The sequence below is a fragment of the Pedobacter ginsenosidimutans genome, assembly GCF_001442625.1.
Taxonomy (GTDB): Bacteria; Bacteroidota; Bacteroidia; order Sphingobacteriales; family Sphingobacteriaceae; genus Pedobacter; species Pedobacter ginsenosidimutans.
Genome location: NZ_LMZQ01000013.1, coordinates 173,015 through 230,685, shown reverse-complemented (window position 1 = coordinate 230,685; position 57,671 = coordinate 173,015). Strand labels below are relative to the sequence as shown.

General features: G+C 37.7%; 47 protein-coding genes (2 of these 47 running past the window's edge). 24 read left to right on the top strand and 23 right to left on the bottom strand.

The annotated features are described in order from the left end of the window. The 4 genes from ASU31_RS17005 to ASU31_RS27735 form a co-directional block, all read left to right on the top strand. Positions 1-737 carry the 3' portion of a YbbR-like domain-containing protein gene (locus ASU31_RS17005; protein ID WP_057933470.1) on the top strand. It extends 211 nt beyond the left edge of the window, so only the last 737 of its 948 coding nucleotides appear in the window; its start codon lies beyond the left edge, outside the window; its stop codon occupies positions 735-737. Further along, positions 737-1,354, top strand: coding sequence for a dephospho-CoA kinase (coaE, locus tag ASU31_RS17000; RefSeq protein WP_057933469.1), 618 nt, complete (start codon positions 737-739; stop codon positions 1,352-1,354). Before ASU31_RS17005 ends, coaE begins: the two co-directional genes overlap by 1 nt. A 42-nt stretch (positions 1,355-1,396) precedes the next feature. After that, the gene (locus ASU31_RS16995; RefSeq protein ID WP_057933468.1) at positions 1,397-2,338 is read left to right on the top strand and encodes an exonuclease; all 942 of its coding nucleotides are present in this window, start codon (positions 1,397-1,399) and stop codon (positions 2,336-2,338) included. A gap of 79 nt (positions 2,339-2,417) precedes the next feature. Then, entirely contained in the window at positions 2,418-2,561 is a 144-nt protein-coding gene (locus ASU31_RS27735) for a C1orf53 family protein (RefSeq protein WP_158554515.1), read from the top strand. Positions 2,562-2,602: 41 nt separating this feature from the next. Here ASU31_RS27735 and ASU31_RS16990 read toward each other — a convergent pair whose 3' ends face one another. Genes ASU31_RS16990 through ASU31_RS16975 form a run of 4 tightly spaced genes read right to left on the bottom strand, consistent with a single transcriptional unit; the run spans position 2,603 to position 5,350 of the window. Beyond that, on the bottom strand, positions 2,603-3,352 hold the full coding sequence (locus ASU31_RS16990) for a Uma2 family endonuclease (protein WP_157258073.1): 750 nt from the start codon (positions 3,350-3,352) through the stop codon (positions 2,603-2,605). Further along, on the bottom strand, positions 3,339-4,055 hold the full coding sequence (locus tag ASU31_RS16985; protein WP_057933466.1) for a ZIP family metal transporter: 717 nt from the start codon (positions 4,053-4,055) through the stop codon (positions 3,339-3,341). The genes ASU31_RS16990 and ASU31_RS16985 overlap by 14 nt, the downstream gene beginning before the upstream one ends. 3 nt (positions 4,056-4,058) lie before the next feature. Beyond that, the gene (locus tag ASU31_RS16980) at positions 4,059-4,622 is read right to left on the bottom strand and encodes a phosphatase PAP2 family protein (RefSeq protein WP_057933465.1); all 564 of its coding nucleotides are present in this window, start codon (positions 4,620-4,622) and stop codon (positions 4,059-4,061) included. Next, a complete protein-coding gene (locus ASU31_RS16975) occupies positions 4,619-5,350 on the bottom strand; it encodes a class I SAM-dependent methyltransferase (RefSeq protein ID WP_057933464.1) in 732 nt (243 codons plus the stop codon). The genes ASU31_RS16980 and ASU31_RS16975 overlap by 4 nt, the downstream gene beginning before the upstream one ends. A gap of 273 nt (positions 5,351-5,623) precedes the next feature. Between ASU31_RS16975 and glmM the strand changes: the two genes are divergently transcribed. The 7 genes from glmM (at position 5,624) to ASU31_RS16930 (ending at position 18,752) form a co-directional block, all read left to right on the top strand. After that, entirely contained in the window at positions 5,624-7,009 is a 1,386-nt protein-coding gene (gene glmM, locus ASU31_RS16970) for a phosphoglucosamine mutase (RefSeq protein WP_057933463.1), read from the top strand. A gap of 132 nt (positions 7,010-7,141) precedes the next feature. Then, entirely contained in the window at positions 7,142-8,290 is a 1,149-nt protein-coding gene (locus tag ASU31_RS16965) for a cysteine desulfurase family protein (protein WP_057933462.1), read from the top strand. Positions 8,291-9,678: 1,388 nt separating this feature from the next. After that, positions 9,679-14,478, top strand: coding sequence for a RecQ family ATP-dependent DNA helicase (locus ASU31_RS16950; protein WP_057933460.1), 4,800 nt, complete (start codon positions 9,679-9,681; stop codon positions 14,476-14,478). A 241-nt stretch (positions 14,479-14,719) separates the two neighbouring features. Next, positions 14,720-14,923: a hypothetical protein gene (locus ASU31_RS16945; RefSeq protein ID WP_029280513.1), complete on the top strand. Its 204-nt coding sequence runs from the start codon at positions 14,720-14,722 to the stop codon at positions 14,921-14,923. An 80-nt stretch (positions 14,924-15,003) separates the two neighbouring features. After that, positions 15,004-15,903 carry an MBL fold metallo-hydrolase gene (locus ASU31_RS16940; protein ID WP_057933459.1) on the top strand — a complete coding sequence of 300 codons (900 nt, stop codon included), beginning with the start codon at positions 15,004-15,006 and terminating at the stop codon, positions 15,901-15,903. Positions 15,904-16,338: 435 nt separating this feature from the next. After that, the gene (locus ASU31_RS16935; RefSeq protein WP_057933458.1) at positions 16,339-17,658 is read left to right on the top strand and encodes a cytochrome ubiquinol oxidase subunit I; all 1,320 of its coding nucleotides are present in this window, start codon (positions 16,339-16,341) and stop codon (positions 17,656-17,658) included. An 89-nt stretch (positions 17,659-17,747) separates the two neighbouring features. After that, the gene (locus tag ASU31_RS16930) at positions 17,748-18,752 is read left to right on the top strand and encodes a cytochrome d ubiquinol oxidase subunit II (RefSeq protein WP_057933529.1); all 1,005 of its coding nucleotides are present in this window, start codon (positions 17,748-17,750) and stop codon (positions 18,750-18,752) included. A gap of 209 nt (positions 18,753-18,961) precedes the next feature. On the opposite strand, the gene ASU31_RS16925 is transcribed toward ASU31_RS16930, so the two are convergent. The 3 genes from ASU31_RS16925 to accD all read right to left on the bottom strand — a co-directional run bounded on the left by ASU31_RS16925 (position 18,962) and on the right by accD (position 22,633). Further along, on the bottom strand, positions 18,962-20,509 hold the full coding sequence (locus tag ASU31_RS16925) for a M20/M25/M40 family metallo-hydrolase (protein WP_057933457.1): 1,548 nt from the start codon (positions 20,507-20,509) through the stop codon (positions 18,962-18,964). A 235-nt stretch (positions 20,510-20,744) separates the two neighbouring features. Further along, a complete protein-coding gene (locus ASU31_RS16920; protein WP_057933456.1) occupies positions 20,745-21,209 on the bottom strand; it encodes a YciI family protein in 465 nt (154 codons plus the stop codon). Between the two features lie 578 nt (positions 21,210-21,787). Continuing rightward, a complete protein-coding gene (gene accD, locus ASU31_RS16915; protein WP_057933455.1) occupies positions 21,788-22,633 on the bottom strand; it encodes an acetyl-CoA carboxylase, carboxyltransferase subunit beta in 846 nt (281 codons plus the stop codon). Between the two features lie 321 nt (positions 22,634-22,954). Between accD and fbaA the strand changes: the two genes are divergently transcribed. From fbaA to ASU31_RS16895, 4 genes are all read left to right on the top strand, one after another. Beyond that, a complete protein-coding gene (fbaA, locus tag ASU31_RS16910) occupies positions 22,955-24,034 on the top strand; it encodes a class II fructose-bisphosphate aldolase (protein WP_057933454.1) in 1,080 nt (359 codons plus the stop codon). Between the two features lie 147 nt (positions 24,035-24,181). After that, a complete protein-coding gene (locus ASU31_RS16905; RefSeq protein WP_057933528.1) occupies positions 24,182-24,688 on the top strand; it encodes a low affinity iron permease family protein in 507 nt (168 codons plus the stop codon). Beyond that, on the top strand, positions 24,663-25,085 hold the full coding sequence (locus tag ASU31_RS16900; RefSeq protein ID WP_057933453.1) for a GNAT family N-acetyltransferase: 423 nt from the start codon (positions 24,663-24,665) through the stop codon (positions 25,083-25,085). Before ASU31_RS16905 ends, ASU31_RS16900 begins: the two co-directional genes overlap by 26 nt. Before the next feature lie 117 nt (positions 25,086-25,202). Continuing rightward, positions 25,203-25,976 carry an energy transducer TonB gene (locus tag ASU31_RS16895; protein WP_057933452.1) on the top strand — a complete coding sequence of 258 codons (774 nt, stop codon included), beginning with the start codon at positions 25,203-25,205 and terminating at the stop codon, positions 25,974-25,976. On the opposite strand, the gene ASU31_RS16890 is transcribed toward ASU31_RS16895, so the two are convergent. From ASU31_RS16890 to ASU31_RS16865, 6 genes are all read right to left on the bottom strand, one after another. Further along, on the bottom strand, positions 25,973-26,833 hold the full coding sequence (locus ASU31_RS16890) for a hydroxymethylglutaryl-CoA lyase (RefSeq protein WP_057933451.1): 861 nt from the start codon (positions 26,831-26,833) through the stop codon (positions 25,973-25,975). The two genes, ASU31_RS16895 and ASU31_RS16890, sit on opposite strands and share 4 nt — an antisense overlap. A gap of 99 nt (positions 26,834-26,932) precedes the next feature. After that, complete coding sequence (locus ASU31_RS16885) at positions 26,933-28,267, bottom strand: NAD(P)/FAD-dependent oxidoreductase (protein ID WP_057933450.1); 1,335 nt, start codon at positions 28,265-28,267, stop codon at positions 26,933-26,935. A 368-nt stretch (positions 28,268-28,635) separates the two neighbouring features. Beyond that, entirely contained in the window at positions 28,636-31,620 is a 2,985-nt protein-coding gene (secDF, locus tag ASU31_RS16880; protein WP_057933449.1) for a protein translocase subunit SecDF, read from the bottom strand. Between the two features lie 450 nt (positions 31,621-32,070). Continuing rightward, positions 32,071-32,580 carry a dihydrofolate reductase gene (locus ASU31_RS16875; RefSeq protein WP_057933448.1) on the bottom strand — a complete coding sequence of 170 codons (510 nt, stop codon included), beginning with the start codon at positions 32,578-32,580 and terminating at the stop codon, positions 32,071-32,073. 77 nt (positions 32,581-32,657) lie between these two features. After that, complete coding sequence (locus ASU31_RS16870) at positions 32,658-33,029, bottom strand: four helix bundle protein (protein WP_057933447.1); 372 nt, start codon at positions 33,027-33,029, stop codon at positions 32,658-32,660. A gap of 104 nt (positions 33,030-33,133) precedes the next feature. Then, positions 33,134-33,928, bottom strand: coding sequence for a thymidylate synthase (locus ASU31_RS16865; protein ID WP_057933446.1), 795 nt, complete (start codon positions 33,926-33,928; stop codon positions 33,134-33,136). A 483-nt stretch (positions 33,929-34,411) separates the two neighbouring features. Here ASU31_RS16865 and ispE point away from each other — a divergent pair, with 483 nt between their 5' ends. The 3 genes from ispE (at position 34,412) to ASU31_RS16850 (ending at position 36,969) form a co-directional block, all read left to right on the top strand. Continuing rightward, the gene (ispE, locus tag ASU31_RS16860; RefSeq protein WP_057933445.1) at positions 34,412-35,215 is read left to right on the top strand and encodes a 4-(cytidine 5'-diphospho)-2-C-methyl-D-erythritol kinase; all 804 of its coding nucleotides are present in this window, start codon (positions 34,412-34,414) and stop codon (positions 35,213-35,215) included. Between the two features lie 72 nt (positions 35,216-35,287). After that, positions 35,288-35,707 carry an OsmC family protein gene (locus ASU31_RS16855; protein ID WP_057933444.1) on the top strand — a complete coding sequence of 140 codons (420 nt, stop codon included), beginning with the start codon at positions 35,288-35,290 and terminating at the stop codon, positions 35,705-35,707. Positions 35,708-35,802: 95 nt separating this feature from the next. Beyond that, entirely contained in the window at positions 35,803-36,969 is a 1,167-nt protein-coding gene (locus ASU31_RS16850; protein ID WP_057933443.1) for a trans-sulfuration enzyme family protein, read from the top strand. Positions 36,970-37,144: 175 nt separating this feature from the next. Here ASU31_RS16850 and ASU31_RS16845 read toward each other — a convergent pair whose 3' ends face one another. Next, the gene (locus tag ASU31_RS16845; protein ID WP_167346198.1) at positions 37,145-38,401 is read right to left on the bottom strand and encodes a hypothetical protein; all 1,257 of its coding nucleotides are present in this window, start codon (positions 38,399-38,401) and stop codon (positions 37,145-37,147) included. 161 nt (positions 38,402-38,562) lie between these two features. On the opposite strand from ASU31_RS16845, the gene ASU31_RS16840 reads away from it, so the two are divergent. The 3 genes from ASU31_RS16840 (at position 38,563) to ASU31_RS16830 (ending at position 40,510) form a co-directional block, all read left to right on the top strand. Then, positions 38,563-39,267 carry a DNA alkylation repair protein gene (locus ASU31_RS16840; protein WP_057933441.1) on the top strand — a complete coding sequence of 235 codons (705 nt, stop codon included), beginning with the start codon at positions 38,563-38,565 and terminating at the stop codon, positions 39,265-39,267. A 74-nt stretch (positions 39,268-39,341) separates the two neighbouring features. After that, entirely contained in the window at positions 39,342-40,064 is a 723-nt protein-coding gene (locus ASU31_RS16835) for a pirin family protein (RefSeq protein WP_057933440.1), read from the top strand. 152 nt (positions 40,065-40,216) lie between these two features. Then, positions 40,217-40,510: a hypothetical protein gene (locus ASU31_RS16830; protein WP_057933439.1), complete on the top strand. Its 294-nt coding sequence runs from the start codon at positions 40,217-40,219 to the stop codon at positions 40,508-40,510. Positions 40,511-40,737: 227 nt separating this feature from the next. Here the strand turns inward: ASU31_RS16830 and ASU31_RS16825 are convergent, their stop codons facing one another. From ASU31_RS16825 to tgt, 6 genes are all read right to left on the bottom strand, one after another. Beyond that, positions 40,738-41,016 carry a LapA family protein gene (locus tag ASU31_RS16825; protein ID WP_057933438.1) on the bottom strand — a complete coding sequence of 93 codons (279 nt, stop codon included), beginning with the start codon at positions 41,014-41,016 and terminating at the stop codon, positions 40,738-40,740. Between the two features lie 3 nt (positions 41,017-41,019). Further along, the gene (locus tag ASU31_RS16820) at positions 41,020-43,824 is read right to left on the bottom strand and encodes a TolB family protein (protein ID WP_057933437.1); all 2,805 of its coding nucleotides are present in this window, start codon (positions 43,822-43,824) and stop codon (positions 41,020-41,022) included. A 1,095-nt stretch (positions 43,825-44,919) separates the two neighbouring features. Next, a complete protein-coding gene (locus ASU31_RS16815) occupies positions 44,920-45,159 on the bottom strand; it encodes a hypothetical protein (RefSeq protein ID WP_057933436.1) in 240 nt (79 codons plus the stop codon). 931 nt (positions 45,160-46,090) lie between these two features. Then, complete coding sequence (locus ASU31_RS16810) at positions 46,091-46,969, bottom strand: DMT family transporter (protein ID WP_057933435.1); 879 nt, start codon at positions 46,967-46,969, stop codon at positions 46,091-46,093. Positions 46,970-46,971: 2 nt separating this feature from the next. Next, a complete protein-coding gene (locus tag ASU31_RS16805) occupies positions 46,972-48,075 on the bottom strand; it encodes an LptF/LptG family permease (protein ID WP_029276231.1) in 1,104 nt (367 codons plus the stop codon). Between the two features lies 1 nt (position 48,076). Beyond that, entirely contained in the window at positions 48,077-49,207 is a 1,131-nt protein-coding gene (gene tgt, locus ASU31_RS16800; protein ID WP_057933434.1) for a tRNA guanosine(34) transglycosylase Tgt, read from the bottom strand. Between the two features lie 141 nt (positions 49,208-49,348). Here tgt and ASU31_RS16795 point away from each other — a divergent pair, with 141 nt between their 5' ends. Together ASU31_RS16795 and rsmG are read left to right on the top strand one after the other, a co-directional pair. Beyond that, positions 49,349-50,566, top strand: a complete 1,218-nt coding sequence (locus ASU31_RS16795) for a glycosyltransferase (RefSeq protein ID WP_342438296.1) — start codon at positions 49,349-49,351, stop codon at positions 50,564-50,566. Between the two features lie 26 nt (positions 50,567-50,592). Next, the gene (gene rsmG, locus ASU31_RS16790; RefSeq protein WP_057933433.1) at positions 50,593-51,228 is read left to right on the top strand and encodes a 16S rRNA (guanine(527)-N(7))-methyltransferase RsmG; all 636 of its coding nucleotides are present in this window, start codon (positions 50,593-50,595) and stop codon (positions 51,226-51,228) included. A gap of 80 nt (positions 51,229-51,308) precedes the next feature. On the opposite strand, the gene ASU31_RS16785 is transcribed toward rsmG, so the two are convergent. After that, complete coding sequence (locus ASU31_RS16785) at positions 51,309-52,283, bottom strand: M28 family peptidase (protein ID WP_057933432.1); 975 nt, start codon at positions 52,281-52,283, stop codon at positions 51,309-51,311. Positions 52,284-52,708: 425 nt separating this feature from the next. Then, the gene (gene smc, locus ASU31_RS16780; protein ID WP_057933431.1) at positions 52,709-56,248 is read right to left on the bottom strand and encodes a chromosome segregation protein SMC; all 3,540 of its coding nucleotides are present in this window, start codon (positions 56,246-56,248) and stop codon (positions 52,709-52,711) included. 123 nt (positions 56,249-56,371) lie between these two features. Here smc and ASU31_RS16775 point away from each other — a divergent pair, with 123 nt between their 5' ends. Beyond that, complete coding sequence (locus tag ASU31_RS16775) at positions 56,372-56,791, top strand: hypothetical protein (protein WP_157258069.1); 420 nt, start codon at positions 56,372-56,374, stop codon at positions 56,789-56,791. A gap of 179 nt (positions 56,792-56,970) precedes the next feature. On the opposite strand, the gene ASU31_RS16770 is transcribed toward ASU31_RS16775, so the two are convergent. Continuing rightward, positions 56,971-57,671, bottom strand: partial view of an ATP-dependent helicase gene (locus ASU31_RS16770; protein ID WP_057933526.1) — the end only. It continues 1,603 nt past the right edge of the window; 701 of the gene's 2,304 nt are visible here — the last part of the coding sequence; the start codon falls outside the window, past its right edge; its stop codon occupies positions 56,971-56,973.

Below are 57,671 nucleotides of genomic sequence, written 5' to 3'. Positions count from 1 at the left end.
CCGGCTGGCAATTGCTTTTTGCCCGTTTACGCATCAGTCCACCCTCTGTTTCTGTTAATTTAAGTCAGCTCAATACCAAAGATTTTATCGTTTTTTCCGATCAGCTTTTCAATATCAACAGGCAGTTAGAAAGTACCCAAAAAGTAATCTCTGTTAAACCCGATACGCTGTATTTCGATTTCACCAAACGCGTAGTTAAAAAAGTTCCTGTAAAGCTGATCGATAAACTGAGCTTTGAAAAGCAATACGGCATCTCTAGTGAGGTTATTCTCAACCCAAAATATGTTAAAGTAGCCGGACCTATAGAAGAGCTGGCCAAAATAAAATTCTGGCCTACTGATACGCTTAAGCAAGATAAAATACAAAGCAGTAGCACAACCAGGATTGCCTTACAGCACAGTATCCATAAAAATGTAAGTATTTATCCTTCGTCTGTAGAGGTTAGATTACCTGTTGATGAGTTTACGGAGAAGACTATCGAAGTGCCGTTAAAAATTACAAATAATAGGAATTATAACAGTCTTAAACTATATCCTAAAAAGATTAAAGTTACATTCTTAGTCGCATTAAGTAATTACGATCAGGTTGACGAAAGTTTTATTACCGCTACCATTGATGTAGACGAATGGCAAATTTTAAAGCACCGTCAGTTTACGGTGAAGATAACCGAGTTCCCGGATTATTGTAAACTGGTAAGCGTAATGCCATCCAAAATAGATTTCATTGTAGAAAAATAATGTATAAAGTAGGTATAACAGGGGGCATAGGCAGCGGTAAAACAACCGCCTGTAAGGTTTTTGAAGTATTGGGAATTCCCGTTTTTTATGCTGATACCGCGGCTAAAGAAATCATGACCCAAGATACTTTATTGATAGAAGGAGTTAAAGCTGCTTTTGGTAATGAAAGTTATTTTGAAGATGGAAAACTAAATAATAAACACATTGCCGGCATTGTATTTAATAATGAGCAAGCACTCTCGCAATTGAATGCTTTGGTACATCCTGCCGTTTTCAGGGCTTTTGATGCCTGGGAAGCAACCATTCCTGCAACAGTTCCTTATACTTTAAAAGAAGCAGCAATACTGTTCGAAAGCGGTTCTTATAAATTGTGCGATACTACAATTTTGGTTACCGCCCCTTACGAAGTTAAATTAAAGCGTTTAATGCAACGTGATGGTGTTACTGAAGAGCAAGTGAAGGCCCGCATGGATAAACAGCTCAGCGATGAAGAAAAATCAAAAATGGCCAATCATTTTATCGTTAATGATGAGCAGCAATCCATAATTGAACAGGTTTTAGCTTTACACCAAGAATTTCTGAATGCGGCCGAAGAATTTAAGAATGGCAAGGCTTAATCAACTTAAATCATAATATCCTTAAATCCTTTCATCCTGATCATGATTTTAGAAGATTTTATTACCATTACCCCAACGGGTTTATACTGTGTTTATGGCGATTTTTACCTTGATCCACAACAGCCCGTTAAAGAAGCAGTAGTTTCACATGCACATGGCGATCATGCTATTGGAGGAAGCCAAAATGTCTACTGTACTACTGCTACAGCAACATTTATGAAACACCGTTACCGTAAATTTGCCGCGGTCGATTTTTTTACTAAAAGCTATCATGAATCTTTCAAAATAAAAGACGTTACCATTACTTTCTATTCTGCGGGGCATATTTTGGGCTCTGCACAGGTTTTAATGGAGTATAAAGGCGTAAAATACCTTTATACTGGCGATTATAAGATAGAGCCCGATAATACCTGTGAGCCTTTCGAATTTGTTGAAGCTGATGTGTTGATTACGGAAAGTACCTTTGCTAATCCCGAAACCAAACATCCTTCACCAATTGATGAAATTAAAAAGCTGAACGAAACCGATGCGAATATCATGCTTGGTGCTTATGCATTAGGTAAAAGCCAGCGGATTATCCAACTGCTCAATGCACATTGCCCTACGAAGAACATTATGGTTCATCATAGCATTATGCCTTTTGTTAAAATCTACGAAGATTACGGGATGAAAGTAGGGCATTACAAAATGTACGATAGAAAGGTGATGAAAAATAATCAGGAGCATCAGGTTTATATTGTGCCGCCAATGGTTTTTCACAGTTACCATAAGGCCATTAATGTAGTACGCGCTTTTGCCTCTGGATGGAAGAACCTGCAACAACAAAACGGGATTTCACTTTACATTTCTGATCACGCCGATTGGGATGCAATTTTAGAAACCATAGAAAAAGTTAAACCAAAACAAATATGGACTTTACATGGTGATGGTAAGCAGCTTAAGGATTATTTTAAAAATAAACTTGAGGTTAAAATACTCAATTAGTTATTACAATTGGAGAGTGGTATTAAATATCGGCTGTTCGTCATCCTGAACTTGTTTCAGGATCTTTAATTGATCATATATGAAAGAAGGTGAAGATTTTTACTTTAACGAAGATGGACTAATGGTTTTTACCGAAACCTACCATTTAAAACGTGGTTATTGCTGTAAAAATAAGTGCAAACACTGCCCGTGGGGTTATGGGAAGAAGAAAGAGAAAAAATAAATCAGTTGGCAATTATCCGTTTTCAGTTTTGATTTAATGAATCATTCTTTACTGTTGAGGCGAACATAATGATATATATCACTTAAAGCTACATTAAATCCCATTGAAACAAGATTTAGCATATCAGAAATGTCTTCGTGTTTGTTGAGTGCCCAATTCTGTTCATCATTAATATAATAGGCCTCTACCAACACAGAATCTGAATCAATCATAATATATTCTTTTAATGAAGGAATATCTTTATACAGATTAAATTTTTTCCCTCTATCATAATTTTTGGTTGAAGGTGACAGGATTTCAATAATCACAGTTGGTAAAATTGAGGTGTCTTCATCAACATCGTTATGTATTAATCCATTACAATAGATCGATATATCAGGATAGGTAAATAAAGTATTCTCAGGAATATTCATTCGTTTATCACTTCCATAAGGCCTGCAGGGCGTGCCTTTAAGTTTGTTCCCAATTTCAATAAAAACGTTGCTGAAAATATCATTGTGGTTATCACCAGCACCAGACATTGCAAATACCTCACCTTGGAAGTACTCGTGCTTTAAAGTTGATGCTTTTTCCATCTCCAGGTACTCTTCAATGGTATAACGCCTTTTTTGATAGGTTACAGCTGGTTCATTTACAATCTCATCCATATATGAATTTACTGATGTTTTTTCATAAAGATCAAAACTATAAACGATTAAACGTTTAAAACGGATATTGATTGGTGAACTGTTTAAATTGGTTAATTGCAAACTGCCAACTAAGAACTGCCAAACTGAATTAATGTCCTGCAAAGAAACCAATTAATGCAACACCAATTCCCAATAAAACGGCAATCATTTTGCGGCTATTGATTTTATGATCGGCACTCGATTCGAATAAGATAGTGGTAGAAATATGTAAGAAAATACCAATTACAATACCCATAATTTTATTGAAATAAGCATCAATGCCGCCAATAGTGCCATTGCTTAAGCCAACACTTACATAAAAGCCCAATGGTGCCATGATGGCAAATACAATCAGATAAAATATAATGCTGCTTTTCTTAAAATGGTTTTGCATTAATATACTGGCCAGCGCAAAAGCAGCTGGGATGTGGTGTAGCGAAATTCCGAAAATCAGCTCATTGTGCTGTTCTTTTGCCAATGGCATTCCTTCTAAAAAAGCATGCAAACACAAACTGATCATAATCCCAAAGGGAAAAACATGCCCGTCGTGATGTTTATGGATGTGGCCATGTTCTACACCTTCTGAAAATTGCTCCAGGAAAATCTGTAATAAAAAACCAATCAGGATGAAAATACCAATCTGCCATTTGTCGGGGCCGCTGTAAGCGTCTGGAATTAAATGTAAAACCGTAATGGCAAATAAATAAGCCCCACTGAAAGACAAAATCAGTTTCAGTAGTTTAGATTTATCGCTCTTTACTAAAAATATAGCTGTTCCACCTAAAAAGGCACAGAAAAAGAGTACGCAGAGTTTCCAGATTTCCATAAGTTAAAAATCAGGTTGTAATTTTTTAAATATTCTCGAACAGATAATCCCTATGGTAATGCCCAATAAAGCACCAGTAGTTACATCAACAGGATAATGAACACCAACATATACCTGAGCAAAACTGATGATAAATGCCCATAAAATGCCAATAGGCAAAATAGGTTTCCAGCGGCTATAAAAAATGCAGATTAAAAAAATGGCTATAGCAAAATGATTGGTGGCATGTGCAGACGGAAAGCTCAAACCACTTCCACAGGGAACACGGTGAATAATATCGTTCGCCAAACTTAAGTCATTGCAGGGCCTAACCCGGGCTACCCAAGGTTTCACTACTCTCGACGCAATTAAATCGCCAATGGCGAAAGTGAAAAGAACCATGCCGATAATATAATAGCCCTGTTTTTTATATTGTTTGATACAAAAAACAACAATAAAAAGGTAAAGGGGTGACCAAAAAAAACGGTTACGCATTAAAGGCATCAACCAATCAAAAAAGCTGTTTGAAAGCCCACGGTGGATTTTCAAGAACAATTCTACGTCAAATTGCTGTATACTTTCTATCATGCTTTTTTACAGATTAAAATTAACCGGTCTGAGCTGTTTTCCTCAAAATCGTCTAAACCATAACTGCCAAAAGTTTTTTCGATAACCATCCCCGCCTTGGTAAGCATGCGCTGAAAATCTTCAAAACTAAATGCCTGCACCCGTTCTTCGAAATTGTATACCTTTTGTTTGTCTTCGAAATTTATCTTTTTGATAATTTTTCCATCGATCACATTTTTGGTGATATTAAAAGTTATGCCATCGAGCGATTTTGTTTCGCAATGATTTAAGTTGCGGATAATTTTTTCGGTATTAAAATAGTCGAGTACCAAAATCCCTTCAGCTGTTAGGCATTTTCGAAAGGTTTTAAGCGCATTTACATGGTCTTTTTCGGTATCGAAATAACCAAAACTGGTAAACAGATTTAAGGCCACATCAAAGTAATTGATGTAAAATAACCTGCGCATATCATGTACAAGAAAATGTAATTTATTGTTTTCAAATTGCTTGGCATACTTTATACTTTGTTCCGATAGATCTATTCCGGTTACATCGAAGCCTTTTTTGTTTAAATAGATTGAATGCCGGCCTTTGCCACAGGCAATATCCAACATTTTAGCATCGGCCGTCGGGTGTAGGAATTGCGTAAGTTTATCGATGAAAAACTCGGCTTCAGCATCATTTCGTTGTTGATAAAGAATATGATAATAGGGCGAATTAAACCAATATTGAAACCACTTGCGCTGCATATAAAAGCCGTTTGTATCTTAAAAAGATGCAAATATAACGTTTTACAATCGCTAGTAAAGTTAGAATATGCTTTTATGCAATAAAGTTGCAAGAATATTATGGATACCGTATCCAATTAAAACACACGTTTGTTTTTGGCCATAGTCCCAATTCTGGAAAATTGATCTTATAAATAGATATAAAAGCAATGTAAATTAAAGTGCACAAACACTCCTAAATAGCTGCTATCTTGTTTTTTTTCTTATTTTTGAGCCTCAATTAAATTATATACAGTGACTTTAATAAAATCAATTTCAGGAATACGAGGAACCATTGGCGGAAGAGCTGGAGACGGCTTAACCCCATTTGATATTGTGAAATTTACAGCTGCCTTTGGTAGCTGGGTAGTACAAAAAACAGGCAATAAAAGAATAGTTTTAGGTCGCGATGCGCGTATTTCGGGTGAGATGGTGAATAACCTGGTTATCGGAACTTTACAAGGCTTGGGTATTGAGGTAATCGATTTAGGTTTATCAACCACGCCAACTGTAGAAGTCGCTGTACCTGATGAAAAAGCAGGTGGCGGTATCATTTTAACCGCAAGCCATAACCCAAAACAATGGAATGCCTTAAAATTACTAAATGCAAGCGGTGAGTTTATCAGCGACGCTGATGGAAAAGAAGTTTTAGATTTGGCAGAAAGTGCTGATTTTGATTTTGCTGATGTAGATAAATTAGGTAAAGTAATTAAAAACGATACTTACCTTCAAAAACACATCGATAAAGTTTTAGCATTACCATTGGTTGATGTTGAGGCAATTAAAAAAGCCAATTTTAAAGTCGTAATCGACTGTGTAAATTCAACTGGCGGTATTTTTATCCCTGCTTTGTTAAAAGCTTTGGGCGTGAGCAAGGTGGTAGAATTATATTGTACACCAGACGGGCATTTCCCGCACAACCCTGAGCCACTTCCTGAAAACTTAACTGAAATATCGAAAGAAGTTCAGAAACAAAATGCAGATTTAGGTATCGTTGTTGATCCGGATGTTGACCGTTTATGTTTTGTAAACGAAGATGGTAGCATGTTCGGCGAAGAATATACTTTGGTTGCTGTTGCCGATTATGTATTGAAAAATACACCAGGAAACACAGTTTCGAACCTTTCATCAACACGCGCATTACGCGATGTGACTGAAAAAGCAGGAGCCGAATACAATGCATCAGCAGTAGGAGAGGTGAATGTAGTGAACAAAATGAAAGCTACAAATGCCATTATTGGTGGCGAAGGAAACGGTGGAATCATTTATCCTGAATCGCATTATGGAAGAGACGCCTTGGTTGGCATTGCCTTATTCTTAACACATTTAGCTAAATTTGGCAAATCAATTTCAGTATTAAGAGCCAGTTATCCGCAATATCACATTTCTAAAAACAAAATTACCCTTACTCCAGAAATGGATATCGATAATCTGTTGAAACAGGTAGAAGAAAAATATAAAAATCAACCATACAGTACAATTGATGGTTTGAAGATAGAATTTGATAAAACTTGGGTACATTTGCGCCGTTCGAACACTGAACCGATCATCAGGATTTACAGTGAAGCAGAAAATGAAACCATTGCCGAGAATTTGGCTAACAAAATTATTTCTGACATTAAAGAAATATTACACCTTTAATCCCAAAAGGATTTTAGAATTAAGCATACCTGATCAAGGTTTAATAAAACGATTAAACTTTTATCATTTAAAACAAAGACTGCCACTAGCAAGGTATCTTTGCAACACACTAACTTTTAAATATTCGTAGAAATGAAAAGGGTCTATTTAGATAATGCGGCCACAACGCCTTTAGATGCAGCAGTAATTGCAGAAATGACAAACGTGATGGAAAACTATTTCGGTAATCCATCTGCCATTCATGCGCTTGGCCGCGAGGTAAGAACGCTGGTAGAAAAAGCCCGTAAAACCGTTTCTGGTCTGTTAAATGCCTCACCATCCGAAGTGTTTTTTACTTCCGGAGGTACTGAGGCCGATAATACGGCCATCCGTTGCGGAATTTCAGCTTATGGAATTAAACATGCCATAACTTCAAAAATAGAACACCATGCCGTTGAACATACGCTAAATACGATGCTTAAAAATGGCGAAATCGATAAGTTAAGTTTCGTTAATATTGACGAAAAAGGAAATGTCGATTACAATCATTTAGAAGAACTGCTTCAAAATAACGAACGCACTTTTGTTTCGTTAATGCATGCCAATAACGAATTGGGTACACTGACCGATATGGTTAAAGTTGGCGATATCTGCGAGAAATACAATGCCATTTATCATGCCGATACGGTTCAAACCATGGGGCATTACCCACATAACGTACGCGAGCTTAAAGCACATTTTATTGTTTGCGCAGCGCACAAGCTCCACGGACCTAAAGGTGTTGGGTTTTTATATGTAAACAGCAACATTAAAATTCCACCGATGATTTATGGTGGCGCGCAAGAGCGTAATATGCGTGGTGGTACCGAAAACGTATATGGTATTGTGGGTTTAGCTAAGGCGTTAGAAATTGCTTATGCTGAAATGGATCAGCATCAGGCCTATATTCAGGGCTTAAAAGATTACCTGAAAGCACAGTTAATCGCCGAAATCCCGGGTATTGCTTTTAATGGCGAAACCGATGCCGATAAAAGTTTGTACACGGTACTGAATGTATCGTTCCCTGAGATGGATATGGGCGATATGTTGTTGTTTAATTTAGATATCAATGGTATCTGTGCTTCTGGTGGCAGTGCCTGCTCTTCCGGTTCAAATATTGGTTCGCATGTATTAAATGGCATTAATGCCGATCCTAACCGTCCTTCGGTGCGCTTTTCGTTTAGCAAATACACAACAAAAGAAGAGTTAGATTATGTAATAGAAAAAGTTAAAATGGTAGTAAAGCAAAATGCTTTAGCTTAAAATATCATTAACCAAATAGGAGAGTCCCGGTGAGAATCGGGACTTTTTTTGTGCAATAAACATAGTTTGAAGTCCATTTTTTTTTTGGAAAGCAAAGGCAGCATTTCATTTTGAGGTTAGTCCTGCTTTCCATTTCAAATCCTCGCCCGATGAAAATCGGGCTGTGGGGTTTCCATTTCAATCAGGTTTACAAACTGAGGCCAGTGCTGTTATTGAGGGTTTAATGGCATGATGCCTGATCTATTCTGCACCCTCAAATAGTATTGCAGACTGTGCCACCTAAACCTGATCGGAACGAGCATCCCGATTCTATCGGGATAAAGTGGAGAGTAGGGCTGTACTTGCCTAAATGCCACTGTACCTGATTTCCAAAATGAAAAATCGCTTTAAAATAATTACGGCTTTTGGTGAGGTAAAAAAACTCTTGCAAAACCCGAAAATAAAACTTATATTTAATTAAGATAAAGGCAATCCACGCCATTTTAATGTTGTTCCAGAACGAAACCTTATCAAATTTCCCGTGGTATAAGGTTAAGCAAATTTTAAATAGCTTTTTTACAATTGCATAGAGTAGCTGAAAAAAGCATTCTGATTAAAATTGTTAACCCTGAAAACTAACCATGTTTTCAACAATCTATATCGTCATGGAAAAGAGCCAAAACAATCAAAATCTAGAGAACGCGAAGCAGGAAGAAAAATTAAATGAAGAAAGGAAACACATTTACAAGTTTATCCTTAATCCATTTTCGTTTGAATCTTCAAATCATTTCAACAAAATCCATAAAAGAAGGTTTCATTCTTTCGGCTGCATTCACGAATTAGGAAAACTTCCCGGAGCAATGTTTTAAAATCTGCCGTCGAGATGCCGTCATTTCGAGCGGAGTGCAACGCAGTCGAGAAATCTGCCTAGATAGATCTCTCTGTTTCGCTACTGATGAAAATCGGTACAGGTAGCGCGCTTCATCCGATTACTATTGAATCGAGATGACGACTTCTCTTTATAATTCTGTCATTCTGAATGCAATGAAGAATCTTTTAATTGCTTGGTTGGTAGTTCACCAACCATAAGGTTTATTGCTATGCTCAGATGGAGGATCAAATATGGACTCTTCTTATTTAATACCTAGTCCAAATTTTATTGGATGAAACAATCTTTATAGAATTGATTGTCATTCTTTCATTATCTTAAAAATAACTGATAATCGAATAAAAAAGTCCCAGTTTTCACTGGGATTTTTTTATGTAGACAAAGAACTTGGCAATTCAGCATGAAGTCGGGAGCCATAATATTCTTAAAAACAAATAGTTGTATATAATAGATATACATCTCGTTTTATTATATTGCATATTAGATAATCAGTTATTAATGCCCTCAGTTTGCCGTTTTTATGAAATCAATAGCTTTTGTAGATACCGAAATCAATCCCGATACACTAAAAATCCTTGACATTGGCGGTGTAAAGAACGATGGAACAAGTATCCATTCAAATTCTACCGAATCCATTTCTTTATTTTTAAACAATACCGAATTCATTTGTGGACATAATATTATTTATCATGATATACCACACCTTAAAAAATCAATAACCGGATTAGATAATCTACAGGTTATTGATACGCTGTATTTATCACCGCTGCTTTTTCCAAATAAACCTTATCATGCTTTATTAAAAGATGATAAACTTCAAGTGGAAGAATTAAATAATCCCTTAAATGATGCTATAAAAACTAAGGATCTCTTTTATGATGAAGTTGCCACGTTTGATCGATTAGATAGCCAGCAGAAACAGATATTTCATACCCTGTTACAGGATAAAAAAGAGTTTAGTGCCTTTTTTAAATTTATTAATTTTCAGGCTGAACGTATTGAAATTGCCAGCATTATCCGTGGTGGATTTCAATCCAAAATCTGTGAACATGCAGATCTTGATAAAATTGTACAACAGGATCCTGTAGAGCTGGCTTACTGTTTATCCATAATCAATTGCCAAAACAGGGATTCAATTACACCACGGTGGGTATTAAAAAATTATCCAAAGGTTGAGCGTATCATGGCTGAATTAACAAACAAGCCATGTTTAACCGGTTGTGAATATTGTAACACTGCATTAGACATCCGTAAAGGATTAAAAAAATATTTCGGGTTTGATTCGTACAGACTTTATGCGGATGAGCCCCTGCAGGAAAAATCAGTACAGGCAGCCATTGATAATAAATCTATTTTAGCTGTATTTCCTACAGGAGGAGGCAAATCCATAACATTTCAGGTGCCAGCTTTAATGGCCGGTGCAAATGCAAAAGGACTTACCGTCATTATTTCTCCTCTACAGTCTTTAATGAAAGATCAGGTAGATAATCTGGAAAAAATAGGAATAACTGAAGCAGTTACAATAAACGGTCTGCTAGACCCAATAGAGCGGGGGAAATCTTTTGAGCGGGTAGAGGATGGCTCAGCATCAATGCTTTATATATCTCCAGAATCTTTACGGTCTAAATCAATAGAAAGGCTCCTTTTGGGGCGGAAAATTATCCGTTTCGTAATAGATGAGGCACATTGTTTCTCTTCATGGGGGCAAGATTTTAGGGTTGATTACCTGTATATAGGAGACTTTATCAAGCTATTGCAGGAAAAGAAGAATCTCGAAGATGGTATTCCCGTTTCCTGTTTTACAGCCACCGCAAAGCAGAATGTGATAGAAGACATCAGAAATTATTTTAAAAATAAATTGTCGCTTGATCTGGAGGTTTTTAGTTCGAAGGCTTCGAGAACAAACCTAAGCTACAATGTATTTGAAAAGAACGACGAAGAAGAAAAATATAATGCGCTAAGAGATCTGATAGAGGAAAAACTATGCCCAACCATTGTGTATGTATCCAGAAGGGGTAGGGCTGTTAAGCTGGCTAATCGCTTATTACAGGATGGTTTTTCTGTAGCTTTTTATCACGCGGGGATGGAATCAAGCGAAAAAACAAAAAGTCAGAACGAATTTATCGCCGGACAAACCGATATTATGGTTGCTACTTCTGCATTTGGGATGGGGGTAGATAAAAAAGATGTTGGGATGGTGGTGCATTATGATATATCCGACTCTTTAGAAAATTATGTTCAGGAAGCGGGCAGGGCAGGCCGTGATGAAAAGCTATCGGCAGTTTGTTATGTATTGTTTAACGAAGAAGATTTAAGCAAACATTTTATTTTGCTTAATCAAACCAAACTAAGCATTAAAGAAATCCAGCAGATTTGGAAAGCGGTAAAAGATATTACACGATTTCGTTTAAATGTTTCAAATTCTGCATTGGAAATTGCTAGAAAAGCAGGATGGGACGATAGTGTTAATGAAATGGAAACAAGGGTTACTACGGCTATTGCAGCCTTAGAAGAAGCTGGATACCTAAAGCGTGGACAAAATATGCCCCGGGTTTTTGCCAATAGCATTTTGGCCAAAACAGCTCAGGAGGCTATCGATAAAATTAACAATTCCTTTAGGTTTGATGAAAAACAGAAAGAAAAGGCGATCCGGATTATCAAGAAACTGCTATCGAGCAAAAGTAGAAAACTGGCTTCGGATGATGGAGGTGAGGCACGTGTTGATTATATATCCGATCATTTGGGGATCGTAAAAGAAGATGTGATCCATATTATAAACTTGCTACGGGAAGAGAAAATTCTTGCTGATACGATGGATTTAACCGCTTTTATTAAAAAGAATGAAAACCGCAACCGCTCACTGAGTATTGTAGAAACATTTAGAAAAATTGAGAACTTCTTATTGCCGGTTTTTAAAGAACAGAAAAGAACAATCAACCTGAAAGAACTAAATGAAGAAGCAGAATCTTTGGGATTTAGTGATTTTACGCCCAACAAAATCAAAACCATTATCAATTTTTGGACAATAAAGAACTGGATCAAGAGGCAAAATCATTCAGCCTCCAAAAATCACATTACAGTAATTACCACGCCATTGTTAGGTTCGTTGACAGGTAATCTAAATAAAAGACATGAATTGGCTCGTTTTATAGTAGAATATTTATATGATAAATCCAACAGTAGTAAAGAAAATGCCGAAAAGGATGAAGTATTGGTCGAATTTTCGGTGCACGGACTAAAGGATGCTTTTCATAATAGGACCAGTTTATTTCAACTTACTGTTACTATCGATGATGTAGAAGATACCCTCTTTTATCTCTCCAGGATAGAAGCAATTAAAATTGAAGGCGGTTTTATGGTGATCTATAACCGTTTAACAATAGATAGATTGGAAAATGATAATAAAAGAAGGTATAAGGCCGAAGATTATGAAAAACTAAGTCAGTTTTACGAAAATAAGATACAACAGATCCATATTGTTGGGGAGTATGCAAAGAAAATGATCGAAAATTATAATTTGGCCTTAGCATTTGTTAATGATTATTTCCAGTTAAATTACTCGTCATTTGTGAATAAATACTTTGATTCAAACCGTCAGAATGAAATAAAACGGAATATTACCCCTGCTAAATATCGTCAGTTGTTCGGTAGTTTGTCTCAAAGCCAATCGCAGATAATAGGAGATAAAGAAAACAGATATATTGTTGTAGCAGCTGGCCCCGGAAGCGGAAAAACAAAGGTATTGGTGCATAAGCTGGCCTCTCTTTTATTAATGGAAGATGTAAAGCATGAGCAGTTATTAATGCTTACTTTTTCTAGGGCAGCAGCTACAGAGTTTAAAAAACGACTGCTGGCACTAATTGGCAATGCGGCGGGCTTTGTCGAGATCAAAACTTTTCATTCTTTTTGCTTCGACCTACTTGGAAAGGTAGGAAGTTTGGAAAAAGCAGATGCAATTCTAAAAAATACAATAGCCAAAATAAAAAGTAATGAAGTAGAAATCAGTAAAATCACTAAAGCCGTTTTGGTAATTGATGAAGCACAGGATATGAATGCCGATGAATTTGAGCTGATTAATACCTTAATGGAGCAAAATGAAGAAATGCGGGTGATTGCCGTTGGTGATGATGATCAGAACATTTATGAGTTTAGAAATGCAGATTCGAAATATCTGGAAGAATTTATCAATAAAAAAGACGCTGTTAAGTATGAATTGATTGATAATTATCGGAGTAAACGGAATTTGGTTTCTTTCAGTAATCAATTCATCACAAAAGTAAGCCATCGTTTAAAAATAACGCCAATTATTCCAATACGTAGGGATAATGGCAACATAAAAATAATCCATCATAAAAGCGGCAATTTAATTTCCCCATTGGTTGATAATATTCTGCAAACTGGATTAACTGGAACAACATGCGTATTAACAAAAACAAATGAAGAAGCAGCCATGGTTGTTGGTAGCTTGCTGAAATATAAAGTGCCGGCGCAGTTAATACAAACGAATGATTCTTTTAATCTATATAATCTTGCCGAAATCAGGTTTTTCTTAACAAAATTGGTAACAAATGATGAAGTATATACTTACAGTGACGAGGTTTGGGCCAACGCATACCGCGAATTAAGCTATAAATTTAAAAAAAGCTCCAAATTTAAAATCTGTGATCACCTCATCCGTGATTTTGAAGCTGTTAACCCAAAAATCAAGTATAAGTCTGATTTTGACGTTTTTATCAAAGAATCAAAGATCGAGGATTTTTTTAGTGATAATAGTGAAACAATTATGGTTTCTACCATCCATAAAGCAAAGGGCAAAGAATATGATAATGTTTTTCTGCTTTTAAAAGATTTTGATATGAGTAAGGATAGTACTAAAAGGCAATTGTATGTAGGAATGACCAGGGCTAAAAATAATTTGTCAGTCCATTTAAATGGCAATTACCTGGATCAGATCGAAGTCGAAAATTTAGAAAGGATTGAGGATAACAATGTATATCCTGAATTGGAAGAAATTGTATGCAACTTAACACATACTGATATCTGGTTAGATTATACTGCCAATAAGCAAAATTTAATATCACCATTAATAAGTGGAGAGGTATTAATTGTTGATGGAGATGAATGTAAGAACTTAAATGGCCAGTCTGTTCTTAAATTCTCAAAGAAATTTATTTCTGAAATAGAATCACAATCCAAAAAAGGTTACGATCTGAAAGGGGCAAAAGTGAATTTTGTCCTTTACTGGCTAAAAGAAGGAGCGACAGAAGAAATTAAAATAATTTTACCAGAGGTCTTATTTGTAAAGCGGAAAAGTAATTAGTATATGTGTACGGTCGGGGTGTTAAAAACCTAAACTAGTCTTAGCGTCGCGCTAAGACTTTAGTTTTTGCTACTGAAGCATAAACAAGATTAATTGAAAGGTCTTAGCGAGATGCTAAGACTAGAGAAGAAGTGAGCCACCAAACATGGAAATTTGGTGTCAATAAAGCCATTCCCAAAACAACTAAGCAAAAACAATCTTATTTTTCACTTGTTTCTTTAATAGATCAATTTACAGTACTATGGAAACAAATAAGGAAAAAGGTAAAGTTGTTGAGAACGATTTGCTAGATAAAAAAGTAGAAGATGTGAGAGATCATGATTCTTTAGATGAAAATAAATCATCGAAAATAACCACTAATCTTTTTAACAAAGATGATAAACGAAAAAATAATCCACTAGGGCCAGGACACGAACCCGGACCAACACCTGGTTCAGGAATATAACTGGTCAGAATATAATTTACGAACAAAATGACTAAATTTAAACCACAGCAATTGCTGTGGTTTTTTAGCTAAATCCCAAAATGGAAAGAAGAAATTTTATCAAAAACTCGGCATTGGCCATGGCCTTGCTGTCAATTTATAAAACTGATGTTTTTGCACAGCAAGCGCTAATGCGTGCCTATAACTTTAAACCATTGCGCAATAATGTGGGGATATTTACCGAACAGGGCGGTACAATAGGCTGGTTAAATTCCAGCAATGGTTTTGTAGTGGTAGATGCCCAGTTCCCAACTTCGGCACCGCATGTGATCGAAGAATTAAAAAAACTGGGTGAAAAACCTTTCAAATACCTGATTAATACCCACCATCATGGCGACCATACCGCTGGCAATATCTCATTTAAAGGATTGGCCGAAAAAGTTGTGGCGCATCAAAATTCGTTGGTGAACCAAAAAAGAGCTGCGGAGAAAGCAAATAATTTAGATAAACAGTTACTGCCTGATACTACTTTTGGAACAAAATGGACTGCAAAAGTGGGCGATGAAAACATAAAAGCTTACTATTATGGTTCCGGTCATACCAATGGCGATGCCGTTTATCATTTTGAGCACGCAAATATTGCGCATGTAGGCGATTTGGTATTCAACCGTAAGTTTCCTTACATTGATCGGGAAAATGGCGCACACATTGGCAATTGGATCACGGCATTGGATAAAATTTTGGCTCAATTTGATAAAGATACCTTGTTTATCTGGGGACATAGCTTGGATCCTGAAAAAGTGACCGGAAACAAAGCAGATGTTAAAGCTTTTCAAAATTACCTGCAGAACCTTTTAACTTTTGTGAGCGGTGAAATCAAAGCAGGTAAAAGTAAAGAAGACATTCTAAAAGCAAGCTCAATCCCAAATGCAACAGAATGGAAGGGAGATGGCATTCAAAGGAGTTTAGGTGCTGCTTATGATGAGTTGAAAGGGGTTTAGAAGATTTTCGTCATTGCGAGAAGGCTTTTTCAGCCGACGAAGCAATCTTATAAGCAGTAATTATTATCTTGTCCAAATTTATTGGGAAAAGAATTTTTTTGCTAATAAATTTTTGAACGAATTAATTCCATGGACAATCCTTCAACTCCGATACCATTGAAAGAATCCAATAGAATGATCGTCATTCTCGCGCAGGCGGGAATCTTAATGCAATATATTAAATCATTACCACCCTGTCATTCGTATTGATTTTTATAATAAATTATCTTTCAGGATGAAAACCTTGAAATTTGGTGTTCATGTATTAAAGAACAACCAAATCTTTTTTCAATTTATAAACGTTCTATATTTAAAATAATCCTTTCAACGTCATTGAATTACCGTAGGCTTTAGTGTTTAACAACTATATTTGTTACAATTCAAAATCTACAGCTCATGGATGATTTTATTGCAGCCCGTTCCCAAATGGCCTTATCGTTAGGCTTCCACATCATTTTTTCATGTATTGGCATGGTTATGCCTTTCTTTATGGCCGTATCGCATTATAAATGGCTTAAAACAAACGATGAGGTATATAAAAATCTTACTAAAGCCTGGAGTAAAGGAGTAGCCATATTTTTTGCTACCGGTGCGGTATCGGGTACCATGTTATCTTTCGAATTAGGATTACTTTGGCCAAAGTTTATGGATCACGCCGGGCCAATATTCGGGATGCCTTTTTCGCTAGAGGGAACAGCCTTTTTTATCGAAGCGATAGCCCTTGGCTTTTTCTTGTATGGCTGGAATAAGTTAAATAAATGGTTCCATTGGTTTACCGGGATGGTTGTAGGGGTGAGTGGTTTAGCGTCCGGAATACTGGTTGTTGCCGCAAATGCCTGGATGAACAGCCCGGCGGGTTTTGATTTTATAAACGGAAAATACCTGAATATCGATCCCATACAGGCCATGTTCAATAAAGCATGGTTTAGTCAGGCTTTACACATGTGTTTAGCCGCATTTACCGCTACGGGCTTTGCTGTGGCAGGTGTACATGCTTTAATGATCCTGAGAAACCGTAATGCAGCATTTCATTTGAAAGCTTTTAAAATAGCGGCCATATTTGCATGCATTGGCGCATTATTGCAGCCTTTGAGTGGCGATATTTCGGCAAAAGATGTAGCCAAAAGGCAACCTGCTAAACTTGCTGCAATGGAGGCATTGTACAAAACTGAAAAACCTGCTCCACTATTAATCGGCGGCATTGTGAATGAAAAAGATAAAACGGTAAAAGGTGCAATCGAAATCCCTGGCGCTTTAAGTTTTCTGGCCCATGGCGATTTCAAAGCTGAAGTAAAGGGTTTAGATCAGATTCCCGAAAACGAACATCCTCCGGTAGCCATCACCCATTATGCTTTCCAGATTATGGTTGGGATTGGTACGCTGCTCCTTTTAGTATCCTTAACTTATTTCTTCATTTTATTTAAAAAGAAACCCTTAACCGAGAAACGCTGGCTGTTGAAATTATTTGTTGTGGCCATTCCGCTTGGTTACATCGCTTTAGAGGCCGGCTGGGTAGTTACGGAGGTTGGTAGACAGCCATGGATTATTTATGGCATTATGCGCACTAAGGATGCCGTTACACCGATGCCGGGTATTGCTTACTCGTTTTATATCTTCTCGGCCATTTACGTATCTCTAAGCATTATTGTAACGTTTTTGCTTTACCGCCAGATTAAAATGGTGCCAGTACTCTATAACAAACCAGAAAGAAAATAATTAATTAACCACTGATAAAAAGGATGAATACGGATGAAGGCTTGAGACTTGCAGTCGAATTGTCAAAATCTGTGGCAAAAAAATAAATGATGGAACAAGTTGTAATTACATTTTTATGCATGGCCATTCTGCTCTACTTTTTATTGGGCGGGGCTGATTTTGGTGCAGGGATTATTGAACTGTTTACTTCAACAAAAAACAGAAGTAAAACCCGTAAAACCATGTACCAGGCCATTGGTCCGGTTTGGGAAGCTAATCATATGTGGCTGATTATTGCCATTGTAATCCTTTTCGTGGGTTTCCCGCATATTTATACCACCATGTCGGTTTATCTGCATATTCCATTGGCGATTATGCTCATCGGAATTATTGCAAGGGGCACCGCCTTTGTATTCCGCCATTACGATGCTGTTAAAGATGATATGCAGTGGTTTTATAACCGCATATTCAGGTATTCGAGTTTTGTAACGGCGTTGTTCCTTGGCATTATTGCCGGAAGCTTAATTTCAGGCCATATCGATACGCAGGCTAACGATTTTTATACCGCGTATATTTCGGGCTGGCTGAACTGGTTTTCTGTTGCTGTAGGCATGTTTACGGTCTCTCTTTGTGGTTTTCTTGCTGCTATTTACCTTATAGGTGAAACAAAAGAAGCACATGATAAACGCCGTTTTATTAAAAAGGCGGAATTTATGAACGTGGCTGCCGTAGTTTTTGGTGCGATGGTATTTATTGCTGCCCAAAGAGATAAAATTCCATTGACTGATTGGGTTTTTAAGAGCAATGTTGGTTTATCGGCCATTATTTTGGCAAGTTTATCCCTTGTGCTGTTATGGTACCTGCTAATTAAAGGTAAAACAAAAGTTTTACGCATTTTAGCTGGTTTTCAGGTCACAATGATCCTCTTGGCCATTAGTTACGCGCATTTTCCAAACTTTATCCGTTTAAAAAATGGTGATGCAATCTCACTTCTCGAAACCGCAGGGCCTGAAAAAACCATTTATAGTTTAGGTTTAGCACTTTTATTGGGGAGTGTATTGATTCTACCTTTTTTGGGGTATCTGTTTTATAAGTTCCAGAAGAAAGAGGAGTAAAAAAATTAATACTACTACTGATAGATTTTAAAATCGGCCGTCATTCCCGCGCAGGCGGGAATCTTAATGAAGTGCAATAAGTTTTAGGATTCCCGTTTTCACGGGAATGACGACTGGGCGATGACGAAGAATGACAGCATATCAGAATTAGTGCAAAAAAAGAGCACCTGTTTCCAAATGCTCCTTTAAAACGTGTTCAAAATCTTTATTTACAACCCACCTTTTCTGTTCGATTTGGTTTGTACTGGCCAGGTTGCTGGCTTTCCGGTACGTTCGTTTACAGGTAAATCTGTAGCTTTTTCAGTTGAAGTTTTCTCAGGATCTTCGCAGGCCATATAAACCATGATTGCGGCTAAAATTACATTGCTTCTAATCTCGTCGAAAACTAATTTGTCGTAACTATCGCGGTTGGTGTGCCAGGTGTATGTTCCGTAGTCCCAGCTGGTAGAACTTAACGAGTAACCCAATGCTCCGGCGGCAACAAAAGAAGCAAAATCAGAACCTCCTGCACCAGGCGACCCTGGGAAATTGGTTTTGATCTGGTTTTTAATGGTATCTGGTACTGCAGCCAACCAACGGGTAATGTAATCTTTCGATTTAGCAAAGCCTTGTCCGCCAATATTCACTACCCGGCCTGTACCGTTATCCTGGTTAAACAAAGCCTGAAGATTATTTACAATTTCCGGATGATCTTCTACAAAAGCCCTTGAACCATTTAAGCCCTGTTCTTCACTTCCCCAATGGCCAACCAAAATGGTACGTTTAGGGTTAGGATAGATTTTTTTTAGAATGCGCATGGCTTCCATCATTAAAATGGTACCAGAACCATTATCGGTAGCGCCGCTTGCGCCATCCCAAGAATCGAAATGTGCAGAAAGCATCACATATTCGTTTGGTTTCTGCGTGCCTTTAATTTCGGCTATGGTATTAAAAGTAGGTACTACGCCTAATTTCTTCGCATCTGCTTCGATTCTTAGTTTAGGTTTATCACCGTTCAGCGCAAGGCGGTAAACCAGGCCGTAATCTTCAACAGATAAATCTAAAGTTGGGACTTTTTTAGTATTTGCGCCAAAAATTTTATCTACGCCAAAACCCTGCGACCAGTTATTGATCACCACCGCTACTGCACCTGCATTTTCTATCGCTATAGGAAGTGTTTTTGCTGTTAAACCAGTTTTGGCTATGCTGGCTGTCCATGCTTTAGCGGCGTCGGCTTTTTCTTTTTTAAACTTTTCGAATAAATCTTTTGTGGCAAATTCTTCCCAGTTTTTTTCTGGTCGGCCAGATAGTTGATTCATCGAAATCAATACGATTTTACCTTTTACATTTGGCAACCATTTTTGAAAAGCTACCGAATCTGTAATTTCTGGGAGAATAATCGCTTCTGCATTAATCGCTTTACCATTTGTAGAAGGACTCCAGGCCAATTGCGTACCTTCTAAGGTTCTAACCCGTGGACTTATTAAATCGATGTGTGTAATGCCCCTTTCCCAGCCAGCCCATTCGCCCCATTTTTCATTTTTTGCAGAGATACCCCAACCTGTATATTTTTTTACGGCCCAGTCATTGGCTTGTTTCATTTGTGGTGAACCAACTAAACGTGGTCCAACAACATCTAAAAGTTCGTGAGCAAGTTTCTCTAATTGAGAGTTTTCGTTCACTTCTTTAACAATATTGTCGATTATTTTTTTGTCTTGCGCAAAAATGCTGGCCGAAGTGCACAGCAATAGTGCAGAAAAGAGTAGTTTTTTATTCATAATTAGTTAGGGTTGATTATTTGATAAGCTAATTTATGAAATAAGGAGTAGGGTTGCAGGATGTTAATGGAAATGTTGCAGTAAGTAGGATCGTCATTGCGAGGCGATTTTTCATCGCCGTAGCAGTCTCACAAGTGGATCTTGAATGATTCATTAGGCTGAAAAGTCAGATAGTAACGCCCGACCTCACTATTTTAACTTCTCCGTATCTTCAGTACTTCCAAAGCAAACAACCTTAAAAACTACTTTTCTGGATCTTATCATGAAATGGCAAATACTCAGCTAGTGCTGCAGAGCCATACCAATTGTATAATTCTGGTTCCAGTAATTTAGCTTTGATGGCCGGATCGCTTTCTAATAATTGTTTTGCTTCCTCAATTGATTTTGTGTTTAAAACGAAAATACCGCGGTAATTTTTATCGTTTTTACCCATTGGGCCAGCAATTACGAGTTTTTGTGCTTCGACCATTTTACCCATGTTTGCCATATGCCCGGCAAATAAGCTATCTGTTTTGGCTTTTGTTTCTGTGGTATTCGTTCCTGATTTCAAAATAACCAGCACATACATTTTCATGCCGTAGTTGTCGGCACCAAGCTTTTTAGCTAAGGCTTCATCATAAGGGGCTTTAGCTTTGTTCTCCTGCGCCTGAGTGGTGAACATAGCGGTGATCAAGGAGATGAATAGGAATAATTTTTTCATTTAGTTTATGGTTTGGTTAGTTTAAAAATAAGAAAAATTTGTGGTGTTTTTGTCTTAGCCAGACGGGCTTTCCACTTTTTCTTGATAAAAAGTGGAGCAAAAATCAAGGCTTGCGAACCTTTGTAGCAAATCCTAAATAAATCTTTAAACGCAATCCTAAGCCGTGTGAAGGATAGTGGTTTTTGTTTGTTTCTGCAACACTCGTAGGATTTCTTACTTCATTGCTGAGCGAAGTAGAGCTGCAGTAAAGATTTATTTGCATTTTGCTTACAAATCTTCTGATGCCGAATGTGTTCTTCGGAAAGGTTGTGGAGATTTTAAAGTTCGCTCCCGCATGTATAATACTAAGCTGGGGGGGATTTAATTTAATACACACGCTAGGAAAACCTCTCAAAAGGACTACAAAATTATCTAATTAAACCTGATTGAAGTGAAAGCCCGCAGTGTAGCGAGGACTTGAAACGAAAAGCAGGACTGAATTAACCGAAGTCATTCAAGCCCTGCTTTTCTTATTGTAGTTCACTTGTTCATTGGTCGATTGCACTAATGAACCAATGGCTAATGAACTATTGAACCAACTAGTTGTTCATCATTTTAATAAAAGCGCCCAATTTAGCTTTCATGGCTCTTCTATCTACAATGAAATCGAGGAAACCGTGTTCGAGAACGAATTCTGAAGTTTGGAAACCTTTTGGTAAATCTTTTTTAATGGTTTCTTTAATTACCCGCGGACCAGCAAAACCGATCAGTGCGCCTGGTTCTGCAATATTGATATCACCTAACATGGCGTATGATGCAGTTACACCACCGGTAGTTGGATCGGTTAATAAAGAGATATATGGAACTTTAGCCTGACCTAATAAGGCAAGTTTGGCTGATGTTTTAGCCATTTGCATTAATGAAAATGCGGCTTCCATCATACGTGCACCACCTGATTTTGAGATCATCAGGAACGGAACTTTATGTTTAATGCTGTAATCGATCGATCTTGCAATTTTTTCGCCCACAACAGAACCCATCGAACCGCCGATAAAAGCAAAATCCATACAGGCAATTACGAGGTCTTGTCCTTCGATTTTACCAACACCGGCACGGATAGCGTCTTTTAGGCCTGTTTTAGCCTGGCTTTCTTTAATTCTATCGGTGTAAGGTTTGTTATCGTTAAAATTTAAAGGGTCGCCCGATGTTAAGTTAGGAAACAGCTCTTTAAACTCGTTATTATCAAATAAAACCTCGAAATATTCTTTTGAGCCTACTCTCAGGTGGTAATCGCAGTAATGACAAACGTATTTGTTTTCCTGAAGTTCTGCCTGATGTAGCGGTTTTTTACAATTTGGACATTTATTCCACAAACCATCTGGTGCTTCTTTTTTCTCTTCTGTTGTGGTGATGATACCTTTTTTTTCTCTCTTAAACCAAGCCATATAATTTTTTGAAGAATTGGATTGCAAAGAAACGAAAAATAAAATAAAGTCGAACCTTTATTAGGTGTAAAAATAGTCAATGGTTAATTGGCTGATAGTCGATTGGCAATAATGCAAGCGTTGGATAGGTAATTGAAAACTTGGCATTGACTACTGCTAGCTGCTAATTGTAAACTTAAGTGTGTCTTTTTTACACTAAGGATAATGTGTTTTTTACACTAAATAGGCCTTATTTTGCTGTTAGGCAAATAATTCTGTTGTTAGAAAAGCTTGGAATGTTATTTTTTTTTATAACTTCGGACTTAATAAAATTAACAAGAAATGAGTTTAAAAGGCTACAAAGGCGTAATTTACGGAGATGCCGTTCAAGAATTGTTTGAGCAGGCTAAAAAACATCAGTTTGCTTTACCAGCAGTTAACGTAACCGGTACAAATACGGTTAATGCGGTATTGGAAACTGCTAAGGCAGTAAATTCGCCTGTTATGATTCAACTATCTAATGGAGGTGCACAGTTTTATGCAGGCAAATCTTTAGATAATGAGAAATTGCAAGCATGTATTTTAGGTGCTGTATCGGCAGCTAAACATGTACATTTATTGGCAGAGCATTATGGTGTTGCTGTGGTTTTACATACCGACCACGCCGCTAAAAAATTATTGCCTTGGATTGATGGACTTTTAGACCACGGTGAAAAATTCTTCGCTGAAACTGGAAAACCCTTGTTTTCATCACATATGTTGGATTTATCGGAGGAGTCGATTGAAGAAAACATGGAAATTTCTGCTAAATACTTAGCGCGCATGGCTAAAATGAACATGACAATCGAAATCGAACTTGGTGTTACAGGTGGTGAAGAAGATGGTGTTGATAATAGCGATGTAGATAGCTCTAAATTATATACTCAGCCTAGCGAAGTGGCTTATGCTTACGAAGAATTAAGCAAAGTTTCTCCTCGTTTTACAGTTGCTGCTGCTTTTGGTAACGTACATGGCGTTTATAAACCAGGTAACGTAAAATTGCAACCGGTAATTTTGAAAAATTCTCAGGATTTTATCAAAGAAAAATTCAGCTTAACTGCAGAGAAACCAATCAACTTCGTATTCCACGGTGGTTCTGGTTCTACTCAGGAAGAAATCAGAGAAGCAATTTCTTATGGTGCAATTAAAATGAATATCGATACTGATATGCAATGGGCGTTTTGGGAAGGTATTTTAGAATATTACAAAAAGAATGAAGCTTATCTTCAAGGCCAGATTGGTAATCCTGATGGCGATGATAAACCAAATAAAAAATACTATGATCCACGCGTTTGGTTGCGTAAAGGTGAAGAAACTTTCGTAAAGCGTTTAACTGCTGCTTTCGAAGATCTAAACTGTATCAACGTTAACGATAAGTTATAAGGAGTTGGAAGGGTTATAAAGTTGTAATGTTTTAACATTGAAACCTTTCAACTTTCCAACCTTTCAATTGAAACAAAAGCGCCATGGGTTTAAAAACTTATGGCGCTTTTGTTTGTTTTATGGTTATATTTAAGCAAACAAATTGTAATGGCTAAATCTAAAAACGATACCAAAAGAAATAATTTTTTCGAGAAATTTGCCAATGTGGCAACCAAATTTACAGGCAGCTCTGTTGCATTTATAGCGGCAACGGCAATCGTAGTGATTTGGGCAGTAACAGGCCCACTTTTCAATTATTCTGAAACCTGGCAATTGGTAATAAACACGGGCACAACGATTATCACCTTTTTGATGGTTTTTTTGATCCAAAAGGCGCAGAATAAAGATGGTAAGGCAATTCAGTTAAAATTGAATGAATTGATTGCGGCGCAGCAGGGTGCAAGCAACCGGATGGTTGACATAGAAGATTTGAGCGAAAAAGAACTGGATCAGTTACATAAATTTTACGTTACGATTGCCACACTTGCCAAAAAAGAGGCCGATATTCATTGTTCGCATTCAATTGATGTTGCTGAGGCATTAAATGAATCGAAATTAAAATTGAATAAACACTTTAAACACCACGATAATGAGTCTGCACGTTCAAAAAGTTAACCATCCCGAAGATTTAGATAAAGTATTTGCGATCCGCAAGATTGTATTTGTAGACGAACAGAACTGTCCACCGGAATTGGAGTGGGAACATGAAGATGAATCTACACATTTTCTGGCAACAAATAACGGCCAACCTTGCGGTGCCTGCAGATGGCGTAAAACGGATAATGGTTATAAGCTGGAACGTTTCGCAGTTTTAAAAGATTTTAGAGGGCAGGGGGTAGGTCGTGCCCTAATTGCTGAGGCTTTATCTGATTTGCCAGAAGATGCACATTATATTTACCTGAACTCGCAATTAGATGCCATGAGTTTATATGCTAAATTTGGTTTTGTAGCAGAGGGAGAGCAATTTGAAGAGGCTGGCATACAGCACTTTAAAATGGTGAAGAAGGTTTAATTAAGATTTGCTGTAAGGGAAATAAAATCAATGATTTAGAGTATGTTTTTCCGGATAATTTTGTGTTCTACTCGCAAAAACATTAAGAAATAAAAATTATTTCTTAATAATGACCAGTTGAAAAATAATTATAAATTAATTACCTTTCGCTGTTTTTTAGGTTTGGAAACTAAAAAAAATAATAACACCTCTCAAATGAAAAAACTCTCTCTATCCTTATTATTACTTGTAATGGCTATCGCCTCAAAAGCCCAAAAAATAGATACTATTTACTTTAATGCTAACTGGGAAAAGACTGATAATTCAAGCTATGATTATTACAGAATAGCTGAAAGAGAAAACAACCTTTTTTTTGTTAAAGACTATTATAAAAGTAATCAGCTTCAAATGAAAGGTGTATTTAAATCATTAGATCCCGAAATTAAACAGGGCAATTTCGTTTGGTATTTTCCTAATGGGAAAGTTAGTAAGAAATCTTATTTTGAAAATAATATCATAAAAAAAACTAAAATTTGGAATACAAATGGAGAATTAATTAATTTAAATAGATCTGTTTTTGGGGCTGACGTTTATATTAAGGGTACTTTTAAAGAAATAGATAGGAAGCCTACTTTCCCATCTGGCGAAATTGAAATGAATAAGTTTATTTACGATAATCTAAAATATCCTGAAGAAATGTCCGGTCAGAAAATAACAGGTTCTGTAACATTAAAATTCACAGTTTCAATTAAAGGTGAAATAACAAATATTAAGGTTAGAAAGACATTACATCCAACTTTAGATAATGAAGCCATTAGGGTTTTGAAAATGATGCCAAGGTGGCAACCAGCTAGGCAAAATAACCATTTTGTTAAGATGCAAGCGACTCAAACTTTTAATTTTAATCCTTAGTGAAATATCTTCCCTGATAACACCATGGCCTCATTCCATTTATCCATGTTCAGATTCAAATTTTCTCCTTTTGCAGTCAAATAGCCAATTACATCCTCAGTGGCAATGTTGCCTGTGAGGTCATCAGCAGCCATTGGGCAGCCTCCAAAACCTTTTAATGCCGAATCTATACGTTTTACTCCAGAACGATAAGCTGATTCTATTTTTTCAAACCGCTCAGCGGGGGTAGCATGCAGATGGATACCGATTTCTGTATGGTTAAACCTCGAAATCAGTTTAGGCAATATGCTCTCGATCTTTTCTGGTGTGGAAACACCTACAGTATCGGCCAGCGACAAAATCTCTACACCTTTAGTCACCAGCACATCAGCCCACTTTTCTACAATTTCATAATTCCATTCGTCTCCATAAGGATTGCCAAAGCCCATCGATAGATAAACAACCGCTTTCTTATTGTTTTTAGTGCAAAGAGAGAGCATTTCTTCGACCGTTTTTAATGATTGTATTATGCTTGAATTGGTATTGCGCTGTTGGAAGGTTTCAGAGATTGAAAAGGGAAAACCAAGGTAATCTATAGCTTGGTGCTTTACAGCGCTTTCTATACCCCTTAAATTGGCTACAATGGCCAAAAGCTTTGTAGAAGTGATGCTCAAATCCAATTGTGCTAAAACCTCAGCTGTATCAGCCATTTGTGGAATGGCTTTAGGTGAAACAAAACTTCCAAAATCGAGCATATCGAAACCTACCTGAAGCAAAAGATTCAAATATTCGGCCTTAAGTTCGGTTGGAACATAATCGTGCAGTCCTTGCATGGCATCGCGTGGACATTCTACTAATTTGAAGTTGTTTTGGCTCATGTTTTTGGTTTAACCGCAAAATGCGCAAAGTTTTTCGCAAAGAAAAGAAGAAACAGGAAACAAATTTTTATCATCATAAGTTACCTTAAAGATTAAAGATTACGAAACCTTAACTTCTTCTTTTACAGCTGGTACTTCGTCTCTATAATCCACACTTCGATCTTTTGCAAAGGTTCTGATGATTAAACGGGTTCCTCTGTCATAACTGAAATAACTCCAAACCCAATTTACGAAAACAATAATCTTGTTTCTAAAGCCTACCAAAGTCATTAAGTGAACAAACATCCAGGTAAACCATGCGAAAACCCCTTGAAAACGGATTTTGCCAATATCTACAACGGCTTTGTTTCTACCTACTGTTGCCATTGACCCTTTATCGAAGTATTTAAATTTTTCTAAAGGTTTATTTTCTTTGATGTTGATCAGGTTTTTGGCCAGGTGGTGTCCTTGTTGGATGGCTGCAGGAGCAACTCCAGGATGGCCATTTGGTGTTTCTTCATCAATAATAGCGGCAACATCACCAATGGCATATACATTTTGATAACCCACCACTAAATTCTGCGTGTCAGTTTTCAATCTGCCGCCTCTTACCACTTCGGCTTTATCTAAACCTGCCAACACTTGCCCCTTAACACCTGCACTCCAAATTACCGTAGAACTTAAAATCGGTGCTTTATCCTGTAAAGTAAGCGTATGGCCGTCATAGCCCAATACCCTGGTTTCGTTCATGATTGTAACGCCCATATCGGTAAGGAAATCTTTGGCTTTTTTCTGCGCCTGTGGCGACATCACACCTAATAATTCAGGCGAATTTTCAATCAGGTAAATGTTCACCTTGCTAAAATCCATTTCAGGATAATCGTTCGGAATAACGTGTTTTTTAAGCTCTGCAATGGCTCCGGAGGTTTCAACACCTGTAGGGCCACCTCCAACTACCACAAAGTTTAATAAGGCGCTCTTTTTATCTACATCTTTTTCAATCAGTGATTTTTCGAAATTCTGTAAAATCAGACTTCTCAAATCCAGCGCCTCCGGGATGGATTTCATTGGCATGGAGTTGGCCTCGATTTCTTTATTGCCAAAGAAATTACTGGTAGAACCTGTGGCGATAACCAAATAATCGTAATTAATTCTGCCGATATCAGTCTGTAAACAATTTTCGGCTGCGTTAACTTCGGTGACTTTGGTTACCCGAAAAATGAGATTTTTTTGTCCTTTAAAAATCTTTCTTAGAGGGAAAGCGATCGAATCGGCTTCTAAACCTCCTGTAGCTACCTGATAAAGTAGGGGTTGAAAGGTATGGTAGTTATGTTTATCGAGCATAACCACCTGAAAGGGTTTGTTTTTTAAACGTTTAGCTAACTCAATTCCTCCAAATCCACCGCCAACTATAACTACTCTAGGGTATTCGCTTTTAGGAAGTTGTAAATCCATTTTCGTATCGGTTTATCTATTGCTAATGTAACAAAAAGATGGCCAAAAGGTTTAGGAAATGAGGTTTTGGCAGTTATTCTTGCTTAATAATAAAGATATAACGCTGGCATGACGAAGCAGAGTTTTCTAGGTTTTGCTGCACTATTTTAAGTTAATTAAACCTGATGGGAGTGGGCATCCCGATTCTTCATCGGGATAAAACGAACAGCAGGACTATATGAACCGACGAGCTACAGGTACTGCTTTTCAAAAATCAAAAAAATATAGCAAATAACTTTGTGTTCTTTGTGCCTTCGTGGTTAAAAAAAGGCACAAAAAAAAGCGCCCCGATACATCGGAGCGCTTATATATTTTAAGAAATTAATCTCTTACTTTTTCTTCTCGGCTGAGCTACCCAAATCGATTACGATAGGAGTAGAGATACATAATGATGAATATGTACCGATGATACGACCGATTAACAAGGCGAAGATAAATCCGCGGATGCTATCGCCACCGAAAATAAAGATTACCAATAACACGAAGAATACGGTTAATGAAGTTAAGATGGTACGACTTAATGTACTGTTCAACGCGAAGTTGATTAAGTTGTTACGCTCTTCACCATGTAAATCTTCTTTACCAGATTCTTTTAATTTCTCACGGATACGGTCGAATACAACAACTGTCTCTGTCATGGTGTAACCCATTACCGTTAAAATTGCGGCGATGAAATCCTGACCGATTTCTAATGAGAATGGCATAATACCATCTAAAATAGTGTAGAAAGATAATACCATTAACACATCATGGAACAATGCGATTACTGCACCTAAACCATACTGCCATTTTTTGAATCGTACTACAATATAGATAAACATGAATAAACATGAGATCAATACTGCATAGAAAGCACCGTTTACGATATCACTTGCAATGATAGGCGTTACTTTTTGTGAACTTACGATTTCATATTTAGAACCCGCTAAACCTTTGTTTAAAGCATCTTCTACAACTTTATCGGTTTTAATATCCTGATCTTCGATGTGGAAAGTAGTGGTGATTTTTACCTGACTATCTTCACCTGCAGTTTTAACCTCAGGAGTTTCGTTACCGAAAACCGGGTTTAATTTGGCTTTTAAATCTTCAGTGTTAACTGCTTTATCGAAGTGAACTAAATAAGTTCTACCACCTTTAAAATCTACACCTAGGTTTAAACCACCATTTTTGAAATACATACCAATACCAGCAATAATAATGATGGTAGAGATTACATAGTAAATTTTACGACGGCCAACAAAGTTGAAACTGATATTTTTAAATGCATTACGGGTAATGCTGTTATCGAAACTTACATCGATTTTGCGGTTTAATAACGATTCGAAAACTACTCTCGAAATGGCCACAGCTGCAAATAATGAAGAAAGGATACCGATACATAATGTAGTTGCGAAACCTTGAACCGGACCGCTACCGAAAACGTAAAGGATAGCACCTAAAATGAATAAGGTAACGTTTGAGTCGATAATTGATGGCATTGCATGTTTAAAACCTTCTTTAATTGCAGTAGCCGTATTTTTGCCATGGGCAAGCTCTTCACGTACACGCTCAAAAATAAGGATGTTTGCATCTACCGATAAACCAATGGTTAACACGATACCCGCAATACCAGGTAAGGTTAATACTGCACCAAGTGATACCAGGATACCAATAATGAAGAACAAGTTGATTAACAATGCAAAGTTAGCAACCCAACCTGCACGGTGATAATACAACGCCATGAAGATTAAGATTACGATAAAGGCAATTACGAATGAAATTAAACCATCGTGAATAGCTTGTGCACCTAAAGTTGGACCAACTACGTAGCTACCTGCAATACGCGCAGGAGCAGGTAATTTACCAGCTTTTAAGATGTTAGATAAATCTTTAGTATCTGCTTGGGTAAAGTTACCAGTGATTGATGAAACACCACCAGCAATTTCGTTCTGTACGGTAGGAGCAGAATAAACCTGGTTATCTAATACAATTGCAATAGATTTTTTGTTGTTTGGATCAGCAGCAGCTTCAGCAGTAATTTTTTTCCATTTAGCAGAACCTTCGCTAGTCATGTACATGGTTACTTCTGGTTTACCTTTTTGATCAAAGTCTGCACGCGAATCGCTGATTGCCTCACCACCTAAATCTGGTTTGCCATCAGCACTAACCACTTTAATTGCATATAATTCGAAAATTTTCGAACCTTCTCTAGGTTTAACACTCCACATAAATTTCATCGTAGATGGAATAGATGCAGCAACTTCAGGAAGTTTTAAATAAGCATTAACCTTTGCAGTATCTTTTTGTAACGACATACCAACAACTGCACCTGGCATTAATTGTTGTTGTCCGTTTTCGCCTTGATAAATAGGAAGGTTAAGAACAGCATACAATGGATTAGATTTAATCAATTCAGCTTTAACTGCGCTAGAATCTTTTTTACCTAAGCCAGCAAGTTTGCCACCTTTAGCCGTAGTGTCTTTAGCAGCAGCTTTTTCTAAACCAGCTAATTTACCACCAGCAGCCGGAGCAGCAGTTGTATCTTTAGTTGCAGGCGCATCCGCTTTTAATGTTGCAGCTAAAATTTTATTAATGTTTTCTAATAATGGTGCAACTTCTTGTACCTGGTATACTTGCCAGAACTGCAATTCGGCAGAACCCTGTAAAAGTTTAGCAATACGCTCTTTATCTTGTACACCTGGCATTTCGATTAAGATACGGTTGCTACCTTCTTGTTTTTGCATGTTCGGACTAACAACACCGAAACCATCAATACGTGAACGTAAAACTGTAAATGAACGATCGATCGCACTAGTAGCTTCTTTTTCCAAGAAAGATTCAACATCGCCATTGCTTGCGTTAGGTTTTAACTGAGATGCATTATCCTGGTTAGAAAAATAATCTGCAAGTTTTACTCCAGGGCTTAATTTTTCGAATTCATCAACAAAAATTTTGATGTAATCTTTACCACCGGCATTTAACTGGATCTGTGCGTTCTGAACTGCTTTGTTAAAGTTAGCATCAGTAGGGTTGCCCGCTAATGATTTTACCAACTCTGCTAACGATATCTCCATCGTTACGTTCATTCCGCCTTTTAAGTCTAAACCCAAATTAATCTCTTTCGCTTTTACCTCTTGATAGGTAAATCCAACTACTGGATAAACTTTCACGGTACTCATCGAATCTAAGTAAGCCTTTTCTTTGGCCAAATCACCCTTCGCAGCGTTTTTTGCGTCTTTTTCCACCTTGGATGCTACCAAAGTAAAAGAAAGTGCGTACGCACAAACGATAGCCAATACTATCGCTATAAACTTAATAAAACCTTTTCCTTGCATTGTTTGTTTAAAATAATTTGTCTTTCGCTGTTTTTTAACAAGTCGGCAAATCTAATTAAATTTTTAAATTATAGAACCCCTTAATTGATAATTTATTAACATTAATTTTTATCGGGCAATAATCCTTCGGGATTCATCAGGCAGAATTCATTTCGGAGGACTAAATTTAGAATGAAATTGATTTAGAAAGCAATTGCAGCAGCTTTTGGGCCTGGTCCCATCCCGCTAATGTTTTAATCTTTTTTGTTCAGTCGTGCTGAAGCACGAAGCATCTTTTCCATATGTGGGTTCTTAGACACAAAGATGCATTTTAGATCTTTCTATTGAAAAGCAATAGCTGTGTTTCTTTGGCCCCGATACTCCCGATGGCAGGGGAAGAAGCGGAATAGCTTATGGGATAAACTTTGCGCTCTTTGCGAAGTTCTCAGCGTTCTTTGCGGTTAAATTGAGTTAAATTCGCTCTAAAACCTCAAAAGTATAATCGTATTTATTCTTTTCGTCGGCTTTATGGGCTTCGCAGCTGATTACTTTCCATTCGTTCCGGTCAATTTCAGGGAAAAAAGTGTCCGCATCAAAGTTGTGATGGATGGTGGTTAAATAAAGCGTGGTAGTTTTGGGCAAAGCTTGTCTATAAATTTCAGCCCCACCTACAATAAATACCGGTTTTTCTTCTGTTTTGGTAATTGCTAAAGCTTCATCCAAACTGTTTACCACTTCAACACCATCGATTTTTAAATCCGGATCTCTGGTAATTACAATATTCCTGCGGTTTGGTAATGGTCTGCCAACAGAATCGAAGGTTTTGCGGCCCATCACAACCGTGTGTCCCAATGTGGTTTGTTTAAAGAATTTTAAATCGGCTGGCATATGCCATAAAAGCTGGTTGTTTTTGCCTATTGCAAAATTTTCGCCTACAGCTACGGCTATTGAAAGCGAAGGGCTTTCTAGTTCATTAGTCATTAGTGATTTGTTTATTAGTGTCTGCAAAGTGCATTAGGGCATAATTTCTAAGTATGATCCTAGTATGCGTCGACAAGTTAAAACTTGTTTAAATTTTTTCCAATATATTTTATATAAGCATTCAGTTTTAAATGGATTGTTTGCAATTCGATATAAAGTTCTGAATAACAGTCTTCAGATATCAAATTTCTGTTTTTTGATTTCCGAAGAAATGATTTTACTTCTAGAATCGAACCCCGGCTGTAATAACAAAAGTTTTTGTTCTCTTTATAATGGTATCGGCCATATCCTTCAGCAATATTAGCGCTAATCGAATCTGCCGCTCTGCATATTTGTTTTCCGATGGTGTCTTTGGCGAAATAATCCCATTCCATAACGATATCCCAGATTTTATCAGAAATTATCTCTGATAGGTTATAGACTTCTAAATCCTCTAATTTATAATTCATGATTTCTCTTGATTAAGTAAATTAAAGGGATGATTTTTTAAAACAGGGCATTCAATTCTGCACCCAGACAAATGAACCAATGACTAATGACTAGTGAACAAATGTTACACCGCCACTATCCCTTTAATATGCGGATGTGGTTCATAATTCTCCAGCGTAAAGTCCTCAAATTTGAAATCAAAGATGCTTTTTACATCAGGATTGATTTTCATGGTTGGAAGCGCTTTAGGCTCGCGGCTTAATTGTAGGTTAGCCTGTTCGATATGGTTATTGTATAAATGTGCGTCACCGAGCATATGGATAAAATCTCCGGCTTCTAAGTCGCACACCTGCGCCACCATCATGGTTAATAAAGCATAAGATGCAATATTAAAAGGTACGCCCAAGAAAATATCGGCACTGCGCTGATATAGCTGGCAGCTTAACTTCCCATCGGCCACATAGAATTGAAAAAAAGCATGACAAGGAGGTAAAGCCATATTTTCGATTTCGGCCACATTCCAGGCAGAAACAATAATTCTCCGTGAATCGGGATTGTTTTTTATCGTATTGATGATATTGGTAATCTGATCGATATGCTGCCCATCGGGTGTTGGCCAGCTTCTCCACTGCGAACCATAAACCGGTCCCAGATTGCCGTTTTCATCAGCCCATTCATCCCAGATGCGAACACCATTATCTTTCAGGTATTTAATATTGGTATCGCCGGTTAAAAACCAGATTAACTCATGTATAATAGATTTTAAGTGCAGTTTCTTTGTCGTCACCATCGGAAAACCTTCCTGAAGGTTAAAACGCATCTGATATCCAAAAACGCTTATGGTTCCGGTACCGGTACGGTCGTGCTTTTGAGCGCCATGATCAAGCACATGCTGCATTAAATCTAAATATTGTTTCATACTGTTCTGATAATTTACAAATATCTAAAATTTATCAGGTGTTGTAAATCATTTTTATACACACTGGGCATTTACTAACATTGTGCTGATAATTGTTTTTTGGAAATGAATGTGCTGTGCCAATGGCAGCCACCTGTCCTGCTTTTCGTTTCAAGTCCTCGCTGCGCTATGGGCTTTCCACTACAATCAGGTTTGTAATTTACGGTTTCTTCATCAACCCCGATAGAAGTAGCAACTGGCCCCTTAGCCCCGGGTGCAGTGTTACCCTGCAGCGAGGAGGAACGACGAAGCGAAGCGTAAAAGCGGAACACGGGAACAAGGTAAGCGTAGAACCACTACAATTGCGCTCCAAAAAAACCTGACTATATAAAATGTAAAGAAACACGACCCCATAAAAAACACTTTTGTATGTTTGCAGTTAGAACCGCCCAATGGTTTCGGCACCATGGACTCACGACTTAAGACTCACGACTCAGGACTATCATGCTATCTTTTCCCAACGCAAAAATAAATCTAGGCTTAAATATCACCGAAAAACGTGCTGATGGTTATCACAACCTCGAAACCGTTTTTTATCCGATCAATATTAAAGATTCGGTCGAAATTACCGATGTGGAAGAAACTTCGTGCAAAATCCATGGCATTGATATTCCCGGCGATGCGAATGATAACCTGTGTTTTAAAGCCTACCAATTGGTAAAAAAGGATTATGATATCCCAGCACAGCAGATCAATTTATTGAAAAACATTCCAGTTGGTGCAGGTTTGGGTGGGGGATCGGCAGATTGTGCTTTCCTGATCAAATTATTAAACGATAAATTTAGTTTGGGGATGTCTGTTGATAAGATGGAAGATTACGCCCGTAAGCTGGGGGCAGACTGTGCTTTTTTTATCGAGAACAAACCTGTTTACGCATTTAATAAAGGTGATGAATTTGAAAAGTGCGAAATAGATTTGTCAGCCTGGTTTAAAGTTTTGGTAAAACCGCCTGTACACGTGAGTACGGCCGATGCTTATGCACAGGTAAAACCGCAAAAACCTTTGCAATCGTTAAAAGAAATCATACATTTGTGCCCAACAACATGGAAAAATAAGGTTATCAACGATTTCGAGCTATCGGTATTCGCAAAGTATCCCCAAATTCGTCAAATAAAAACCAGTTTATACGATGCAGGCGCAACATTCGCTTTAATGAGTGGCAGCGGTTCGTCGGTTTTTGCAATTTTCGACCATCCGGTTAAATTGCCCGAACTGGAAGAAAATAACTTAGTATTTTATAATATTTAAAAGAGGTAGAAGGTTGGAAGGTAGAAGGCTTAAGGTCTTGATACCTGATACTCAATACTCTATACGATTAATATGAACATAAATCTAATCCGCAAGAGCGGTAAATTTAATTTTGAAGCAGAAAACGAGAGCGGTTTTACCGTTGAGTTGGATGCAAAAGCTGCCATTGGTGGCGAAGGAAAGGGTTTCAGGCCGATGGAGATGTTACTGGTTGGATTGGGTGGCTGCAGCGGTATTGATATGGTAAATGTATTAACCAAGCAGAAAGAGCCACTTGATGATATTAAAATCGCTATAAATGCCTCAAGAAAAGAGGAAGAAATGCCACCGATTTTTGATGTAATCGATATTCATTTCGATTTATTTGGCGATTTAAGCGTTCAAAAAGTAGAGCGCGCTCTAGCCATGACTTTTGATAAATATTGTTCCGTATCGAATATTTTGGGCCGCTCTGCAACTATTAATTTTACTTACAAAATAAATAAGGTGTAGAATAGGTGTAGGGTAAAGGGTTTAAGGTCTCAAATCTTATGTCCCACATCTCAAATCTCATGTCTCACATCTCAATACTTATATCTAACAATACAATGAAATCCGAAAATTTTGAAACCATAGCTATACGCACTCAAACCGAACGCAGTTTGCACAAAGAACATTCGTCGCCAATTTACCTTACTTCGAGTTATAAATTTGAAGATGCGGAAGAAATGCGTGCTTTGTTTGCTAACGAAAAAGAGGGGAATGTATATAGCCGTTATTCAAATCCAAATACATCAGAATTTATCGAAAAAATGTGCCTTTTAGAAGGGGCTGAAGATGGTTTCGCCACAGCTACAGGTATGGCTGCGATTTTCACTACATTTGGCGCGTTTTTGAAAAATGGCGACCACCTGGTTTCGAGCAGATCGGTTTTTGGTTCTACCCATCAATTATTGACCAATGTTTTTTCTAACTGGGGTGTAACTTTCGATTATGCCGACCTGGATAAACCACAGGATTGGGAAGCTTTGATTAAACCTAATACCAAAATGATTTTTGTAGAAACGCCATCTAATCCAGGTATCGACATTATCGATCTTGAATTTTTGGGCGATCTGGCTAAAAAACACAATGTATTACTGGTTATTGATAATTGTTTTGCCACACCATATCTGCAACAGCCGATTAAGTATGGTGCACACATTTCGATCCACTCGGCTACCAAATATATTGATGGACAAGGAAGAGTATTGGGGGGCGTTATTTTAGGGACTAAAGATTTAATTGCAGATGTAATTGCTTTTGCCCGTCACAGCGGACCGGCGTTATCGCCTTTTAACGCATGGATTTTATCTAAAAGTTTAGAAACTTTGGCCATCCGTATGGACCGTCATTGTGAAAATGCATTAAAAGTTGCAGAATATTTAGAAAAACACCCGAAAATTAAACTGGTAAAGTATCCTTTTTTACCATCGCACCCACAGTACGATATTGCCAAAAAGCAAATGAAACAGGGTGGCGGCATTGTAACCATTGTGGTTGAAGGCGGTATAGATGCTGCACGCAAGTTTATGGACGGTCTGCAAATGTTCTCTATCTCCGCAAATTTAGCTGATACGCGTTCTATTGCAACACATCCTGCTACCAGTACACACAGCAAACTTACCGAAGAACAACGTAATGAAGTTGGTATTGAGCAAGGGTCCATCCGTTTATCAATTGGTTTGGAGCATATCAACGATATTTTAGCTGATATTGAGCAGGCACTGGCTTAAAGGATGATATCGTCATTTCGACCGTAGTGTTCCAAAGGAACTCCTTCGGAGGAGAAATCTTTGTACTATGATAAAAGATTTCTCCATTTCGCTACGCTTCAGTCGAAATGACGGATTTTCTCAACGAGATAGATTTAAAATGATGATATAGCCTCTTTTTATTTGATTAAGGTTTCTATTCGTATTTTGAAAAATCTACCGCAAATATACAACGGTTAACCTGATTGCCATTTTGAGCTCCGGCATTGGGTTCAAATTCTGTTAAGCTCCATAAATATCCGTATTGCGCTTCAAGATATAACGATTCAGCGCCGTATGGCCATCTATATCGAACGGTATTGGTATCACCATCCGTATATCTTGCTAAGCGGGCAGTAGATCCGTAAGATTCGCTAGGCGATCCGGTGCAAGAAAGCCAGGTCCTGTTTCCTTTCCTAAAAACACCTTGTATCCCATGTGCATGATCTGAAGTAAATAGGCTGTTTTTTGGAATCACTGTTTGTATACCTGAATTCTGCAGTTCTCCCGATGTGTTTATCGGGAATCCGAATATTTTGGGAACAATCGATGCATCTGCACTTCCGGCATAATATTGCCCTGTCCATAATTGGTTGTTTTCGTAATTTACCTGTACGGTTGAAAAAGGACTTGCATCGTTAATTTTATAATAACCTATTTGTGGAAGGATGTATCTGTAATTAAAAGCGTAAAGATTTCCACTGGCATCTTTGCCACACTTATTATCAGTACCTGTTCCTGTAGTCACTTCAATAATTTTGTCTAAATCGAATACCCTTAAGCCCAAACTTGTACTGCTTAAATAAACCTTACCATTAAAGTAAGCTACGCCGCCTGCGTGTACATTTAATGGCGCATAAGTGCCATATTGCGTATAATCTAGCGTGCCGGTTGGAAGTGTAGGCTGTACCAGTAAAATGTGTCTGTAAGTTAAATAAGTACTCGAACTTGGGCTGATGTCGATAAGGGTTATTCTCGATCCTTTGCTCTCCGCAGCATCTTTGGCATACCAGCTTACCAATAAGTAACGTACCCCATTTCTGGAGAAACCAGCGATTCCCTGAGGGCGCCATATAGACGTAGTTTCATCATCTTCATTCCATCTGATACCCCTTACCCTGTTTTCTTCAGGAACGTTAAAGCCATATACTTCAGTATAAGCACTGCCGCCAATAGCCTGGCGGTTTTTATCAATTTGTGTTGGATTTAAAAATGAAAAACCCGTGCTGATGTAGCTTGATGTATTCGTGTAGGCATTTACGCTTGCGGCAGCGCTGGCTACTGTAGTGTTAGCCATCAGCATATTTTTCTTTTGGTTTGTTGTGCTGGCCTCCTCTTCAGATAATTTGTTCTTTTTGCAGGAAAATGTGAATAGGCAAGACGCTAATAGCATCCAAATGACGTTTTTTTGCATGGGTTTTAAAAGGTTGATTGTTATGGTTAAACTTAAACAAGTTTAAAAGATCGATGTAAACTTAAAACCGAAACGGTGTTAAGGATTGGTTATGTTATAGTAGTCCAAATTGTTTTGTCTAGACTTCGGAAGTCTTTCAAAAAAACTAAATTCGTATTATTATGAATGATCTAGATTTTGTCCTTTCTGAATTAAAATCCATCAGTGAGCCTGAGTATTTAAAAAAGATGGCTCATTTTGGGATCGATATTTCTAAAGCTTTTGGTATTCGTGTGCCCAATACCCGCAAGCTGGCCAAACAGATTGGTAAAAACCAGGAACTGTCTTTACTGCTTTGGGAGACTGGATTTCATGAAGCCCGGCTTTTAGCAACCTTTATAGGTGATTATAAAGAAGTGGGAGAAGCGCAAATAAATGCATGGACGAATGATTTTAGTTCCTGGGATATATGTGACCAGGCTTGTGGAAATCTTTTCGTTAAAACGCCTTATTTTAAGTCGAAAGCTTTTGAGTTTGCCAAAGCTGAAGCCGAATTTGTAAAACGTACCGGTTTTGTGCTGATGGCCGAGGCTGCCGCGCATCTCAAGAAAGAACCCGACGAAACATTTCTGGGTTTTCTTCCAATCATTGAAAGAGAAGCATACGATAACCGGAATTTTGTTAAAAAGGCAATTAACTGGGCATTGAGGCAAATCGGCAAACGAAATGTTTTCCTGCATGAGCATGCCATCCAAACCGCAAACAACATCCTGGCTCAAAACAATAAAAAAGCAAACTGGGTAGCTTTAGATGCCTTGAGAGAGCTAAATAGCGATGCGGTGCTTGCCAGGCATGTTAAACGCCCAACGCTAAACACTTCGCGCTAAACTTTCTTACCCTACATCAATGTTTGGTAAACATCGCTGCTGTAAATTTGTATCATAAACAAGAAAGGAAATTTATGTCACAGTTTATTTTGCACAAAGAAAACACCCGCGGTCATGCTAATCATGGTTGGTTAGATGCACACCATTCATTCAGTTTTGCCAATTACTACAATCCAGAAAGGATGCACTTCGGAGTTTTAAGGGTTTTAAATGACGACAGTATTGATGGTGGAATGGGCTTTGGCTCGCACCCACACGATAACATGGAAATTATTACCATTCCATTGGCTGGTGCAATTGCACACAAAGATAGTATGGGTAATTCAGCAGTAATTAAAAATGGAGAAATCCAGGTAATGAGTGCTGGAACAGGTGTTAGCCACAGCGAGTTTAACGCAAATGCGGATGAGCAGTTAAATTTATTGCAGATCTGGTTGTTCCCGAACAAGAAAAACGTTACACCACGTTACGATCAGCAAACATTGGATGTTGCAGCGAGGCACAATAATTTTCAGCAGATTTTATCGCCAAACGCTGATGATGCTGGCGTATGGATTCATCAGGATGCCTGGTTCTCGCTGGGTAAGTTTGATGAAGGTTTTGAAACAGCATACAAAATAAAAAAAGCTGGAAACGGTGTTTATGCTTTCGTAATTAGTGGCGAAGTAACCATAAACGGACAAGTGTTGAGCAAAAGAGATGGATTAGGCGTTTGGGATACCGACAGCATTAGTTTTAAAGCCAATACTGCAGATGCAGAGGTTTTATTGATGGACGTTCCGATGGAACTGAATTAATTTAGAAGAATCGTCATTTCGACAGAAGTGTTCCAAAGGAACTCCTTTGGGGGAGAAATCTTGGAGTAGAGACCAAGTTTTTCTTACCGATGAAAATTGGTGTACTGTCGGAATGGCGATTTGTTTTTTGATATATTTTTAAACTTAAGACTATGCAAACTACTATACTTTATATTGGCCGGGATACAGAAATTACTGCAGTAATGAACCGATTGCTAAATGCCAGGCCCGAATGGAAGGGTTTGTGTGTTTGTAAAAATGAAGAGGCTATTTCCATTTGCAAAGAACAGCACATTGACTTGGTTTTACTCGGAAATGGAATCGATCAGGAATCAGAGTCCGAACTGAAAAATAAACTTCTTGCCTTAAGGCCAGGCCTGAAAATTATCCAGCACTATGGTGGGGGTAGTGGGTTGTTATATGGTGAGATAATGTCGGCACTTTAACTACGAAAAAAATACCCGTCATTTCGATAAATAATCTATTGCATAAAAACCAATGTGATTGACAGAAAGTTTAAGAAGATCACTATCCCAAGTCGCCGTCATCTCGAGCGAAGTGCAACAAAGCCGAGAGATCTATCGAAGCAGATCTCTCCATTTCACTGCGTTCCAGTCGAGATGACGATTTTGCTATTGAGTATCAGATCATAGAATCCTACTAATCCTAACTCTTAGCTAATATAATCCCTATCCTCGTCGCTCAATTCTTTTTTATTCGAAACCGGTTGGTTTCTTTCGATCTCATCATCATAACTGCTCACTGTTTTCCGCGGACGGCCAACAACGAAGCCGATGATAAAACCGATGATGATGCAAATACCGATAACCAAAAGTTTGGATACTGGAACAGTCGTAACCAGGAAATCGAAATCAACAGGTTCGGTATTCACCATTAAAAATATGGTAAGTAATGCGGTTAGGATAATGATGGAGATTGTTTTTGCGCTCATGGTTTAAAAGCTATAATTAAATGAAAACTCTAATATCGGATTTTGATTGTAAATCTGATTAACAAAAACCAATCTCGCTCCTAAATCAACAACAGGTTGATAGCGCAAAAGGTTTACACTGGTGTTTAATTCTACTCCATAAGTTTTCGGATCGTTAAAGGTTGTGCCCTTGCCAATGTTCTCGTAATGGCAAAATAAACCTGCCCTAAAATTTCTCACGTAAGCGAAAGGACCCAACTCCCAATCGGGAAAGGCAAATGGAAAACGGTAATTAAAAAGTAGACTGTTCTGCAGTTTGTTTTTTGCTAAGATGTTGTTATATCCATACACGGTTGCAATCTCAGTGGCATATTGGTTTACACCACTTGCTTTCTGGTAATTGAAGCTTGCCAGAAAGGAATGGTTTTTAGCAAAGCCAGGAAAGTAAAGGAAACTTTCGAGTGCTAAGATTTCTCCTTTTAAGTTTTTATCGAAGGGTTGGTGATTATAAGTTGCCCTAAACACTTGTGCCCACCTGGGGGCAATATCTCTTTCGGTAGTGCGTACACTGTGGTTGAAAGTAAAATTGTATTCCATCGGAAATTTAAGCTCGCGTATAAAACCGGTTGGCATATTTTCTGGCATGTACCTTTGCGTAAAACTAGTTGCTGCATTTAAGGTAAAAGCATAGTTCTCATTGCGCATGTTGAACGATAGCGGAACCGATGCATTAAGCTTGATGTAGTTCTCTCTCCAATCGCCTTGTTGTACTGCGTTTTTAGCTCTGTAGAACGTTCTTTTCGGGCGATTGCGATACAATACACTAAATACAGGAAAAAGTGCCTTATAGCTAATATCTGCTGTGTACTCAAAACGTTTTAAATCGCGGTGGTATTTTGCACCCGTATAAAAGTCCATCGTGTTGAGCAGATTGTTTGATTGCAGCTCCAGACCGAAAACATATTCGTTGTCGATTACAGGGATGATGCTGTGAAAACTGAAAAGATTTAAAGCCTGATGATAGTGCTTGGCTTGGTAGGTGCTGTCTGGAATCTTGTCGAAAACATTTCCTACATTTTCCTGCTTTTCTGCAGCTGCGGAGAAATCCACAAAGTTGTTTTCGCCAACTGGTTTTTCGGTCAATACGCTCTCCGCAATTTCGTAGCCATTGATTTTATAGTTGTTAAAAATGATTTTTCCATCGGCAGTTTCGCTAGGGTTAAAGGCCCCATACTTGGAGGCGCTGAGTGCATTTATTTTTTTCGAATCAGGGTCTATGCTGTAGATATTATCGATCCCATTAAAGTGCGCATTGAAAACAATTTTGTCGTTAATAAAGACCGGGCGGCTTAGCTGCTGTCTGCTGTTAGAAATCAATTGCATTTTTTTTTCTCCGTCAATCAACCATAAACTTTTTCCTTTTTCATTTACGCTGATATAAGCAATCTTATTTCCTGATTGATCAAAGGAAGGCATCTGCAGGATTTCGTTTTCAAGGTTAGGATAGGTCTTTAAAATTTTTCCCGAGCCTGCATCCAACTCAACCAGGTTGAACTGATTGTTCAGCTCCACTTTTGAAGCGATAATTTTCTTTCCATCGTTAGAAAGGCTGGGAGAGAAGAGCCGGCTTTTACTGCTTAATTTGTTGAATTTTTTGGTCTTCAGATTATATGAACAGATTACGCTGTAACTCCGTTGTTTGTAGCGCGGATCGTAGCGTATTTCATCCCAAACCAAAAGGTCGTTTTTTAAGCTAAACCAAGGCTGTTCCTGGTAGCCAATTCCGAATAACTTTTGCTCCGATTTATCCTCGTTAATAATCACGAAATATCGCGCATCTGTCTTGCTTTCTTTTAGGGTTAAAACCTGGGTTTTATTTAGCCGGACAGGAAGGAAATAATCGGTTGCTAAATCGGGTTTTTTATTTAAGCTTTCATAGCTTTCTGTAACAGATTTTTCTTGCTGTATTTTCCATTTTTCAGCAAGCTTGTTTTGGGTGGAAAGAAAGTATGTTCTGGAGTTTTGCTTTGTGAATTTTTTTAAGCTCTGTGAAAAGGGGTACGGCCTTACTGGTCTTTTTCTAATGTCGCTAAGTATACTGTCGGAAATGAACTGCCCATATTTTTCTTTCATATCCGATACCATCAAATATCCGGTTTGATAGTAGCCAGGAGTTACGTCTTTGTTCGAGCCGAAATAGGCTTTGCTATAAGAGATTTTTTTGCCTTCTAAAATTGAAGCCCGGTAAGGCATGATCCAGTTGGGCTGCCTGCCTCTGCCCGAATTAGTCAGAGCGGTTTCGTTAACCACTGCGTCGCCTTCGAAAAACCAGGTGGGAATACCCGCGCCAAAGTAAGCGAAGTAAACCAGTTCAGGAAAGGGGTGTGCTTGTGTTCCTGTCAATTTGTCAAACTGGGCAATGTGTCGAAGTTCGTGAACGGCGAGGTTGTTTAGCCAATCCTGGCTGTCAAAAAACTGAGGTGGGGTGGCATAGAATTCAGACTTCTTGGGTGCGAGCTGAACAAAGCCATTTGCCACGGTTCCCCGGTTCTGGAGTAGGAGTGGAATAGCGGTTTTTTGCTGCCTTAAACCCAGACCTATTTTAGGGTAGATAAAGGGTAGGGTATTGGCCATTCTTTGGGCTTCTTTCTCCAGTTCTTGCGGATAGATGATTTTAAAGCCACCTGAATAAATATAGTTCCATTTTACACTAAGTGGGTTTTGTGCAGTGCTGAAAATCTGTCCAAAAACCGATAGTGATGTGAAGCTTAAAGTAATTGCACTTAAATACTTGATAATTAGTATTTTGTTTGATATGTTTAAATTCATCTAAATTCTTTGCTAAAATATTTAGTTTTTTAAAATTTGCAAGGGTTGATATTTGTGAATATTTAATTTATATAAAATTATTTAAGTTATTGATTTTTAAATGTTAATGAATTTTATATAAATTCTTAATTTGTTGATTTCGCCTTTGTTTTTTAATGAATTTTACTGTTGATTAAGGCTTCTCTCAATATTTTTAATCGCATTAACTTTATTGATTTAATTTACACTTATTAATCGATTTTCTTCGAAAATTTTATTGCCTTTTTTAATTTTTGTATAGTTTTTTAGAATTTGGTCAGACTCAGGTAATGGCTTAAAATGCGACTGGATTTTGTAATTCTAATCGATACTTTTTGGCTTTTAATGCTGGAAGAATGGCTAGCATTTTGGTCAGGATTATGGGCTTTAAAATTGACTTTCAGTATGCGAGAATCTGCTTAGAAATCGCGTTCTGTCTATAATGTTTTGAAACGAAATGCATGGCGCAAATTGGTTATTCAAAATCGCTATCAATATCTGAGATTAGATTGTTGTGACAAAATGTCTTTATTTTTGGGCGATAGCTCGAGGCGTATTTTGGTGATACTTCTTCTCGCTCTTCGTGTTTGTTACTCAGTTCTGATGAATATGATGCAGTTGAAATGCAGGTAATGCCGCCATGAATTGTGGACTTAATCCAACTTCAAGTCTGGTTTTTAACCTCGATTTCTTGCTTTAAATTTGATCTTAGAGGTTTAAATTGTATATTTTTTCATCGTTCTAAGTGCTAAAATCTCTAATAATTTGACCTTATAATGCAATTTCCTGACGATATTCGTGAATAACGATGTTTCTTGAGTGTTTTAGAGTGATTTTTGTTTTTATTCGAAAAAGTGTGTTTATTGATGTTTAAATGAGGTTTTTTATTCTTTTAGCCTTTATACCTTCGAAACTCAAAATTGGTGGCTCTTTCTCGTTTGCAGGAGAAAGAGTATACTTAAAATTAGCTTTACGGCTGTAATTTTTGCCCGTATTTTATGGTGATTAACTATAAAATGCATTGTCTTTTTTTACTCCTTTGCTGGGTTTTTATTCTGGTTGAAAACTCTCCTGAACTCAAGGTTGGGATAGTTTAGACAAGCCATCTTGTTTTACTTGTGGTTTGGTAACGCAGCATTGCATGAAATCTGAACATGAAATGCCTTGCATTTGGTGTCGATTTTTAACATAAATTTTAGTTTTTTTCTTTGTTGTTTTAGCTCTATTTTCTGCTGATTTAATTAGCTTTTTATTTGAGTTTTTAACCACTTTAACTATCTGTTTTTTGCTGGCTTTGTATAGTTGATTTTTGTTCATATTTTGTTGACCAGTTATCCTCCATTTTGCTATTTTCAGTAGGCTTATTTTTAACTAAAACAGGTTAATAATTATCTTATGATTACAGTGCTTTTTTAGTTTTGAAATGGCTAATATTTTGGTCGATTTTTATATCATAATTTTCATTTTATCAACGCTAACTCTGGTCTTCAATTAGAGGGTTTAGTTGATAGCCGATTGAACATTTTTTAGTATGAAATTCTTTGTTTATCAAGTTTAAGGATTAAGCCTTGAACTTGTTTGCAGTATCCGATTTAAAACTGTTTATACAAGCTATGTTCGAGTATACCTGATCTTATTGCTGGATAAATGTATCTTCTTCGTTTGCTGAGATACACAATTGATGGTAATGGAATTCCGCCCTTTTGATTTATGAATTTTTACCCAATAATATTAATTCAGCTCAATAATTTTGAATGGTGATTTATCTTGCTTCAGCTATGTTTCGGTATGGGCAGTTCTATCTTCGAGGAAGATGTGCATACTTATGATTAATGCTTGTTTTTGATCTTTTACTTCCCGATAGATTGCATTTTTAAGCTGTAATTCTCTTCATCTAAAACTGTCGTCTTTGTGCTGGTGGTTTGATTAAGCTTTAGCTATGTTGCATGTCTGAAAAATTAGATTTTTGATTCCTTGGATGTTCGTTCGTTGCTTTTAATTATTAACTTTTGCATCTCTATATAAGGACGAGCTGGATACTTTTATGATACGATGTAAGCGTAGTGTTGACTGGCTTTGATAATCTTCCTCATTGCGCTTTTACCTAATCTTTACCAAGAAATTTAGTTGAGAGAATTTGAGTATTGAGCTGTACTGCAAAAATTAAGCTCGGTGAATAGTTACGACTGAAACTGTACGTTCGGCTGGTAGGATTACTAAAGAAAATTTAAATTTCTATAGTTTGTGTTTACAGTTGGTTCTTTCTCTTTTTGTAGATCGGATAGAGAAAAATAGAGGCCAGGATAATGGTTGCGCCAATATAAAATCCACCTGTCATTTGTTCTTTGCTTTGAAAGAAAACGAATGCTAATACTATTCCATACACAGGCTCCAGATTGGTAATTAACGCGACTCTAAAAGCCGATAAAGTCCTCATTACCGCAACACCTGCAACGTAAGCAACGGATGTACAAAGTGTGCCAAGAAGAATAAGAAAGAACCAGTTTTTAGCACTTAAGTTGAATGCTGTGTGCAACAGTGTACCATCATATAAACGGTATAAAGTGATCCAGAAAAGGGCACCAACGAGCTCATAAAAACTGATGATTGAAGGCTCGCTTTTTTGTACCAAAGTAGAATTTATAGTGGAAAAAAGGCTTGATGCGACTGCTGCCAGCAAACCAAAAATAATTCCTAAAGTATATTGGCCTTCGAATTTAAAGATCATATATATTCCTAGAATGATCAATAAACCAATCAGAATATCGCCCATTTGTATCGGCTGTTTTTTGATCAGCGGTTCTAATATCGCAGTGAATAAAGTAAAGGAAGAGAGGCAAACTAAGGTTACCGAAACAGTAGAGACCTTAATGGCATGAAAGAAAAATATCCAGTGAATGGCAACAATTCCTCCAGTTAAAAAGAATTGAATGAACTGTTTTTTAGTAATCTTAATGTTCTTTTTGGTGATTAAAAACCACGCAAAAAGTGTAGCTGCGGCAATCAATACCCGGTACCAAACCATGGGCACCGCATCGATAGAAATCAGTTTGCCGAGCACGCCCGTAAAGCCCCAAACAAATACAGTAAGATGAAGGATGAGTAAATTCTTTTTAGTGGCGTCCATCGCTATTTTGGTGCTTTTCTCAATAGGTAAAAACCTAATAAGCCAAAGAATAATGTAGGCATAATAACAGCCGCAAAAGGTGGTAACCCACCTTTGGTAGAAAACATCTGTGTGAACTGATTAAATACGATATAAGCGAAGCTAATGAAGATTCCGATCCCTAAAGATACACCAACGCCTCCGCGTACTTTACGCGACGATAGCGCTACGCCAATCAGCGTTAATACAAAAGCTGAAAGTGGGTGTAGATAACGTTTGTATTTTTCAAACTGAAGATCGTTCATTACTCCTGTTCCGCGGATTTTTTCTTTCCTGATCTTATCAGATAGCTCCTTAGTGGTTAAATTTTGTACCACATTATCATATGCCGAAAAATCATCCGGACGCATATCCAGGATGGTATCCTTTAACTTCCCGTTACCATAAATCATGGTTTCTTTCAGGCCATCGATCTTGCGGATGGAGTAGTTGTTCAACTGCCATTTGCGTTTAAGCGAATCCCATTTTATATTTTCTGCAACGATCTTTTTGGTGAGTACATCTCCACTGAAATTATCCAAAGAAAACCGGTATCCTGAATTCGTTTTGTTGTCAAAATTATCAATGTAGATATAGGTTTTGTCATCCAGTTTCATATGGATGTTTGATTTTGTGGAAGGATCATTACGTTTTACATAGGTATTCTCGAAACTATTTTTTAAGGTATTGGTATAAGGGAGGATGTATAGATTTGAAAGTAAATTGGCTGAGAAAATAATCGTCGCCGACACCAGGTAAGGAAATAAAAAGCGGTTAAAACTTACTCCACCGCTTAAAATTGGTACAATTTCAGTCTGATCGGCCATTTTTGCTGTAAAGAAAATTACCGCAATAAAATTGATCAGCGGTGAAAGCATATTCACATAAAAAGGAATAGAGCCTGCGTAGTATTTAGAGAGAATACCCCAAAAACTCAGGCCACTTTTCATAAAATCATCCATCTTTTCCGACAGGTCGAATACTACAATAATGATCACAAAAATGGCCAGGGTATAAATAAATGTACCCAGGTATTTCCCGATAATATACTGATCGATGATTTTTATCCTTCCTTTTAACAGATTCATTTTATAGCTTATTGCCTAACACTTTAACCATTTTGTTTTTCCACTCGTAAAATTCACCAGCAATGATCTTTTCCCTGGCCTGTTTTACCAGCCAAAGATAGAAATGTAGATTATGCAAGGTAGCAATTTGAGCGCCAAGCATCTCCTTACTATGCACTAAATGTCTTAAATATGCTTTACTGGTTACTAAATCCACATGAAGATCGCTCTCCGCATCCAATGGAGAAAAATCGTTCTCCCATTTTTTGTTCCTGATGTTTATAATTCCATTTCTGGTAAAAAGCATGCCATTTCTGGCATTTCTGGTTGGCATTACACAGTCGAACATGTCGATACCCAGTGCAATATTCTCCAAAATATTGATCGGCGTACCCACGCCCATTAAATAACGTGGTTTTTCTTCTGGTAATATATTACACACCACTTCTGTCATGGCATACATCTCTTCAGCTGGCTCACCAACAGATAAACCGCCAATTGCATTGCCCTCGCGGTTCATGCTGGCAATAAATTCTGCCGATTTTATACGCAAATCTTTATACACCGAACCCTGAACAATAGGGAAAAGGGTTTGATCGAAACCGTATTTAGGTTCGGTGCTATCAAAACGGGCACAACAGCGTTTTAACCAACGGTGCGTCATTTTAATGGATTGCGCTGCATAAGTATAGTCGCACGGGTATGGCGTGCACTCATCGAAGGCCATAATAATATCGGCACCTATGGTACGCTGAATATCCATTGCATATTCTGGCGTGAAAAGATGTTTCGATCCATCAATATGGGAGTGGAAAGTAACGCCTTCTTCTTTAATTTTACGAACTTTACTTAAAGAATACACCTGGTAGCCGCCACTATCTGTTAAAATCGGGCGGTCCCAGCCAATAAATTTGTGTAATCCACCAGCTTTTTCGAGGATATCTAGCCCTGGTCGTAAATATAAATGGTAAGTATTGCCTAAAATGATTTTTGCATCAATATCATCTTTCAGTTCGCGCTGATGTACGGCTTTTACCGTTCCTGCAGTGCCCACAGGCATAAAAATAGGGGTTTGTATTTCGCCATGAGCAGTTGTTACCGTTCCGGCTCTGGCTTTAGATAGTGGATCGTTAGCCTGTAAACTAAATTTCATCTGTTTCTATTTATTTTTCTCCAATTGTTAGGTGGAGCTTACCACCATCAAATTAAGTTTTATTAAAACTAATTGTTATTTTGATGGTTGGCGGTTTATACGTGTTTTTTCTCGTCGAAAATCTGCCAAAAATAGCAAAAATTGAGGGCATATTTTTGTTTAATTTTTTATCCACATAAAAGTGATTTACAGATTAAAAATGAGAAATTTGCGCCTATTTATTTTACCATCGTGATATTAACCCTGCTTGAAATTATTCTGCTCTCGATATTGGCTTTTTGCCTTTTGGTTCAGCTTTACTATGTACTTTTTGTTCATTTGAAATTGGCCAATGTAAGCATAGAAGAGATCCCGTTATCGGCCCAAAAACCAGTAAGTGTAATTGTTTGTGCCCGAAACGAAATTGTCAATTTAGAGCAGTATCTGCCTGCATTATTAAGCCAGGATTATCCGGAGTTCGAAGTTGTGGTGGTTAATGATCGCTCTTGGGACGGTACAGAAGAGTTTTTAGAACAATTAGAGAAGAAACACCGTAACCTGAAAGTAGTTAAGATTTTAGATAACGATAAATTTATAGCAGGTAAGAAATTCGCGGTAACCATGGGCATAAAGGCCGCCAAATACGATTGGTTGGTTTTTACTGATGCAGATTGTACGCCAGCTTCTGAGCATTGGTTAATGGATATGCAGCAGCCTGTGGATGAAAATACTGAAATTGTTTTGGGCTACTCGCCCTATATGAAGAAAAGAAGTCTGCTAAATGCTTTAATCCGCTTCGAAACTTTTTTTACAGCTGTAAATTACCTGGCTTTCGCCTTAAAAGGCATGCCGTATATGGGCGTTGGACGTAATATGGCTTATAAAAAATCGCTTTTTTTCAAAAATAAAGGCTTTGCAGCGCACATGCATATCCCATCAGGAGATGATGATTTATTTGTAAACGCACACGCCAATAAATACAATACAGAGATCCGTTTACATCGCGATAGCCATGTTTGGAGTGAACCTAATAATACCTGGGGAGGTTACCTGAGGCAGAAAAAGCGTCATTTTGGAGCTGGAAAGTTCTATAAATCGAAGCATAAGTTTATTTTAAGTCTTCAGATTGTTTTTCAGTTTTTGTTTTATGCGTTCTTTGTCGCATGTATGTTTTTTAGCCGTGAGACGCAATATATAGCTTTAGGAATCCTCGGATTAAGCATCATCATCAGGTGTTTTATCTATCCAAAATTGCTGAAACGCTTAAACTATAGCGATTTGCGTTGGTGGTTCCCGATTTTAGACATACTTTTGTTTCTGTTTTTGACCCTGAACGGATTTTTAGCCTTGTTTGGCAAGAAAAAAGTAAACTGGAAATAATTCAATAATCCTTTAGCAATTACAATATGCTTGATGTAAAGCCTGATATCGTTTTAAAATATTTTCCTAACCTAAGTGAAAAACAGATTGCTCAATTTTCGCAATTGTTTGATTTATATAGCTTTTGGAATGCACAGATTAATGTAATTTCGAGAAAGGATATCGAAGAGTTATATGAGCGCCATGTATTGCACTCGTTGGGGATAGCTAAAGTGTGTACTTTTAAAGCTGGCGAATCAGTTTTAGATGTAGGTACAGGTGGTGGTTTTCCGGGCATCCCATTGGCAATCTTGTTTCCAGAAACGCAGTTTTATCTGGTCGATTCTATCGGAAAAAAGATTAAAGTGGTCAAAGAAGTGGCTTCGGCATTAGGTTTGGAGAATTTAAGGGCCGATCATCTACGGGCAGAGCAGATTAAAGAGAAATTTAACTTTGTGGTATCGAGAGCAGTTACGCGTTTGGGCGAGTTCTATCCATGGATACAGGGCAAATTTAAAAAAGACTCGTTAAATGCCATTCCGAACGGGATTTTGTATTTAAAAGGAGGTGATTTGGCAGAAGAGATCAAAGAATCAAAACTGAAAGCAGAGTTATATCCGCTTTCAGCTTATTTTGAGGAAGATTTCTTTGAGACCAAATATGTGGTTTACGTACCGCAGTAGTTATTTTTTTTAAAAAGGATAGCCTGTAATCGTAACTTCTTGCCAAATAGGGCAGGTTCAGATTTATATCAATCAGTTTGTTAAAATCTTTCTGATTTTCTTGGATTGTCCATCATGATCATTTTATCTTTTAACAACTGTTGTAAGCCGGTTTGTTTGTCGATACTCTTTACAACATCTAATACAGCACTTGCTGCATTGCTAAAAAATTGCTTGGTAATGGTAGAATATTCGTCGCTGGCTTTGTGGTAATCTTTGTGATCTTCTACACCAAAATATAAGAACGGGATATTTTTAGCATTAAATGCGCCTTGGTCGCTTTGGTTTGTCCAATCATCGTGACCTTGTTTTGGATCGTCGTGGCCGAAAAGTAATTTGATATTGGTTTTAGTCGTATCTACATACTTCTTTAAATCAGGATATTTGAAAGTTCCGCATATATAGAGCTCACCCTTATCGCTATGGCTGATCATATCCATATTCAGATCAATGGCTATAGTATTAATAGGCACTGGTGGATTGCCTACAAATGCCTTTGCACCTTGTAAACCCATTTCTTCCGCATCGAAAGCCGCGAAAATAATCGTATTATTTGGCTTGTTTTTAGCGAAATAGGCGGCAATTTTTAATAATCCTGCAGTTCCCGATGCATTATCATCTGCACCGTTAAAAACTTCGTCTTTTATTACACCTAAATGGTCGTAATGGGCAGATACCACAATAACATTGGTTCCTTTACCCGGAATGTAGCCGATGATGTTGGTGCCATTTATTTTTGTATTGCCTCTTCCATTAAAAGTGAATTCCTGGGCATAGTTTACATGTTGAGGATAAGATTTTAATCCTAATTTTTGAAATCTTTCTATAATGTACGCCCTGGCCATTTCAGCACCTTTTGTGCCGGTTTTTCTACCTTGATAAGCATCTGACGATAATACCTCAACATCTTTTAATAATTGGGCATCTAACTTGCCAGAGGCAGTATTGTTTTGATTTTTTACTGATGAACAGCAACTTAGGATCATGGCTAAGGGGAGGATATATAGAATTTTCATGATTATTTTTTAATAAGTTGGGTTCGTCATCTCGACTGGAGCATAGTCCCGACGTTAAGTCGGGAGAGAGATCTATTGATGTAGATTTCTCGGCTTCGTTGCAATCGCTCGAAAGGACGATTAGTCGTTTAAATTTTCCTAAAGATATTAATTATTAGGATATATAGAAGGCATCACCCTGAACCGAGCCTTAGCGAGCTCACCGAAGGTAATTCATTTCAGGGACTTTATTGCAGGAAAGATACTGACCACAAAGTAGCTATTAGACTTTTAAAAACAATAAAAAACACTAATAAAATAAATTCAGCATGACGATCGAAATAAAGTGGAATTAAAAAAGTAATCACATCTTTCATTTTCTAATTGGAAAAATGTAAATAAAAGATTGCTTCGTCGTACCTCCTCGCAATGACGAAAAAGATGAGTTAAGCCGCTACTTCCCTTAAATCGACCGCTACAACCCTCGAAACACCTTGTTCTACCATGGTTACGCCATAAATAATATCGGTGCTGGCGATGGTCCGTTTGTTGTGCGATACAATGATAAACTGTGATTGATCAGAGAATTTACGGATAATATTATTGAATTTATCAATGTTGGTATCATCCAAAGGGGCATCAACCTCATCGAAAATACAGAAAGGGGCAGGTTTTAACAGATAAAGCGAAAATAATAGCGCTGTAGCTGTCAATGTTTTTTCTCCACCGGATAACTGATTAATGGATAAAGGTCTTTTCCCTTTCGGACGGGCAATAATATCGATATCAGCCTCTAAAGGATTATTAATATCTGATAAAATCAGGTCGCAGCTATCTTCTTCGTTAAATAAAGAGCGGAAAACCACGATAAAGTGTTCACGGGCCTGAGTAAAGGCCTGCATAAATTTATCTTTAGCCGTATCGTCTATCTCTTTAATCGTTTGTAAAAGATCGGTTTTTGCTGCATTTAGGTCCTTTTTTTGATTCTGGATAAAAGTGTAACGCTCTTCCATTTCTTTAAAGGCCTCCATGGCCATGGAGTTGATGGCGCCAAATTCGTCCAATTGACGTTTCATTCGCTCTACCTTTTGGCGGAGATCGAACTCACTTTCTAAAGCTTCAATTTCGGTGTCTGTTTCTAAAAGATCGTTTATGTCAATGTTGAATTCTACAGCTAATCGTTCTTTTAAGGCATTCAGATCGATTTTTAATGCGTTCTTTTTATCCTTAATCTCCGTTAATAAAAAGTCAGTTTCTTCTCGGGTTTTGCGGATATTGGTCAGCTCATTTTCAACCTCGTTAATGCTTCCTTTGCTTGTGAAATAAGCTTGTTCAGCTTCAGCAAGCCCTTTTTCCATCTCTTCACGTTGTTGATACATCTCTAAAAGCGTATCGTCGTTCAGGTCTGTGTGCTGTAACGTTGCCGTAATTTGGATCAGTGCTTCCTGTAATTCTTTATCGTTTTGGGCAATGCGCTTATTTAAAGCTTCCTCCTGTACAAAACGATAATCTAAATCTTTTTCTAAGCCTGATAACTTATTTTGTTGTTGGTGGAAACGGATGTTATCCTGGTTGTATTTGCCCGCACTTTCGTTTACCTGATCGGCAATTTCCTGATAATTCAGTTGTTGCTCCTGTAGATTTATGTGTGCTTCTTGCTGATCTTTTTGCAATTGAACCAATGCCGGCAATTTTTCCGATAAGGCTTTTTCAATTGATACTATCTTTTGGGCGATATCTGTTTTGCGGTTTTCGCTGGTGGTAATAAATTCCTGGTATTGATCGCGACGGGTCTGCACAGAAATATGTTCGTTGTTTAAACGGTTCATTTCTTGTTGCAAAGCATTGATCTGATTGATTTTTGAAGCTTCTTTCAGGTTAAATATATTATCAGTTTCGGCTTTAATTGCGGCATCATACTGATTAATCAGCGATTCGGACACTTTGATTTCTTTTGCCAGATTTTCTAAATTCTTGGCACGGCCAATCCTTTTTCCTTCGAATAAACCCACCGAACCGCCTGCCAAAGTGAATTTGGTTTGGGCATATTTCCCATTTTTAGCTAAAATGGTTAAACTGTCTGTTGGTGTTGCTTTGAAAAGCGTTTCTTGCTCGGCTATTGCGATGTATACATTTTGTAAAAGCAGATTGCAGAGGTGCTGATATTTTTTATCAACTTCAATGACTGATAGCGCCGAAACCAGGCCTTCATGGGTACCAATAACCGGGTTTTTATCGGGTACATTTTCTAAAATGAAAAAGTTTGCCCGTCCGCGGCTGGCATCGGTTAAAAGGTTTATGGCCTGTACTGCATCTGCATATTGATCAACCACATAATGGTTCATTACCGGTTCGAGGTAATTCTCGATGGCTATGCGGTAGTCTTCATTACAGAATAAAATATCAGAAAGGAGCAGGGCGCTTTTGGCAAAAGCGTTGTTTTTCTTCAAAAAACGGATCGATTCAGGAAAGCCCTCTAAACTATCAACCAGCGATTTGGTCAGGTTATATTCGTTCTGCTTGGCATCTTTTTTACGGTTTTCGGCCGTCAATTTCTCCTTGTTCGAACTCAGGTTGATTTCTGAAGCAGCCAGTTTTTCTTTTAAAAGTTCTTCAGCTTCCGTTAGGTTTTTAATATTGGCTTGCTTCTCCCGAACCTGAATATCAAGTTCGGCCAAAGCATGATCGAAAGCCTTTAATTCTAATGTTTTGGTTTCGGTATCATCAACATTCCGGTTGGTTTCCTGCACCAGTGCATCCTTTTGAATATTCAGGATATCAATTTCCTTTTGCGATTGGTATACATTGTTTTGCAACTCGTTAACCGATTTGATCAGGTTATCAATCCTGTTTTTCTCAGTCTGCTGTTGCTCGCGTAAAGTGTCGAGCGTAGATTTTAAGCTTTTTAAATCAGATTCAAGGCGGTTAAAAACCTCAGTTTCTGTTAAAACTTCTTCATTTAAACGTTTAATATTATATTTAATGTGGTTAACCTGATTTTTATCTTTTTCGAGCTCGCCAGATAAACGTGTTTCTTTTTCCTGTAAAAAACGCATCTGTTCGTTCTTTACTTTTTTCTCACTTTCGTAAGCGCGGATTTTGGAAACAAACTCGTTTGTGGCCTTTTGTTGTACAGAAAGATTCTTTTCCTGACTGATACTGCCTAGTTTAAGCTTTTGCAGTTCAGCCTCACCGGTATCTATTTTAGTGCTGAGTGCTGTGCGGTTTACCTGCAGATTTTGCTCCTGTGTTTCTAGAGCATTTAAGTCGGTACGGAAGAAGGCAATACGGTGCGTAGCCAACTGAACACTCAGTTCGCGGTATTGCTCCTTTAACTTATAATAACGCTCAGCTTTACGTGCCTGATTTTCTAAGGTTTTAAGGTTTTTTTCGATCTCGAAAAGTAAATCCTCAACCCGCTCTAAATCGGCTTCTGTATCTTTTAACTTGCTGAAAGTCTGTTTTTTGCGTAATTTGTATTTCGAGATCCCTGATGCCTCTTCAAACAAAGAACGACGACTATGCTCTTTGTTGGTAATAATTTCATCAACCATTTTCAGCTCAATGATCGAATAACTATCAGAGCCGATCCCGGTATCCAGAAAAAGGTCGGTAATGTCTTTTAACCTGCACTGAACATCGTTTAAACGATATTCGCTATCACCGTTTCTATAAAGTTTGCGTGTAACAGTAACCTGCGAATATGCGGTAGGCAGGATGTTCTTGGTATTATCAAAGCTTAATGAAACCTCGGCAAGCTGCGCCTGTTTACGGTTTTTTGTCCCATTGAAAATGATGTTCTCCATCTTTTCTGAACGAAGTGCTTTGGTACTTTGTTCGCCCAAAACCCAGCGCATGGCATCGATTACGTTTGATTTTCCACAACCATTAGGACCAACAATAGCCGTAACACCCTCATTAAAATTGATGGTCACTTTATCGCCAAAGCTCTTAAAACCTTTAATTTCTAACCTAGTAAGTTGCATGGTTTGTAATCGGGAGAACCGAGTTCAATAATAAGGATAATTTTGTGGTTTTTCAATAAGAATCCTAAAAGTTTAAGCCATATTTGGTGTTTAAAATGGAAATCAGATCTTATCAATCAATTTATGGATATAGAATCTTTTTATACAGGCTGCCTTACGGCACAAGGCGAGAAAATTTACCTCGGAGATAAAATAAGGGGTAAATTTTTCTATAAAATGCAGGTTCAGTATGAAATGGAGACCCAGTCTTTTGTATTGGTTTCACAAAATCCGCAATCGCCTTATCGAAAATATCTTTTATCAGATTTGGAAAAAATTGAAGGGCTGAATATAGTAGGAAACCAATTATTCTTTAAAGAGCCAAAAGTTGGGGAAAAGGTGAAAATTACTGTTGATAATAAAGGCGAATTTTTCCCCTTTGGTAGCATGGTAGAAATTATTGAGTTAACAGATGAATGGCATGTACAAGCTAAATCATTGGATAGTGAACAATTAATTACCCTCAAGATCGGAGAATTTCTAGAAGATCGATCTATTTATTAAAAGTTGAAAACACAAGGTTAGGCATAATTTCATCGCATTCGTCATGCTGAACTTGATTCAGCATCTATTTGTTTTATCTATTAAGGATCCTGATCCCGATGTAAAATCGGAATCAGGATGATGAATCTTCGTTATTTTTCCGTGCCTTTGAGTTTCCGTGGCTAAATGGAAATCAGTGTTTATTTTACAATCATCAGTTTCGCAAACTTAAGCAGTAGCTGTTTATTGCCTAAGCCCTGGAAGAATACAGTAGCCTTAACATCAGGCAAAGTTCCCTCTAAGCTGATAATTTTTCCGAAACCGAATTTTTCGTGCTCAACTTCCATACCGCCTTGAAATTCATGAGGTTGCGATGGAGTAAAGCCGGGTGTTGGTACGTGTGCTTTTGCCAGTAACGATGTTGTTTTCGGGCGGACAGGTGGGGCAGAAGTAGTTGCACCGGCCGCTGGTTTTGGCTTGCTAAAAAAGTCACGCGGCTGCGAGGTCCATGTTTTGCGGTCATCATCAAAATTGCCATCAAAACTGGTTGATTTGGCCGGTTTAACATCCAATTCTAAAAATTTCGGACTAATTTCGTTAATGAAACGGCTTGGTTCGCAGTTGGTTAAAGTTCCCCAGCGGTAGCGGGATGTAGCATATGTAAGTGTTAGTTTTACTTCGGCACGGGTAATGGCTACATAAAACAAACGGCGCTCTTCCTCTAAATCAGTACGGTTGGTTAACGACATTTGCGATGGAAACAGATTTTCTTCCAATCCTACGATAAATACGTTTTTAAACTCCAAACCTTTGGCCGAGTGGATCGTCATTAAAGAAACCGTATCCTTATTTTTGTCTCCATCCTTATCATCGTTGGTTAAAAGCGCAACATCCTGCATAA

Bases quoted from the DNA above. Each gene is read 5' to 3' on its own strand.
- coaE (WP_057933469.1), top strand. From the start codon at position 737: ATGTATAAAGTAGGTATAACAGGGGGCATAGGCAGCGGTAAAACAACC.
- ASU31_RS16995 (WP_057933468.1), top strand. From the start codon at position 1,397: ATGATTTTAGAAGATTTTATTACCATTACCCCAACGGGTTTATACTGT.
- ASU31_RS27735 (WP_158554515.1), top strand. From the start codon at position 2,418: ATGAAAGAAGGTGAAGATTTTTACTTTAACGAAGATGGACTAATGGTT.
- ASU31_RS16985 (WP_057933466.1), bottom strand. From the start codon at position 4,055: ATGGAAATCTGGAAACTCTGCGTACTCTTTTTCTGTGCCTTTTTAGGT.
- ASU31_RS16980 (WP_057933465.1), bottom strand. From the start codon at position 4,622: ATGATAGAAAGTATACAGCAATTTGACGTAGAATTGTTCTTGAAAATC.
- ASU31_RS16975 (WP_057933464.1), bottom strand. From the start codon at position 5,350: ATGCAGCGCAAGTGGTTTCAATATTGGTTTAATTCGCCCTATTATCAT.
- ASU31_RS16965 (WP_057933462.1), top strand. From the start codon at position 7,142: ATGAAAAGGGTCTATTTAGATAATGCGGCCACAACGCCTTTAGATGCA.
- ASU31_RS16950 (WP_057933460.1), top strand. From the start codon at position 9,679: ATGAAATCAATAGCTTTTGTAGATACCGAAATCAATCCCGATACACTA.
- ASU31_RS16945 (WP_029280513.1), top strand. From the start codon at position 14,720: ATGGAAACAAATAAGGAAAAAGGTAAAGTTGTTGAGAACGATTTGCTA.
- ASU31_RS16940 (WP_057933459.1), top strand. From the start codon at position 15,004: ATGGAAAGAAGAAATTTTATCAAAAACTCGGCATTGGCCATGGCCTTG.
- ASU31_RS16935 (WP_057933458.1), top strand. From the start codon at position 16,339: ATGGATGATTTTATTGCAGCCCGTTCCCAAATGGCCTTATCGTTAGGC.
- ASU31_RS16930 (WP_057933529.1), top strand. From the start codon at position 17,748: ATGGAACAAGTTGTAATTACATTTTTATGCATGGCCATTCTGCTCTAC.
- ASU31_RS16925 (WP_057933457.1), bottom strand. From the start codon at position 20,509: ATGAATAAAAAACTACTCTTTTCTGCACTATTGCTGTGCACTTCGGCC.
- ASU31_RS16920 (WP_057933456.1), bottom strand. From the start codon at position 21,209: ATGAAAAAATTATTCCTATTCATCTCCTTGATCACCGCTATGTTCACC.
- accD (WP_057933455.1), bottom strand. From the start codon at position 22,633: ATGGCTTGGTTTAAGAGAGAAAAAAAAGGTATCATCACCACAACAGAA.
- fbaA (WP_057933454.1), top strand. From the start codon at position 22,955: ATGAGTTTAAAAGGCTACAAAGGCGTAATTTACGGAGATGCCGTTCAA.
- ASU31_RS16905 (WP_057933528.1), top strand. From the start codon at position 24,182: ATGGCTAAATCTAAAAACGATACCAAAAGAAATAATTTTTTCGAGAAA.
- ASU31_RS16900 (WP_057933453.1), top strand. From the start codon at position 24,663: ATGAGTCTGCACGTTCAAAAAGTTAACCATCCCGAAGATTTAGATAAA.
- ASU31_RS16890 (WP_057933451.1), bottom strand. From the start codon at position 26,833: ATGAGCCAAAACAACTTCAAATTAGTAGAATGTCCACGCGATGCCATG.
- ASU31_RS16885 (WP_057933450.1), bottom strand. From the start codon at position 28,267: ATGGATTTACAACTTCCTAAAAGCGAATACCCTAGAGTAGTTATAGTT.
- secDF (WP_057933449.1), bottom strand. From the start codon at position 31,620: ATGCAAGGAAAAGGTTTTATTAAGTTTATAGCGATAGTATTGGCTATC.
- ASU31_RS16875 (WP_057933448.1), bottom strand. From the start codon at position 32,580: ATGACTAATGAACTAGAAAGCCCTTCGCTTTCAATAGCCGTAGCTGTA.
- ASU31_RS16870 (WP_057933447.1), bottom strand. From the start codon at position 33,029: ATGAATTATAAATTAGAGGATTTAGAAGTCTATAACCTATCAGAGATA.
- ASU31_RS16865 (WP_057933446.1), bottom strand. From the start codon at position 33,928: ATGAAACAATATTTAGATTTAATGCAGCATGTGCTTGATCATGGCGCT.
- ispE (WP_057933445.1), top strand. From the start codon at position 34,412: ATGCTATCTTTTCCCAACGCAAAAATAAATCTAGGCTTAAATATCACC.
- ASU31_RS16855 (WP_057933444.1), top strand. From the start codon at position 35,288: ATGAACATAAATCTAATCCGCAAGAGCGGTAAATTTAATTTTGAAGCA.
- ASU31_RS16850 (WP_057933443.1), top strand. From the start codon at position 35,803: ATGAAATCCGAAAATTTTGAAACCATAGCTATACGCACTCAAACCGAA.
- ASU31_RS16845 (WP_167346198.1), bottom strand. From the start codon at position 38,401: ATGCAAAAAAACGTCATTTGGATGCTATTAGCGTCTTGCCTATTCACA.
- ASU31_RS16840 (WP_057933441.1), top strand. From the start codon at position 38,563: ATGAATGATCTAGATTTTGTCCTTTCTGAATTAAAATCCATCAGTGAG.
- ASU31_RS16835 (WP_057933440.1), top strand. From the start codon at position 39,342: ATGTCACAGTTTATTTTGCACAAAGAAAACACCCGCGGTCATGCTAAT.
- ASU31_RS16830 (WP_057933439.1), top strand. From the start codon at position 40,217: ATGCAAACTACTATACTTTATATTGGCCGGGATACAGAAATTACTGCA.
- ASU31_RS16825 (WP_057933438.1), bottom strand. From the start codon at position 41,016: ATGAGCGCAAAAACAATCTCCATCATTATCCTAACCGCATTACTTACC.
- ASU31_RS16820 (WP_057933437.1), bottom strand. From the start codon at position 43,824: ATGAATTTAAACATATCAAACAAAATACTAATTATCAAGTATTTAAGT.
- ASU31_RS16815 (WP_057933436.1), bottom strand. From the start codon at position 45,159: ATGAACAAAAATCAACTATACAAAGCCAGCAAAAAACAGATAGTTAAA.
- ASU31_RS16810 (WP_057933435.1), bottom strand. From the start codon at position 46,969: ATGGACGCCACTAAAAAGAATTTACTCATCCTTCATCTTACTGTATTT.
- ASU31_RS16805 (WP_029276231.1), bottom strand. From the start codon at position 48,075: ATGAATCTGTTAAAAGGAAGGATAAAAATCATCGATCAGTATATTATC.
- tgt (WP_057933434.1), bottom strand. From the start codon at position 49,207: ATGAAATTTAGTTTACAGGCTAACGATCCACTATCTAAAGCCAGAGCC.
- rsmG (WP_057933433.1), top strand. From the start codon at position 50,593: ATGCTTGATGTAAAGCCTGATATCGTTTTAAAATATTTTCCTAACCTA.
- ASU31_RS16785 (WP_057933432.1), bottom strand. From the start codon at position 52,283: ATGAAAATTCTATATATCCTCCCCTTAGCCATGATCCTAAGTTGCTGT.
- smc (WP_057933431.1), bottom strand. From the start codon at position 56,248: ATGCAACTTACTAGGTTAGAAATTAAAGGTTTTAAGAGCTTTGGCGAT.
- ASU31_RS16775 (WP_157258069.1), top strand. From the start codon at position 56,372: ATGGATATAGAATCTTTTTATACAGGCTGCCTTACGGCACAAGGCGAG.